The organism is Nocardioides endophyticus (genome assembly GCF_039543845.1).
Taxonomy (GTDB): Bacteria; Actinomycetota; Actinomycetes; order Propionibacteriales; family Nocardioidaceae; genus Nocardioides; species Nocardioides endophyticus.
This window is the reverse complement of record NZ_BAABKN010000013.1, coordinates 1-56147: the sequence shown is the minus strand read 5'-3', so window position 1 is coordinate 56147 and position 56147 is coordinate 1. Positions and strand designations below refer to the sequence as shown.

Genomic DNA, 56147 nt, shown 5'->3' with positions numbered 1-56147 from the left:
CCACTCTGCCAGCCAGCCCCGGGCCAGCCATCACCAACCCTCACAGCCTCGAAACCACCGCACCTGCCCCTACGCTCTTGCCATGGTCGATCCGCGCTGCTCCGCATGTCAGGCCGTCGGGCTCGAGCCCGGCTTCCTCGAGGACGCCGGCGAGAGCTCGCGTGGCTACCTGCGCTGGATCCCCGGCCCGCTGGAGAAGGGGATCTTCGGCGGCGCGGCCCGCATGGGGAAGCAGCGCCTGGACGTCTCGGCGTACCGCTGCGGGGAGTGCGGTCACCTCGACCTCTACGTCGACCCGACCACCACCTGACCCGGCCGGGCACGCGACCACCCACGGGAACGCCATGGTCACCGGCGTTGTTAGAGACTGTGCAACGTCACTCCGAAAGAAGGAGAACCCGTGTTCCTCACCCGCAAGGCCCAGCTGGTCACCCCCGAGGAGACCCTGGCCGGCCGCAGCGAGCGCAACTTCCCGCTGTCCGAGAAGCACCGCGTCCTGGACGCACCGCTGGTCACCGACGTGGTCCCCGACGGCTTCGAGGTCGCATTCTTCGGCCTCGGCTGCTTCTGGGGCGCCGAGGAGATCTACTGGCAGGTCCCCGGCGTCTGGTCGACGTCGGTCGGGTACGCCGGCGGCACGACCGAGCACCCGTCGTACGAAGAGGTCTGCTCGGGCCGCACCAACCACACCGAGGCCGTGCGGATCGTCTTCGACCCGTCGAAGGTGTCCTTCGCCGACCTGGTGAAGACCTTCTTCGAGGTCCACGACCCGACCCAGGGCTTCCGCCAGGGCAACGATGTCGGCACGCAGTACCGCTCGGCGATCTACTACACGACCCCCGAGCAGGAGCAGGTCGCCCGCGACCTGACCAAGGTGTACGGCGACGAGCTCAAGCGGCGTCGGCTCGGTGACATCACCACCGAGATCCGGCCGGCGAGCGAGACGCCGTACTTCTACGCCGAGGACCACCACCAGCAGTACCTCGCCAAGAACCCGTTCGGCTACCGCTGCCACGCCAACACCGGCGTGAAGTTCCCGGCCTGAACTTTCTCAGCCTGAGGGTGTCGTGTCCGCCGCCCGCCGTTCGTAGCGTAGGTAGCGGCGGGCACCGGGTCCGCGTCCGGAAAGAGGAGCTGACATGGCCGAGTACCTCATCTACTTCAACCAGCAGTGGGTGGGCGACCACACCGAGGAGTGGTTCCGCAGTCGCGGCCCGACGTCGATGGCGGTCGTCGAAGAGATGAAGGCGGCCGGCGTGTGGATCTTCGGCGGCGGGCTGGAGGAGGAGGTCGACGAGGCTTTCAGCGCCGACGCGACCAGCGGCACGCTGCTGTTCACCGACGGGCCCTTCGCCGAGACCAAGGAGTACCTCGGCGGGTTCTGCGTGATCAGGGTGCCCGACGACGACACCGCCAGGGTCTGGGCCGGCAAGATGGCGGAAGGATGCGGCTGGCCCCAGGAGGTCCGCCGATTCAAGCCGCTTCCGTCGACCGAGTAGTCGGCCTGTCCCAAGGACGTCATACGGACAGAGCGTCCGCTTGCTCTGTGAAGTCTCAGGACTTCACAGTGCGACCCCTTGCTCCGGACGTATGACGTCCCAGCCTCCCGGCCACCGCTAGGTCCGTCAGGGACACTGGCGTCATGACCGAGCTCCCGCGCAAGGCCGTGGCCAGGACGGCGAGACTCGCCGCCCTGCCGATCGGGTACGCCGGACGCAGCGCGGTCGGGTTCGGCAAGCGGATCGGCGGCAAGCCCGCCGAGGCCGTGATGTCCGACATCCAGCAGCGCACCGCCGAGCAGCTCTTCCGCACTCTGGGCGAGCTCAAGGGCGGGGCGATGAAGTTCGGCCAAGCGCTGTCGGTGCTCGAGGCGGCGCTTCCGGAGGAGATCGCCGGACCCTACCGCGAGCAGCTGACCCGACTGCAGGACTCGGCGCCGCCGATGCCCACGCAGCAGGTCCGCGACGCGCTCGCGCGCGACCTCGGCAAGGACTGGAAGAAACAGCTGGTCTGGCTCGACGGCGGCCCGACCGCGGCCGCGTCGATCGGCCAGGTGCACAAGGGCCGGTGGCACGACGGTCGCGATGTCGCCGTAAAGGTGCAGTACCCGGGCGCCGGTGACGCGCTCCGCTCCGACCTGCGCCAGCTCTCCCGGCTCGCCCGGACCATGGGCACCCTGGTCCCGGGGATCGACGTGAAGCCGCTGATCGCCGAGATGCAGGCGCGCACCGAGGAGGAGCTGGACTACCGGCTCGAGGCCGAGGCTCAGCGCACGTTCGCGGAGGCCTTCCGCGACGACCCGGACTTCGTCGTACCCGACGTCGTCGCCGCCGGCGACACCACCTTGATCACCGAGTGGCTGGAGTCCCCCTCCTCGCTCGCCGCCGTCATCGCGTCGGGGACCCAGGAGGAGCGCGACCACTACGGCGAGCTCTTCGTCCGGTTCCTCGTCGACGGCCCGGCGCGGACCGGGATGCTGCACGCCGATCCGCATCCCGGGAACTTCCGGATCCTGCCGACCGAGGACGGTAGGCCAGGCGGCATGGGCGTCCTCGACTTCGGCGCGGTGGCGCGACTCGCCGAGGGAGCACTGCCGCTCGCGATGGGGTCCCTCATCCGCATCGCCGCGATCGAGGACGACGAGACGCTCCTGGCCGGCCTGCGCGACGAGGGCTTCATCAAGGACCGGGTCACCGTCGACCCGGCGATGCTGCTCGACTACCTGTCGCCCTTCGTCGAGCCGACCCAGGTCGAGCGCTTCAAGTTCTCGCGGCAGTGGATGCAGTCGCAGTTCCAGCGGGTCAACAATCCCCGCGACCCGGCGTACACGCTCGCCCTCAAGATCAACCTGCCCCCGGCGTACCTGCTGATCCACCGCACCTGGCTGGGCGCGGTGGGCATCCTCAGCCAGCTCGAGGCCGAGGTGCCGTTCCGGGCGATCCTCACCGAGTCGCTCCCGGGGTTCGCCGGGGACTGAGACGCCCAGGGCTCACCAGCACACTTTGGTGATGACGCGCGCCCTCCGTCGGCGAGATGCTGGGAGGTGGCCCGAGGAGGTCCCATGTCCATCTCAGATAGCCCTGTCTCGGTCATGCTCCCGATCAGCGAGCCCGACAGAGCCCAGCAGTTCTACGGCGAGCGTCTCGGGCTCGCGTACGACGGGCGGCACGGCAGCGACGAGGTGATGTATCAGCTCGCCGGCGGAGCCCGCCTCGTGCTGCGCATCCTCCCCGACGCACACCCGTCCCCCAACACAGCCATGAGCTTTGAGGTCCAGGACGTCGCCGCCGAGATCGCCGTGCTCGAGGGTCGCGGCGTGGTCTTCGAGGACTACGACTCGCCCGGGTTCACCTCGGTCGGCCACATCGTCGAGGGCGACGGGATGCGAGCAGCGTGGTTCCACGATCCCGACGGCAACGTGCTCTGCCTGCACCAGGTCACGGGCTGACGTCGGTCAGTCGCCCGTCACACCGTCGATGGACTTGCGGATGAGGTTGGCGTGGCCGTTGTGGCGGGCGTACTCCTCGACGAGGTGCAGCAGGATCCACCGGAGGCTGGCGCGCTCGCCAGCGACGTGCGTCGTCATCGCGGCGCCCGCCGGGTGATGCAGTATGTCGTGCCGACCGGGTCGGTGAGCACCGTCCACCACTCCTGTCGGGACACCTCGGTCGCGCCGAGCGCGACGTGGCGGGCGACCTCGGCGTCGCGGTCCTCGGCGGCCAGGTCGAGGTGCGCGCGAACCGCCGACCGCTTGGCATTGGGGTCCACGTGGACCCCATTGCCAAGTCCTTCGCCGTCGTCGAGCCGCTGCACCAGCCAGCGCAGCGGCTGGTCGTCGGGAGGCTGGAGCCGCTCGAACTCCCGTTCGTTGACCTCGGTCAGATCCCACCCGGTGAGTCCCTGCCAGAACGCCACCTCCACGTCGTACGCCGTCGGTGGGATGTCGAGGCAGACCTGGTCGACCTGGGAGCGGTGGCCGTCGGACCAGGTGGCCGCGGCCGGCCGGCGCGCCGCCGGGTGGCTGACGAAGCAGAAGACCAGTCCGCCGGGTGAGCGCAGCACGACGTAGCCGGCCTCGTGCCGGACCAGCACGTGGCCGCCGAGCTCGATCGCGGCCTCGGCGGCGATCGTGGGCTGGTCGACGTGCAGGTCGAGGTGGATCCGGCCCGGCCCCTCATCGAGGTGCTGGACCCGGAGGTAGTCGTCGCCGTCGGGCGGCACCAGGGTCGCGAACTGGCCGGTCTCGCCGCGCGTCTCGGAGACGGCGTACCCGGTGACGTCGCGCCAGAACGCCGTGCCTCGGTCGAAGTCGCCGGCCCCGAAGTCGAGGAAGGCGCTGACCCAGAAGGGACTGATCGTCATGAGACCGGCTTGTGCAGGACGGCGCCGGTCGGGGTGACGAGCACGTCCCCTCCGTCGACAGCGCCGATCCCGTCGACCAGTAGGGACATGCCGGGGTTGGTCAGCGGCGGGAAGACCAGGGTGAGGTTGGGGTTGGCGTCGACGTTGGCGACCGAACCCCGACCAGGTGTGGTGATCCGCAGACCGCCGTTGTCGGGCACCGCGCGCACCGAGACCGCCTTGACCAGGCCGTCTCTGGAGGTGAGCAGGTAGCCCCGGTCGAAGTCGGCCAGGGTCTTCGGCAGGTCGGCGAGATCAACGAGGACGCTCATGTGTCGAGGCTATCGACCCAGCGCTCTCCTGCCACCGTGGTTTCCACGGCCCCGGCGGTGACCTCGGCGAGCAGGGTCGCCAGTCGCGGCTCCCCGGCGGGCGGGACTCCGAGGGTGAGCGACACCCGGGCGCCGTACGCCGTGTCCAGCACCGCGATGCCACGGGTGCGCAGCTCGCTCTCGACCCGGCCGGCGTCGGCGTGGTCGAGCTCGAGGCGGTGCTCGCGCACCAGAGAGCGTCGCAGCGTGCCGGCCTCGGCGAGGGCGGTGCGTACGGCGTCGCCGTACGCGCGCACGAGCCCGCCGGCGCCGAGCAGGGTCCCGCCGAACCACCGCGTGACGACCGCGACGACGTCGCTGAGCCCGGCTCCCCGGAGCACGTCGAGCATGGGGGCACCTGCCGTGCCGGCGGGTTCGCCGTCGTCGGAGGATCGCTCGACCGGACTCGGCGGTGGACCGATCACCAGGGCGGAGCAGTGGTGGCGCGCATCCCAGTGCTGCTTGCGGAGCCGCGCGACGACGGCGCGAGCGGCAGTCTCCTCCTCGACGCGCACCAGGGTGCAGAGGAAGCGGGAGCGCTTCACCTCGATCTCGGCCTCGGTGTCACGCGCGACGGTCAGGTAGGTCGTCACGACCCCAACCTCATGTCCACAGCCCGAACACGTCGCCGCCGATCCGGACGATGAACGCGGAGACCACCACGATGAAGAAGATCCGCACGAACCTGGTGCCGCGGGAGACGGCGGTGCGAGCACCGACGTAGCCGCCCACGACGTTGCAGAGTCCCATCACCACCGCGACCTCCCACAGGATCGCGCCCTGCGGCGCGAAGACCAGGATGGCGGCGAGGTTGGTCGCCCAGTTGGCGAGCTTCGCCTTGGCGGAGGCCTCGAGGAAGCTGTAGCCGAGCAGGCCGACGAGCGTGATCACGAAGAAGCTGCCGGTGCCTGGTCCGAGCGCTCCGTCGTAGAAGCCGATCGCCAGGCCGGTGCCCATCGCGGCCACGGTGTGCCGGTGTCCGGAGAACCGCAGCGCGGTCGCCTCGCCCAGTTGCGGCTTGAAGAGCACGTAGCCGCCGACCACGATCAGCGCCACCAGCACGATCGGCTCGAAGGCGTCGCGCGGGATCTGGCTGGCGACCAGCGCGCCGGCCGCGGACCCGGCGAAGGCGAAGAGCATCAGCGGCAGGGACGTCTTCGGGTCCGGCCTGATCCGGCGGTAGTACGTCGCTGCGCTCACCGTCGTACCGCTGAAGGCGGCGACCTTGTTGGTGGCCAGGATCTGGACGGTGGCGGCGTTCGGGAGGCCGAGCAGCAGTGCCGGGAGCTGGATCAGCCCGCCGCCGCCGACGACGGCGTCCACGAAGCCCGCTGCCAGCGCGGCGAGGCCGAGCAGGACCAGCACGGTCGCGGAGACGTCGTTCACATCTGCTTTCGGTGGTCGAGTAGCGAGCGCAGCGAGCGTATCGAGACTCCAAGTGGACTCCCAGTCGACCCCAAGCCGGCCGCGACATGGTCCTCCCATCAACTCCGACCCCCCCGGAACCGACCGGGACCCACCAGAGAAGAGAGCCCATCATGAACCGCCGCTGGCTGACCCGGGCGCTGATCGCGCTCGCCGTCCCCGCCCTGATCGTCCCCGCGCTCGCCACGTCCGCCACCGCGGCCGGGGGCGCGAAGGTCCCCACCATCGACGCCGTCGCGAAGACCTACCCCCACCTCGCGGACGGCACCGCCACCGAGAGCGCCATGAAGGTCTACGGCCCGGGCAAGAAGTGCAACACCACGAAGGTCATCGAGGGGGCGAGCGGACGGTCCGCGTCGTACTCCCCCGACTACTCCTCCGGCGACCCGAGCGCCTACCTGATGACCGGCGAGCGGCCGATGGTGTCCGTCCAGGCGTACAAGTTCCCGACGACCAAGGCCGCGATCGCGTACCTCCACGGCTACGCGAAGGCCGCGAAGAAGTGCCCGGGCACGAATCCCGGTGGCGGCGGCACCGGCGGCGGCCCCAAGCCGGACTGCAAGTCCTCGATGAAGAAGATCGCCTTCAAGCTCGGCAACGAGCGCTGGGGCTACCAGATCAAGTCGACCTGCACGATCTCCGGCCAGACCTCGTCGTCGGTCTTCAACTCGCTCTTCTCCCGCAAGGGCCGCTTCATCGTCTACACCAGCGCGATGTCGATGGACGCCTCAGCTCCCTCGATCCCGAAGTCGATCGAGCTCACCTCGACGGCCCTCAAGGCCGTCGGCTGAGACCGTCGGACGGGTCGGGGCGTTTCGGTCCCGGCCCGTCCGCTTTGCTGGCAGGATCCGGCGCATGACTCACCGTTGGCTGACTCGGGCGCTGGTCGCCGTCGCCGTACCCGCGCTCGTCGCCCCGACCGTCGCCTCGACGGCAACCGCGGTCCCCAAGCCGCCCGCCGTACCCACCCTCGCCGCCGTCGCCAAGATCTACCCGCATCTCGAGGGTGGATCCATCGACGTGTCGCGCGTGAGCAAGATCCGGATGCCGGAGAAGTCGTGCAAGCGCGGCTCGGTGATCAAGGGCGCGACCGGCCAGGAAGCCATGTACGCACCGGACATCGAGTCCATGGAGGACGTCAAGGAGTTCGAGGTCACCGGCCAGGAGCCGATGGTCAGCGTCACCACACAGGTCTTCCGGAGTGCCCGCGTCGCGAGCCAGTACCTGCGAGCCACTCTCACTGAGGGCCAGGACTGTGAAGAGCTCGTGGGCGACGAGGGTCAGATGAAGAAGATCCGGTTCAAGCTCGGCTCCGAGCGTTGGGGCTTCCAGGTGAGAACGGCCATCAAGAAGGACCCCCTGATCGGAAACGTGCTCTTCTTCCGCACCGGAGCCAAGATCGTGGGCGTCATGAGCATGTCCATGACCGGCAAGACAGCGCCCTCGATCCCGAAGACGATCGCCGTCGCGCGGCTCGCGCTGAAGACCGTCGGCTGACCACTCCCCTAGGCTCGGGAGATGCGGATCGTCTCCCTGCTCCCCTCGACGACGGAGATCCTCTTCGCCATCGGCGCGGGCGAGGACGTCGTCGGCGTGACCTTCGAGTGCGACTTCCCGGCTGAGGCGCGCAACCGTCGGATCGTGTCGACCTCGGCGATGCCGGAAGGGCTGACGCCCGCCGAGATCGACGCGTACGTCGTCGGCGCGATGTCGCGGGGTGAGGATCTCTACCACCTGTCGGCCGACGCGCTCGCCGAGCTCGACGCCGACCTGGTCGTCACCCAGGACCTCTGCGCGGTCTGTGCTGTGGACGTATCGGTCGTGGACGACGCGCTGGCCTACCTGGGCTGCCGTGCCGAGGTCCTGACGATCGACCCGCACACGCTGGACGAGGTGCTCGACTCGATCGTGGCGCTCGGCCGCGCGACCGGCCACCCGTCCGAGGCCGCTGAGCTGGTTGTCGGGCTCCGGTCGCGGCTCAGCGCGGTACGTCGACGCGTGGCCGGCCTGGCCCGACCTCGCGTGATGCTGCTCGAGTGGACGGACCCGCCGTACGCGCCGGGGCACTGGGTCCCGGAGATGATCGAAGCGGCCGGCGGCACCTGTCTGCTCGGCAAGCCCGGCGCGAAGTCCGAGCGCGTGCTGTGGGAGTCCGTGCACGAGGCCGCACCGGACGTCATCGTGTGCGCCCCCTGCGGCTACGACCGGCCGGGCGCCCAGCGGCTCGCCGACGACCTGGTCGCGTCGGGCGTCCTGCCATCCGGCGTCCCGGTCCACGCCGTCGACGCCAACGCCGCCTGGGCGCGGCCCGGGACGCGCCTAGTCGACGGGGTCGAGGAGCTGGCCGCGATCCTGCACCCTGCTTGAGCGGAGTGCCGCGCGTAGCAGTCCGACCGTGCCGATCACGACCCAGACCAAGTTGAGCACCGCGGACGGCCAGGCGCCGTAGTACGCGGAGTTGACCATCAGGAACCCGCCGCCGAACAGGTTCATCAGCTGGAACGCCAGCCCCGTGCCGTGGATCCGGCCGGCGGTGACGAGGGCGTAGGCGCCGACCAGCAGGGCCATCCCGACCCAGCCGAGCACGTTGACGATGATCACGGTCGCATCCACTGGCCCATCCTGACGGGTCGCGCTGTCGGTGGGCGCCGGTAGACATCTGTCATGCCCGAGATGTCCGTGGCCGACGAGGCCGAGCTCTACCTGAAGACGGTCGCCGACCCCGGAGCCGAGCCGGGGCTCTACGAGTGTCTGGCGTGCTTCGTGTCGCGTCGGGTCGAGGCCGTGGGGTGCGACCGGACCCGCCTCTGGACGCAGTGGTTCCGCGACATCAAGTCGCCGACGGCGACCGCGCTCGAGGAGCGTCTGCTCAAGATCGGCGTCTACTGCGACTGCGACCTGGCCCGCAACGGCTACCGGATGTCGCGGCACCTACTGGTTCGCGACCTGATGACCGACGAGCTGTCGCTCCCCGACGAGCTGCCCGACTGCGCCGGCGTACGACGCACCTCGACCAAGCCCTGCGACAACTGGGAGCGCAAGCCGCTCAGTGAGTGGGAGCCCGGCCCGCACTAGCGGGCCGACGCGGCGAGACGTCATACGAATCGTGGGTCAGGGGCCACCCTCCGGATGACGTCCTGAGCTAGTCGCCGACCCAGAAGCCGCGACCGCCACCACCGAACCAGTTGCCGTAGCCGCCGGAGCGGTAGGGACCGTCGCCGACCGAGCCGCCGCCCGAACCGCCGCGGCGCGAGCCGAGGTAGGAGCCGACGACCGCGGCGCCGAGGTCGTCGAGCTCGGGGGCGATGACGCGGCCCTCGACCCGGTCGGCCATCTGGTCGATGAAGCGGGCCAGGCCGGGGTCCTCGCCGAGCCGGAAGAACGTCGTCTGTGCGCCGAGGCGGCCGGCGTTGTCGAGCTCGCGTACGGCGTACGCGACCGTGAGCGGATGCGGCGGGTAGGAGAAGTAGACCTCGCCGTCGGGCTCGAGGTGAGAGGTCGGCTCTCCGTCGGTGACGATCAGCAGCACCGGCTGGGCGTTGGGGTGCTTGCGGAAGTGCCGGTTGGCGAGCAGCAGGGCGTGGTGGAGGTTGGTGCCCTTGTCCCACATCGCGTCGAGTGCGGTGAGCTGCTCGATGTCCATCACCTCGGCGTGCCGGCCGAAGGCGATCAGCTGGAGGTCGTCGCCGCGGAAGCGCGACTTGATCAGCGTATGCAGGGCGAGTGCGGTGCGCTTCATCGGCACCCAGCGACCGTCCATCGCCATGGAGAACGACGTGTCCACGAGCAGCGCGACGCAGGCCTGGGTGCGCGCCTCGGTCTCCTGCACCTCGACGTCCTCGATCGCGAGCATCGGCCCCGAGGGGTCGCCGGCACGGCGGAGCACTCCGTTGAGCATCGTGCGCGGCACGTGCCACGGCTCGGTGTCGCCGAAGGCCCACTCCCGCGTCGCCCCGGACAGGTCGCCGGCAGCGCCCGCACGCTGCAGCTCGCGATTGCCCTGGCGTCCGGACATCCGCTCGGCGACGTCGCGCAGCAGCGCCTTGCCGAGCTGGCGCATCGCCTTCGGGGTCAGCCGGAGCTGGCCGTCGGAGCCGCGCTTGAGAGTGCCGGAGTCACGCAACGCCTTCTCGAGCTGCTGCAGGGTCCGGGCGTCCACCGCTGCCTCGTCGCCGAGCTGACGGGCCAGCTTGTCGAGGTCGAGGTCGTCCATCCGGGCGCCGCCGTACGACTGCGAGATCTGCTCGGCGAGCTGGTCGAGGTCGGCGAGATCCTGGAAGACACCGGTCCCGTCACCGAGTCCGAGTCCCTCCTCGCCGCCCATCTGCTCCGAGCCGCCCCAGTCGAGGTCCGGTCGCAGCGCCTGCAGGTTGTCGTCGAGCCGGCCGAGCGCGTCCATCAGCTGCGGCGATCCGAACGCCCCGGCCGAGAGCTCCATCAGCTCCTGCCGCTGCTCGGGCGACATCGAGTTGAGCATCCGCTGCGCGGCGGCGGAGCGCTGGGCGAGGGACTCGAGCAGCTCGTCGATGCTCTGCGGGTTCTCCGGGAAGAACTCGCTGTGCTTGGCCATGAACTCGTCGAAGTCCTCCGGGGCGTCATCACCCAGACGGTGCTTCTCGAGCAGCTCGTTGAGGTCGCCGAGCATCTCGTTGACGGCGGCGCGGTCCTCGTCGGTGGCGTTCTCGAGCGCCTGCTTCATGCCGGCGAACCGCTGGTCAAGCAGCTCCCGCCCGAGCAGGTCCTTGATCTTCTCGTAGTCCTCGCGGGCCTCCCGGCTCGCCCAGTCGTACGACGACAGCTCGCTCACCGCAGCCGCCGTGTTGGGGGAGCCCTCCTTCGGATAGGCAGCCTCCAGCTGCATCTCGCGGAGCGTGCGGTCAAAGTCGTCCATCATCGCGTCGCGTGCGAGCTGCTTGCGCTCCTCCAGGACGGCGCGGTCGAACAGCTCCCTGACCTCCTGGAGGGTGCCGTCGAGGTTGTGCCGCTGGGTCAGCTCACGGCGCCGCTCGGCGACCCGGCGGGCCAGGTCGTCGAGGCCGCTCTGGTCGCGACCGCCGCGGCGCAGGAACTCGCGCATCGCGCGCTCGGGCGAGTAGCCCGCCATCACGTCCTCGCCGATGGCGTCCAGAGCCTCGGCCAGGTCGACCGGCGGGGCGAGCGGGTCGCCGCCGTCGTACCTCTTGAAGCGGGACGCGTGCGACCTAGCCATAGACGGTCTCCGAGCCGTCGGTGTCCTTGCCGACCCTCCGCGCCAGGTAGAGACCCTCGAGCGCAAGCTCGATGGCACCGGCCCGCTGCCCGTCGTTGGTGGCGCCGAGCCGGTCGCAGACCTCGTCGTACAGCTCGGACTCCCCCAGCGTCGGGAGCCCGGTGAGGAAGTCGCGCGCGGTGACCTGCTCACCGGTGGTGACCATGGCGCCGTTCTCGATCGCCTGCACCAGCAGGCCGAAGTCGAGGCCGCGGAAGTGGTTGCGGACGGCCTCGGCCGTCGCGGTACGGAGCAGGTGGGTGAGCACCTCGTCCTCCCGGCCCTCCTCACCGCTCTCGAACTCGATCTTGCCGCCGAGGACATCGACGGCGGTCTCGAGGTCGACCACGCGGGCGACCGGCTCGGGCTCGCCCTGGACCGTGGCTCGGTGCAGCGCCGCCGCGGCGATCGTCTCCGCGCCGGCGATCGCGAAGCGCGCCGACACGCCGGAGCGCTGGTCGACCGAGCTCGACTCGCGCAGCGCCCGGGTGAACCGCGCCAGCACCTCGATCAGGTAGTCGGGCACCTCGGCGACCAGGTCGGCCTCCTGCCGGATCACCGCGACCTCGTCCTCGAGCTCGGTCGGGTAGTGCGTGCGGATCTCGGCACCGAACCGGTCCTTGAGGGGCGTGATGATGCGGCCGCGGTTGGTGTAGTCCTCGGGGTTGGCGCTCGCGACGACCAGGACGTCGAGCGGCAGCCGCAGCACGTAGCCGCGGATCTGGATGTCGCGCTCCTCCATCACGTTGAGCATCGCGACCTGGATCCGCTCGGCGAGGTCGGGCAGCTCGTTGATCGCGACGATGCCGCGGTGGCTGCGCGGGATCAGACCGAAGTGGATGGTCTCCGGGTCACCGAGCGACCGGCCCTCGGCCACCTTCATCGGGTCCACGTCGCCGATCAGGTCGGCGACGCTGGTGTCCGGGGTGGCCAGCTTCTCGGCGTACCGCTCGTCGCGGTGCCGCCACGTGATCGGCAGGTCGTCGCCCATGCCGGCCGCGCGGCGCTGCGAGGCGTGGGTGATCGGCTCGTACGGGTGCTCGCCCAGCTCGGAACCGTCGATGACCGGGGTCCACTCGTCGAGCAGACCGACCATGGTGCGCAGCAACCGGGTCTTGCCCTGGCCGCGCTCGCCGAGCAGCACGATGTCGTGGCCGGCTATCAGCGCGCGTTCGAGCTGGGGGATGACGGTGTCCTCGAAGCCGTGCAGCCCGGGCCACGGGTCACGCCCCTCGCGGAGCGCCGCGAGCAGGTTGCTGCGGATCTCCTCGCGGAGGGACTGCTGGACGTGGCCGGAGGCGCGCAGCTCGCCGACCGTTGCCAGGGTCGGCTGGGCCGTGGGCTGAGTCGTGGGCGATGCCGTGGAAGCGGAAGTCACCCCCTCACGCTACTGCGCACACCCACAAACGGGTTACGTCTCCGTTTCGGTTGCTCCTAGGGTTCAGGGCGTGGCCCTCCAACAGATCTGCCCGTGCGGCAGCGGCACGTCGTACGACGCCTGCTGCGGTCGCCTGCACCGCGGCGCCGCTCTCGCGGAGACGCCCGAGGAGCTGATGCGGTCGCGCTATGCGGCGTACGCCGTGGGCGACACCGACTACGTGTTCCGCACCTGGCACCCGCGCACCCGGCCCGAGGACCTCTCCCCCCACCCCGGGCGCACCTGGACCGGGCTGTCGATCCTGGGAGCGGGCGAGGACTGGGTGGAGTTCGTGGCGTCGTACGACGTCGGCGGGGTCGCGGGAGAGCAGCGCGAGCGCAGCCGGTTCGAGCAGCGCGCGGGTCGCTGGGTGTACGTCGACGGTGAGTTCGAGTGATCGTCACCATCCGCGAGCGCCGCGACGAGGACATCCCCGCGCTCGCGATGGTGCTCGCGGAGCAGCAGGCGGGGACCCAGTACCCCGTCCGATGGCCGCTGCCGTTCCCCGTCGAGGACTTCCTGGTGCGCCCGGGCGAGGAGCGCGCGTGGGTGGCCGAGGTGGACGGCCGGGTCGTCGGCCACGTCGCGGTCTACGCACCCGCTGGCGAGATCCGCGAGCACTACATCGCCGGCGCCGGGACCGAGGCCCTGGCCGAGATCGCCGTGCTGTTCGTCGGATCCGACGTCATCGGCACCGGGGTCGGTGGTCGGCTGCACGACACGGCCGTCGACTGGATCGTGGCCTCCGGCCGCCAGCCCGTGCTCGACGTCATCCCGGTCCACGACCGTGCGGTCGAGGTCTACCGCCACCGCGGCTGGCAGGTCATCGGCGAGGTCCAGCCCTCGTGGCTGGCCGCCGACTTCCCGACAGTGGTGCTGATGACGTTGGGCGCGATCCCACCAGCAACATGAATCCCCGGTCGACCGGGGATCCCTGCCAGCCCGTCAACGCTCGTCCCTGAAGACCGGCGCCCGGCCCTCCTTGCGCGCGGCCGTCGCCTCCTCGAAGTTGCCGGTGAGCATCCGCAGGTAGAGCTGCCCGATCCCCTCCGACGACAGGTAGGTCTCCAGCGACGTGGCGGAGATGCCGGCGTGCAGCGACTTCTTCGTCAGCTCGATGCCCGGCTGGGAGAAGCCCGCGATCCGCTGCCCGATCTCGACGGCAGCGCCGACGACGTCGGGCACGACGGAGGACACCAGCCCGATCCGCTCCGCCTCCTCGGCCAGGACGTCGCGGCCGGTGAGCATGATGTCGGCGGCCCGGGTCGACCCGACCGCCCGCGGCAGCAGGAACGACAGCCCGAGCTCGCTCGCCGTCAGCCCGTTGTTGATCCCCGCCGCGCGGAAGTACGCCGCCGGCGCCGCGATCCGCAGGTCGCACGCGAGCGCGAGGCAGAGACCACCGCCGATCGCGGCGCCGTTGACGGCGGCGATCACCGGCTGGTGGAGCCTGCGGATCGTGAGCACCACGTCCTCGAGCACCTCCATCGCGCGCAGTGCGTACGTCGGCCTGGTCAGGCCCGCGACGCCCGGCGGGACCCCTGCCGACTCCTGGTCCGCCCCGGAGCAGAATCCGGCTCCGGCCCCGGTGACGACCACGGCGCGCACCGTGTTGTCCTCGCCGAGCGAGCGCAGGGCGTCGCGGAAGGGCACCATCACGTCGTACGCCATCGCGTTCATCCGCTCGGGACGGTTCAGGGTGACCATGGCGACGGCGGGATCGGGGCGGTCAACCAGCACGAATGACATGGGTGGACCCTATTGCTCACTGGCAGACTGAGCCGCGTGACCGAGCCGACTCCGCCGTACCGGCGCGGACGGCATGTCGCCGACGACCTCGGCGCCGTGGTCGCCGACCTGGTCGGCCCGGTGTCGCAGATCCCCGAGGTGATCGCGGACAACATCGTGCCCGTGCTCCGCGAGGCGCTCTCCAACATCGCACGGCACGCGGCGGCCAGTGCGGGCGAGGTCGAGCTGCGGGTCACCGACGACGAGGTGCGGCTGACGGTCGAGGACGACGGCGTCGGGCTGTCGACCCGAACCAGCGAGAACGGTCTGCGCCACGCCCGCCGACGTGCCGAGACCCTCGGCGGCTCACTCGACGTGCGCCAGCGTCACCCGCGCGGTACGGCGTTCGTCTGGCGCGTCCCGCTCGGCTGAGCCAGCTCGAGCACCCGATCGACTCGGTCCAGGCCGGCGGCAGCGTGGGTGATCCACACGACGGTCCGACTGCGCTCGCCGCCGAGCACCTCGGCCGCGAGCTCGTCGGCCGTCGCGCCGTCGAGGTGGGCGGCGGGCTCGTCGAGCACCAGCACCGGCTGATCGGCGAGCAGTGACCGGGCGATTGCGATCCGGGCGCGTTCGCCACCGGAGACGTGGGCGTGCCCGTCGCCGAGCCAACTGTCGAGGCCGTCCGGCAGCGCGTCCAGCCACGACCCGAGCCGGGCCTGGCGCAGGGCCGCGTCGACCTCGGCGTCGGTGGCGGCGGGACGCGCCAGCCGGACGTTCTCCACCAGCGTCGTGGCGAAGACGTGCGGGTCGTCGTCGACCAGCCCGACGGTGCGCCGTACGTCATCGAGGGCGAGCTCGGGCAGTGCCCGGTCGCCGAGCCGTACGGCGCCGCGGACCGGGTCGACGTACCGCATCAGCAGCGACGCGAGCGTGCTCTTGCCACAGCCGGTGGGTCCGACGACGGCGATCCGGTCGCCGGGCTCGATCACCAGGTCGAGGTCGCGCAGCACCTCCCGATCGCCCCAGGCGGCGGTCACGCGGTCGACCCGGATGCTGTGACCCTCCGGCGACGTGGGTACGGCGGGATCCTCGACGGCCGGCGACCGGCCAGCGAGCGCGGCCAACCGGTCCTCGGCGGCCCGGGTCCGCGCGGCGAGCGCACCGGCGTCGGCCAGCGACGAGGCGGGCTCACCGAGGGCGAGCGGCAGCAGCACCAGCAGTGCGAGCAGCGGGCCGGACACCGTGCCCTGGAGCAGCACCGCGGCGGCGGCGACGCCGACACCGGAGCAGAGCAGCACCAGGGCCCGGCCAGTGGCGAGCCAGCCGGCTGCCGCGACGGTGCTCCGACCGAGGTCGGCGCCCAGCGCCACGACCGCGTCGACGGCACGCTGCTCGGCCTGCCACATCGCGAGCTCGTCGGCGGTCTGGGCGACCTCGACGACGGCGTCGGAGAGCCGCGCACGGCTGGCAACGGCGTCGCGCTCGGCGCGGGCCGCACCCGCTCGAGCCAGGCAGTAGGCGACCACGGCTGCGGCGGCGACGCCTACGACGACGCTCACCATGACAGGAGCGGCGAGGGCGGCGAACACCGCGGCGATCGCCGCCGTGATCGCGAACCCACGCACCGGCATCCGCACCCTCAGCTCCCGGTCGAGCACGGCGTCGACGTCGTCGACGACCGACGCCAGCAGGTCGCCGCGACGCCGACCGAGGGCGCCCGGCGTGAGGGGCACGACCGCGTCGTAGACCGCGACCCTGCGGTCGGCGAGCAGGCGCAGCACCACGTCGTGCGAGCGGAGGCGCTCGACGTACCGCAGCACCGGCCGGGCGATCCCGAACGCACGCACGGCGACGATCGCGACGAGCAGGGTCAGGATCGCGGGCTGGTACGACGCCTTCACGATCAGCCAGCCGGCCGTGGCCGTCAGCGCGACCCCTGACGCGGAGGCGAGGCCACCCAGGACGGTCGGCAGCAGCAGGCCGCCACCACGACCCGCATCGACGGGCTGGTCGACCACCGCGGGCCGCGCCGCGACCGAGGCGGCGCGGACGGGCAGGACCGGGCCGGGGGCCGACAGCGGCACCACCCGGTCGGCGAGGGCAACGAGCGCGGGTTTGTGGGCGACCACGACCACAGCCGAGGTGCGGCCGAGCTCCACCACCGTGTCGGCGATGATCCGCTCCGTCGCGGCGTCGAGGTGGGCGGTCGGCTCGTCGAGCAGCACGTAGGGCCGCTCGGCCAGCAGCACCCGGGCCAACGCTAGGCGCGCCCGCTCGCCGGCCGACAGCGTCGTACCGTCCTCGCCGAGGCGGACGTCGAGCTCCACCGGCAGCGCGACTCGTCCGAGCGCGGCCACCAGCTGCTGGTCGGACGCGTCCGGCGCGGCGAGCCGCAGGTTGTCGGCCACCGTCCCTGCGACGAAGACCGGCCGCTGCGGCAGCCAGGCGATCCGGTCCCGGGTCGGGCCGTGGACGGTGCCCGAGGTCGGCTCGAGCAGCCCCGCGAGCACGGCCAGCAGCGTCGACTTCCCGCAGCCGGACGGCCCGGTGATCGCGAGCACGCCGCGGTCGGGGACGGAGAGGCTGACGTCGTCGAGGGCAGGTACGGCGCGGCCGGGGCGCAGCACCGACACGTGGTCGAGCCGCATCGCTCCAGGCCGCCGCCGCGGGGTCACGTCGTCGGCGTCGACCAGGTCGCTCGCGGCCTCGAAGGTGGCGACTCCCTCGGCGGCGGCGTGGAACTCCGCCCCCACCCGGCGCAGCGGCCAGTACGCCTCCGGGGCCAGGAGCAGGACGACCAGCGCGGTCTCGAGGTCGAGGTCGCCGTGGGAGAGCCGGATGCCGACGGTGACCGCGACCAGGGCGACCGACAGCGTTGCGACGAGCTCGAGCACCGCCGACGACGCGAACGCGATCTGGAGCGTCTGCAGGGTCCGGCGCCGGTAGCGGTCGGTGATCGATCGGATCGTCGCCGACTGGGCCTCGGCCCGACGGAAGGCCACCAGCGTCGGCAGACCGCGCATCACGTCGAGGAAGTGTCCCGACAGTGACGCCAGCGCGCGCCACTGCAGCCGGGCTCGGTCCCGGGTCGCGAGGCCGACCAGGATCCCGAAGACCGGGATGAGCGGCAGCGTGACCAGCACGATCAGCGCGCTCATCGGGTCCTGGGTGGCGATCGCCACCAGGGTGACCACGGGCAGCACCCCGGCGAGCACCAGCGCCGGGACGTAGCGGGTGAGGTAGGGCTCCGCCGCGGTCGCGCCGCGGGTCGCCAGCCCGGCGAGCTCGCCGGTCGAGCGGCCACCCCCGCCGTCACGCAGGATCGCGCCGACCACCCGACGGCGTACGTCGGAGCCGACGACCGCTGCTGCGCGGGCGGCCATCGTGTCGGTGGTCCAGCCGGTCAGCGACCGGGCCGCGAACACCGCCACCATGACGACGGCCCAGGTCCGCACCGCGCCGTCGTCGAGCGCGGCGACGATCAGCTCGGTGACCGCCCACGCCTGACCGACGAGCAGCAGGCTCGCGACGACGCCGGCAGCCAGCACGACGCCGAGCTGCCGACGAGCGGGCGCCAGCTGTCGCCGGACGCGCGGGTCGCTGGGTCTCATCTCTCGGCGCTCACGACACAGGCTCGGGCTCGTGGTGGTCGGAGATGTGGTGCACCGAGATCCGCTTGCGGAAGATCCAGTACGTCCACGACTGGTAGAGCAGCACCAGCGGCATGAAGATCACGGCGACCCAGGTCATCACCTTGAGCGTGTACGCCGTGGCCGACGCGTTCGTCGTCGTCAACGAGAACGCCGGGTCGGTCGTCGACGGCATCACGTCGGGGAAGAGCGCCACGAAGAGGCCGGCGACGGCGAGCACGATGCAGACGAAGGTGCCGATGAAGCCCCAGCCCTCGCGTCCGACGTACGCCGCCGCGATGCCACCGACCAGCGCCACAGCGGCGACCCCGAAGAGGACCGCCGACCAGGCGTCGCCGGTGTGGAGCTGCGCCCACACCAGGAACACCACGGCGACGACGGCGGCCACGAGACCGAGCTTGGCCGACAGCACCCGGGCCCGGTGGCGGATGTCGCCGTCGGTCTTCAGTGCCACGAACATCGCGCCGTGGATGAGGAAGAGGAAGAGCGTCACCAGCCCGCCGAGCAGCCCGACCGGGTTGAGCAGCGTGAAGATCGTGCCGGTGAAGTCCTTGGTCTCGTCGATCGGGACGCCTCGCACGATGTTGGCGAACGCCACCCCCCACAGGAACGCCGGCACGTAGGACCCGACGACGATCGCCCGGTCCCACCACGAGTGCCAGGCGGCCTCGGGCCGCTGGTGGCGGTACTCGAAGGCGAGCCCGCGCACGATCAGCGCCAGCAGGATCAGCAGCAGGGGCAGGTAGAAGCCGCTGAAGAGCGTGGCATACCACTCCGGGAACGCCGCGAACGTCGCACCTCCGGCGGTCAGCAGCCAGACCTCGTTGCCGTCCCAGACTGGACCGATGGTGTTGATCATCAGCCGGCGCTCACGGTCGTCGCGAGCAAGCACAGGCAGCAGCATGCCGACCCCGAAGTCGAAGCCCTCGAGGCAGAAGTAGCCGATCCAGAGGACGGCGATCAGGATGAACCAGACGGTCGTGAACTCCATGTCGTCTCTCCTCCCCTAGTAGGCGAACGCCAGCGGGCGGTCGTCGTCACTGCCGCCGAGCGTCGGGTCCGGTGGCTCCTCGAACGGATCGAGGCCGCGTTTCGAGAACCGCAGGATCAGGCCGACCTCGACGACGGCGAGCACGCCGTACAGGACGGTCAGCGAGATCAATGAGATCCACGCCTCGGTGGTGCTGACTCCGGGCGAGACTCCGTTGGAGGTGTTCATCAGGCCGAAGACCACCCACGGCTGGCGGCCCATCTCGGTGAAGATCCAGCCCGCCGAGTTGCCGAGCAGCATCAGGATCGGTGCCGCGATCGCCATCCGGCCGAACCACTTCGTCGTCGGCGCCCGCCCCTTGCGGGTCAGGAAGAGGATCAGGGCGGAGAGGAAGGCTGCGGCCATGCCGAAGCCGATCATGTAGCGGAAGGACCAGTAGGTCACCGGGATGATCGGCGAGTAGTTGCCGGACGGGTCGTAGTAGCGCGCGCCCGGGTCCTGGCCGAACTTCTCCTGGTACTGCGCCCGGAGGTCGTTGATGCCCTCGACCTTGCCGTCGAAGTGGCCGGTCGCGAGGAAGGACAGCAGGCATGGCACCGTCACCGCGAACTTCTCCGACTGCCCGTCCGGCGTACCGATGGTGAAGATCGAGAACGGCGCGCAGGAGTCCTCGGTGTCATAGAGCGCTTCGGCGGCCGCCATCTTCATCGGCTGGACGTCGGTCATGATCTTGCCCTGGTAGTCGCCGCTGATGGTGACGCCAAGGCCCGCGATCAGCACGACCCAGGCACCGAGCCGGATCCCCATCCGGTAGGTCGAACGGTCGGTCTGGTGACGCTTGGAGACGTAGAGCCAGGCCGAGACGCCGAGGACGAACGCCGCACCCGTCATGTACGCCGCGAGGATCACGTGCGGGAACGTCGCGAGCTGGACCTTGTTGAACATCACCGCCCAGAAGTCGGTCAGCTCGGCGCGCCCGGTCTCCGGGTTGTAGATGTAGCCGACCGGGTGCTGCATCCACGAGTTGGCCGCGAGGATGAACCAGCTCGACACGAGCGTGCCGAAGTGGACGATCCACATGCAGGCGCAGTGCAGGCGGCGCGGGAGCTTGTCCCAGCCGAAGATCCAGAGGCCGAGGAAGGTCGACTCGAGGAAGAACGCCAGCAGCGCCTCGACCGCGAGCGGGGCGCCGAAGACATCCCCGACGAAGCGGGAGTAGTCGGACCAGTTCATGCCGAACTGGAACTCCTGCACGATCCCGGTCACGACCCCTATCGCGAAGTTGATCAGCATCAGCTTCGCGAAGAACTTCGTCAGACGGAGCCACTCGGGGTTCTTCGTCCGCAGCCACAGCGTCTCCATGAACGCGACCAGCGCGGTCAGCCCGATCGTCAGCGGGACGAACAGGAAGTGGTAGACGGTGATGATGCCGAACTGCCACCGCGCGATGTCGAGAATGCTGTCCACGTGGTCTCCACTCCCCAGATCTCTCCAGCCGAGAACGACTGCGACGGGCCAACGCTAGGAAAAACCCTGCCCCTCGCGCCCGTGCCGGGGGTCCCCCGGAATGGGCCAAAGGTCCCGGATGTCAGGTCGGGCGAGAGCGGTTCCTCGGCGCTTGTGAAAACTTTCTCAAAGTCTGGGAAGGGTCGTTCACCGGGGGTCGCTCGGACCCCCGCTGCTCGTGACCTGGACCACGCCGAGCGTCGTCGAGAGACGCGAAATGGCCCGCAGATCCTGCTCTTGGGGGCCATCTCGCGTCTCTCGACGCGCGGGTCAGACGCTCAGGATCACCGAGGAGCCGTGGCCGAAGAGGCCCTGGTTGGCCGTGATGCCGACCCGGGCGCCCTCGACCTGGCGACCGGTCGCCTGGCCACGCAGCTGCCAGGTGACCTCGCAGACCTGGGCCAGCGCCTGGGCGGGGACCGCCTCGCCGAAGCAGGCGAGCCCACCCGACGGGTTGACCGGGATCCGGCCGCCGATCGTCGTGTCGCCCGCGCGCAGCAGCGCCTCGGCCTCGCCGCGCTTGCAGAGCTGCAGGTCCTCGATCCAGTCCAGCTCGAGGGCCGTCGACAGGTCGTAGACCTCGGCGAGCGAGACGTCGGCGGGGTCGATGCCCGCCTCCTCGTACGCCGCGGCGCCGATCGACTCCTTGAAGGTCCGCTCCGGGGCGGCTACGGCGTTCGTCGCGTCGGTCGAGAGCAGCGGCATGTCGATCACGGTCTGCGGGAAGGTCGGGGTGACCGTCGAGATCGCGTTGATCTTCACCCCGCCCCCCAGGCCGTGCCTCTCGGCGTACGCGACCGAGGTCAGCAGCACCGCGGCCGCGCCGTCGGACGTCGCGCAGATGTCGAACAGGTGCAGCGGGTCGGAGACGATCGCGCTGGTCAGCACGTCCTCGACGCCGACCTCCTTGCGGTAGCGCGCGTTGGGATTGGCCAGTCCGTGCTTGGCGTTCTTGACCTTGACCCGGGCGAAGTCCTCCTGGGTCGCGCCGTAGAGGTCCATCCGCCGGCGGGCGTAGAGGGCGAAGTACGCCGGGTTCGTCATACCGAGCAGCCGGAACCGCAGCCAGTCAGGATCGTCCCAGCGCTCGCCGGCGTTGGGTGCGAGGAACCCCTTGGGCGTGGTGTCGGCGCCGACCACCAGCGCGACCTCGGACATGCCGGCCAGGATCCGGGCGCGGGCCGTGTCGAGCGCCTGGGCACCGGTCGCGCAGGCGGCGTACGACGTCGCGACCTTGGCGCCGTTCCAGCCCAGCGCCCGGGCGAACGTCGCGCCGGCCACGTAGCCGCCGTACCCATTGCGCACGGTCTCGCCGCCGACGATCAGGTCGACGTCCTGCCAGGCGACCCCGGCATCGGCGAGCGCGGCTCGGGAGGCGTGCACGCCGTACTCGACGAAGTTCTTGCCCCACTTGCCCCACGGGTGCATGCCGACTCCCGCGACGGCGACGTCCAGATTGTTCGTAGAGCTGCTCACTGGTCGGACTCCTCGCCCATCTCGGTCACCGGCTTCCAGCGCCAGATCGTCCGCTCGCCGGTCTCGTCGCTGTAGAGCGTCTCCACGACGACCTCGGCCTCAGCGCCGACGTGGAGGTCGGCGACGCCGTACCCCTCGGCGACCTGGCCGAGCACGACCATCCCCTCGGGGAGCTCGACGGCGGCGAGCGCGAACGGCACGTACGGGTCGGAGCTCGGGATGTACGGCGGGGGCGGCTGGTACTGCGCGTCCGTGTAGGACCAGATCGTCCCGCGCCGGGACAGCTCGACCTCGGCGAACTCCTCGCCCGAGCAGCCCGGGTTGCGGCAGAAGCCGGACGCCCGCGGGAAGTAGACCGTCTCGCAAGTCGTGCACCGCGTCCCGACCAGGGTCGGGTCCGGCCCGGTCGTGAACCAGCCGTCGATCGCCGGGGTCGCCGTCATCCACACTCCTGAGAACTAGAACGTGTTCTCACTATAGACGAGGTGGCGTTCAGCGGGTTTCCCCGGTCGGCCGGGGAAACCGTCCGACACGCCGTTGCTGCAACGGCGTGTCGGCAGTTTTCGCCGGGCAGCCGGGGAAACCCGCCATCGCCTCAGCCGCGCGCCAGGTAGGCCAGCAGGTCGTGACGGGTGACCACCCCGACCGGCTTGCCGTCCTCGTGCACGAGCAGCGCGTCGGCGCCCTCGAGCGCACTGACGGCCTCGGAGGCCGGCTCGGTGGAGCCGATGCCCGGGAGCGGCGGCGACATGTGCTCGCTGACGCTGTCGGTGAGGCGGGCGGAGCCGGTGTAGAGCAGGTCGAGGAGGGTCCGCTCGGAGACCGAGCCGACGACCTCGGCGGCCACCACGGGCGGCTCGGCACGGACGACCGGCATCTGCGAGACGTTGTACTCCTGCAGGATCGCGACGGCCTCGGCGATGGTCTCGCCGGGGTGGGTGTGGACCAGGTCGGGCAGCCGCCCGTCCTTGCCGCGCAGCACCTCCCCCACGGTCTGCACGACGCGCTCGACGCCGTCCACGGGGAAGCCGTACTGACCCAGCCACTCGTCGTTGAAGACCTTGGTGAGGTAGCCGCGGCCGGAGTCGGGGAGCAGTACGACGATCACCGCATCCTCGCCCTCGGGCGTCCCCTCGAGCTCGTGCGCGAGCTGGATCGCGGCGTGCACGGCCATGCCGGACGAGCCGCCGACGAGCAGCGCCTCCTCGCGAGCGAGCCGGCGGGTGGTCGCGAACGAGTCGGCGTCGGAGACCTCGATGATCCGGTCGGCGACGTCACGGTCGTAGGCTTCGGGCCAGAAGTCCTCGCCCACGCCTTCGACCAGGTAGGGCCGGCCGGAGCCGCCGGAGTAGACCGAGCCGGCGGGGTCCGCACCCACGACCTGCACCGCAGGGTTCTGCTCCTTGAGGTAGCGACCGGTGCCGCTGATCGTGCCTCCGGTGCCGACGCCGGCGACGAAGTGCGTGACGCGTCCATCGGTCTGCGCCCAGATCTCCGGCCCGGTGCTCTCGTAGTGCGAGCGCGGGTTGTGCGGGTTGGAGTACTGGTCGGGCTTCCACGCACCCGGCTGCGACGCGAGCCGGTCGGAGACGTTGTAGTAGGAGTCGGGGTGCTCGGGCTCGACGGCGGTCGGGCAGACGACCACCTCGGCGCCGTACGCCTTGAGCACGTTGCGCTTGTCCTCGCTGACCTTGTCGGGGCAGACGAAGATGCACTTGTAGCCCTTCGCCTGGGCCACCATCGCCAGCCCGACGCCGGTGTTGCCCGAGGTCGGCTCGACGATCGTGCCGCCCGGCTGGAGCTCGCCGGACGCCTCCGCGGCTTCGATCATCCGGGTCGCGATGCGGTCCTTCACGGAGCCACCGGGGTTGAGGTACTCCACCTTGGCCAGGACGATCGGTCCCTTGGCACCTTCGAGGGAGCCCATGGACTTGGACAGTCTGAGCAGCGGGGTGTTGCCGATCAGGTCCAGGAGTGAGTTCACGTACTGCATTGAGTCAATCTAGTTGCGAGGGTCACCACCACGGAAACCCCGTGCATACCGGCTGGTACCCCTCCGTAGGGTGAGGGCGTGGGTAAAGCAGCAGCCGCACGCAAGCTGGCCTCCGCCGCTGTGTACGGCGGGGGCGGCCTCTCCGTGCTCGGCGCGAGCCTGTACGGCGTACTCAGGCTGGAGGCGCAGGCCGCGCGCCGCACGATCGGGAACGCCGAGGGCGACCCGCCGGATCCGACCGGCTGGTACGGCCGCGGCCGACCCGGCCCGGCGATCAAGGTCGCCCTGCTCGGGGACTCCAGTGCCGCGGGGTACGGCGTCCACCGGGTCGAGGAGACGCCCGGCGCTCGACTCGCGAGCGGCGTCGCGGAGCTCGCCGACCGCCGGGTGCACCTCCGGGCCTTCGCCGTCGTCGGCGCACGGTCGTCGGACCTCGCCACCCAGCTCGGCCGGGCACTGCCCACCAACCCGGACGTCGCGGTCATCCTGATAGGCGCCAACGACGTCACCCACCGGGTGCTGCCCACAGCCTCGGTGCGACACCTCTCGGAGGCCGTGCGCCGGCTGCACGACGCCGGCGTCGCGGTGCTGGTCGGCACCTGCCCCGACCTCGGCACGATCGAGCCGATCATGCCGCCGCTCCGGCAGGTCGCCCGCCTCTGGTCGCGACGGCTCGCGGCCGCGCAGACGATCGCGGTCCTCGAGGAGGGCGGACGCACCGTGTCGCTCGGCTCCATCCTCGGACCGGAGTTCGCGGCGGCGCCGGCGGTGCTCTTCGGGCCCGACCGATTCCACCCCTCGGCGAGCGGCTACCGCTCGCTGGCGCAGGTGCTGCTGCCCTCCACCCTGGCGGTGCTCGGACTGACCCCCGACGACGAGGTCGAGCCCGAGGCCTACCGGGGCGAGGGCGTCCTGCCGATCACGACGGCCGCGGTCCAGGCCGTCGACGTGCCCGGCACCGAGCTCGGCGGGACCGAGGTCGGCGGCTCACGCCGCGGCGTACGCGGCCTGTGGGTGGAGCTGCGTCACCGCCGCCGGCACCCCGACACCGAGGGCGAGGCGCCCGAGGAGACCGAGCAGGAAGCGGCTCTCGACGAAGTGGAGGGGTAGGCCTAGCCCTACCCCTGCTGGCGGTCTGAGCCCATCGAGACCGCAGCCGATCGTTCCTAGCGTCGGGGCATGAACTCAACTCACGCTCTCGAGGTCCGCGGCCTGACCCGGACCTACGGTGAGGGCGCCGGCGCGGTCAGCGCGCTCGCCGGCGTCGACCTCGCCTTCGCCCCCGGCACGTTCACGGCGGTCATGGGACCGTCTGGCTCCGGCAAGTCCACGTTCCTCAACTGCGCCGCCGGCCTCGAGCGGCCGACCGGCGGCCGCGTCCACGTCGACGGCCAGGACATCACCGACTGGGACGAGGACGCCCGCACCAGGCTCCGCCGCGACCGGATCGGCTTCGTCTTCCAGGGCTTCCACCTGATGCCCTACCTCACCGCCGAGCAGAACGTCGGGCTCCCGCTGCGGCTCGCCGGCCGCCGCCACGACCTGACCCGGGTCCGCAAGCTGCTCGACCGAGTCGGCCTCGGCGACCGCGGCGGGCACCTCCCGGATGCACTGTCCGGCGGGCAGCAGCAGCGGGTCGCGATCGCCCGAGCCCTGATCGCCGACCCGGCCGTCGTCCTTGCCGACGAGCCGACGGGCGCCCTCGACTCGACGACCGCCCGCGACGTCCTCGCGCTGCTGCGCGACAGCGTCGACACGCTCGGGCAGACCGTCGTGATGGTCACCCACGACCCGGTCGCCGCGTCGTACGCCGATTCGGTCGTGTTCCTCGTCGACGGCCGGGTCGCGGGTCGGATGGACCGCCCGACCGCCGACGCCGTGGCCGGTCAGATGGCGCACCTCGACGAGCTGGTCGGGGCGCTGTCATGACGAGTCTGGCGCCCTCGTTGGCCATGGCATCGCTGCGGCACCGCGCGACCGCCTTCACCGCGACGTTCCTCTCGGTCTTCCTCGGGGCGGTGCTGATCGGCGCGTTCGCGACGCTCGCCCAGACCGCCACCGGGCAGAGCGTCTCGGACGCCGACGCCGAGACCCTGACGATCATGGGGCTCGTCGTCGGCGGCTGGGGCAGCCTGATCGTGCTGTTCTCGGTCGCCTCCACCCTGGCTATCACGGTGCGGCAGCGCGCCGAGGAGATCGGCCTGCTGCGGGTCGTCGGAGCGACGCCGCGCCAGGCTCGGCGGCTGGTGGTCGCGGAGTCCACCGTGGTCACCGGCGCCGGTGCCGCGCTCGGCGCACTGGTCGCCTGGCCTGCGGGCTTCCTGCTGCTCGCGCTGCTGCGCAACGGCGGCATGGTCGCCGATGACGTGTCGTACGGCGGTGGCCTCGCCGCCCTCGTCGGCACCGCCCTGCTCGTGGTGCTGACCAGCGTGGTCGCCGCGGCCGTCACCGCTCGTCGTACGACCAACGGGCCGGCCACCCTCGCGATCAGCGACGCCCGCGGCGGCTCCGGCCGGATGCCGTGGTGGCGGGTCGCGATCGGCCTGGTGCTGGTCGCCTACGGCATCGGCATGGCGGTCGTGACGATCACCGTCACCGCCCATCAGGACGACCCGTACGCCGCCATGTCCACCAGCGGCTCGAGCTCGATCCTGGTCGGCGTCGGGCTGGCCGTGCTGGCTCCCACCCTGCTGCGCCGGACCTCGAGCCTGGTCGCCCCCGCGGTCGGCCGCTCCGGTGTCGTCGGGTGGCTGGCGGCCTACAACACCTCGCGCCGCTCCCAGCTCCTGGGCGGGGTCCTGGCCCCGGTCATCGTGCTGACCGCCGGCGCCGTCGGCGTGCTGATGCTGGTCGGGATCGACCACCGGACCATCGGTGCGGGCCACCCCGAGGGCGACACGATCAACCTGCTCAACAACGTCGTGACCGGCATGGTGGCGCTCTTCGCCGCCGTGATGGTGGTCAACGCGTTCGCGGCGGTCGTCGCCGGACGACGGGCGGAGCTGCAGCGGCTGCGGCAGCTCGGCGCCACCTCGTCCCAGGTCGAGCGCTCGGTCCTCGCGGAGGCCGCGATCGTCGCCGCGATCGGTGTCGTCCTCGGACTGGTCGCCTCCCTGGCGACCGTCGTCCCGTTCGCGATCGCCCGCGACGAGGGCCTGGTGCCCGACGGCCAGCTCTGGCTGCCGCCGCTCCTGGTTGCGACCACCGTCGCACTGACACTGCTGTCGGCCCGGTCCGCCGTACGGCGGTTGGGGCCGTTGACCGGAGCGGTCCGGTGACAGACTGGGCCACGATGCCTCTCCAGCCGATCCGGAGCCTCCGGCCCGCGCCGGTCGACGGGGATGCCCTCGTCGACCGGCTCCGCCTGACCCTGGTCTCGCTCGGGTACGCCCTGTCGATGGCCCCGTCGCTGGCCCTGGCGATCCTCTCGATCCTGTGCGTCCCGCTGGGCCTGGTCGCGGTCGGCTTCGCCCTGGCGTTCGCCGTCGTCCCGGCCTCCGCAGCGCTGACCGCCGTCCACCGCAAGGTCAGCGGCGACCTGCTCGGCGTACGGATCACCACCGAGTACGCCGACACGGCCGGCACCAACCTCGTCACCCAGCCCCTGGGCTGGCTGACCGACAAGGCGCGCTGGCGCGACGTCGGGTTCCTGTGGTTCTCGGCGACCGGCGGGTTCGTGATGTCGGTGCTGCCGGTCGCGTTCCTGGTCACCCCCGTCGTACACCTGGTCGGGGCCACGCTCGACGGCGGCGTCTTCTGGTGGCTGCTGGTGCTGCTCGACGGACCGCTGCTGGTCGCCTGGTGGTGCGCGACGCCGGCGCTCGTGCGGGGCCGCGCCCTCGCGGAGCGCAGCATCCTCGGTCACTCCCGCATCGAGCAGCTCGAGCGCCGGGTCGAGGAGGTCGCCGCCACCCGCGCCGAGACGCTCGACCACAGCGCCGCCGAGGTACGCCGGATCGAGCGCGACCTCCACGACGGCGCCCAGGCTCGGATCGCCGCCGTCGGCATGAACGTCGGCCTCGCCGAGAAGCTGATCGCCACCGACCCCGAAGGCGCCGCCGAGCTGCTGCGCGAGGCCCGCGAGACCACCATCTCCGCCCTCGAGGACCTACGCTCCGTCGTCCGCGGCATCCACCCGCCGGCGCTCGCCGACCGCGGGCTCGCCGGTGGCATCGAGGCGCTCGCGCTGCCGATCCCGCTGCCGGTGACGGTCTCGCTGGACCTCCCCGCGAGGCTGCCCGAGCCGGTCGAGTCGGCGGCGTACTTCGCCGTCGCCGAGTGCCTCGCCAACACCGTCAAGCACGCAGGTGCTTCGCGCGCCTGGATCTCCGGCACGGTCCGCCACGACGTACTCCGGCTGGTGGTCGGGGACGACGGCCGCGGCGGCGCCGATCCGACCGGCAGCGGCCTGACCGGCATCGCCCGACGGCTCGCGGCCTTCGACGGCACACTGGACGTCGCCAGTCCGCCGGGCGGGCCGACCGTCGTGACCCTGGAGGTGCCGTGTCCGATGACGGGCTGAGGGCGGTCGTCGCCGAGGACCAGGCCCTGCTGCGCGTCGGGCTGACCCGGATCCTCGAGGCCGGCGGCTTCACCGTCGTCGACGCGGTCGACAACGCACCGTCGCTGGAACGGGCACTGGCAGATCCCTCGGTGGACGTCGCCGTGGTCGACGTACGCATGCCGCCGTCGTACTCCACCGAGGGCCTGGTCGCGGCCATCGGGGCGCGCCGCGCCCGGCCGGGCTTCCCGGTGCTGGTGCTCAGCCAGTACGTCGAGCCGCTCTACGCCCGCGAGCTGCTGGCCAGCGGCGAGGGCGCGGTCGGCTACCTGCTCAAGGACCGGGTCGCGGACGTCGACGGGTTCGTCGGCGCCGTGCGCCAGGTCGCCGCGGGCGGCACCGTGCTCGACCCGGAGGTCGTGGCCGGCCTGGTCGCCGGCGCCGGCCGCGAGCAGCCGCTCGAGCGGCTCACCCCCCGCGAGCGCGAGGTCCTGACGCTGATGGCCGAGGGCCGCTCCAACGCCGCGATCGCCGCCCGACTCTTCGTCTCGGAGAAGGCGGTCGGCAAGCACACCAACGCGATCTTCACCAAGCTCGACCTGCCCGTCGCGTCCGACGACAACCGCCGGGTGCTCGCCGTGCTCGCGTGGCTGGACGGCGTCGGCTGAGTGAAATGGACGAGGGCCCCGGATCGCTCCGGGGCCCTCGTCGTAGTGCTCGCGTCGATCAGTCCTGGCTGAAGAACGCCAGGATGCGCAGCAGGTTGGTGTAGATCCAGACCAGGCTGACGGTCAGGCCGAAGGCGACCCGCCAGGCCTCCCGCTCCGGCGCGCCGTGAGCGATGAGCTGCTCGGCGAAGTCGAAGTCGAGGATCAGCATGAAGACCCCGAGGATCAGGCCCGCGAAGGCGGTGATCATGCCGATGCCGCTGACGCCGAACAGGCCGAAGTCGGCGTTGAACAGGCTGAGCACCAGCTCGACCACGCTCAAGCCGACCATGCCGAGGACAGCGGCGATCACGAAGGTGCGGAACTTCTTGCCGACCTTGATGTCGAAGAACTTGTACGCCGCCAGCGTGCCCGCGAAGGCAGCGAAGGTGCCGACCACGGCCTGCATGATGATGTGGTCGCCGTAGATCGCGTCGAAGAACTTCGACAGGCCACCGAGCGCCATGCCCTCGAGGGCCGCGAAGGCCAGCACGAGCGCCGGGCTGATCACGCGCTTGAACGAGTTGACCAGCGACAGCGCGAAGGCGCCGAGCGAGCCGATCGTCATCACGGCGATCAGGCTGCTGAGGTTGTCGGTGGAGCTGGCCTCGTCGATCGGCGGGGTCAGAACCCAGGTCGCGGCGGCGACGATCATCACGAGGCCCACCGAGATCGCGGTCTTCTGCACGACCGAGTCGGTCGTCATCGGGCCGCCGGTGGCGACCGGGGTCTGGACGCCGGGCTGGCCGGGCGTCCCCGTGCCCCAGCTGGAGGGGTCGGTGTAGCCGGTCTGGGCGTTGCTGTTGGCGCTGAACTCCGCCGAGCGGCGAAGCGCCGGGTTGTTGCTCTGCATCGTGGTCTCTCCTCGAGGCCGGGGGTGTCGTCGCTGTGACGGGTCACCTCAATGAGTCCATCCTAGGCGGGCTCACTGGGTTCAACGCCGCAGTGTGGTCGTTCGTTCCCCGCATCCGGCAGACTCCCGCCCGTGGGCGGCACGCAGATCTCCAACTTCCTCGAGCTCGTCGACCAGCTGCCGGAGGTCGAGCGGTCCGACCACGACCGCTACTGGCGGTTCGACGTACGCCGCCGCGTCTTCGGCTACCTGTGGGAGCCCACCCGCACGGTCGGCCTGAAGCAGACCATCGCGGAGCAGGCGGCGCTCGTCGCCGAGCGTCCCGACGTGTTCGAGGTGCAGTTCACCATGGGTGGCTTCGGCTGGGTCGTCGTCCACCTCGAGGGGGTCGAGCGCGACGAGCTGGCAGAGCTGGTCTTCGAGGCGTGGCGGCTCACCGCACCGGACGACCTGGTCGACGCGCGCGCCGACGTACTCCCCCGCTGACGGATCACTCAAGGAAGCTCTCCTTCACCGCGCCCATCAGCGGGTTGGTCCGGGTGCGCGGCAGCCAGCCGTAGTTGATCGTCCACAGGATGGTGCCGCCGACGCCGGTCTCCCTGACGAACTTCCCCTTGGCCGCGATCGACTGCTCGTCCTCGTAGCTGAGGAAGCCCGCCGCAGTCACGATCGTTGTCACCGAGGCAGTTCTCCCAGTCGACGTCGACACCGTCGTGGTCGTGCGCGACGAGGTAGTCGACGATGTTGTCGACGAACTCGGCCCGCATGACGTCGTCCGACGACAGCATGAAGCCGCGTCCGTCCGCCCCATCGCCGCCGAGCATGAGCAGCGCCTTGGTGGCGGCCGCGTGGGCCTTGTCGATGAGGTACTGCTCGATGCTCTTGCCGCTGCCGTCGGGAGCGCCGCCACCGGGTGCGACCCGGCCGAAGACGAAGTGCGTCATCGCCGTCATGTCGACCTTCGCCGGGGGATAGAGCCAGTCCCAGAACCACGCGGCGTAGTAGCCCGTCACCCACGGCTTGCGGCGACCACGCGGTACGTCGTCGTGGCACTCGGACGGGTCGTGAAACCGACCTGACCTCGAGCGTCCTGTGGCGCGCGGTCGAGGATGGTCCAGCCCGAGGGTGTCGACGTCTGGAGCACGACGGGCCGCCCGGGACGAGCCGGCGTTAAGCGGCCTCGGAACTCGACCGGCGACCCCGACGTGGCGGTCGGCGGGAGGGTCAGCGCACCGCACCGCACCGCGCTGCGCGAGCGGGCTGAGCGTCGTACGGCGCGAGGTCCAGGCCGGGAGCCGCTCCCTCCCGGCCCGGACGCTTCTCGCCACCACCCGATAGGTGGCGGCCCGGGCCCACAGGTCGAAGGCGTAGCGACCGGCCCGCGAGGTCCGGGCCCGGTCGACCTGCCGCCAGTGACCATCGACCCGGCGCTGCAGGGCGACCGGGCGCCGTACCCGCTGGGGCACGACGCCCGCGATCACCAGGAGCGCGACGGCGAGACGGACGGTCGAACGAGACATCGGCGGGCCTTTCGAGCGGACGTGGTGCACCAGCGTCACCGCGCCCGCTGGGGGCGCGCTGGGAGTCGGCTGGGGCTCGAGTCTCATCGGCCTCGCGTCCCGACCGGCAGGTCCGGTCATCCCGGATGTCCGGGAGCTGCCGGATCTCAACGTTGGGCGAGGCGAGGGCGGCGCTGACCGACAGGGTCCACAATCGGGCTCGTGGAAGACGTGGTGTTCGCCGTCGTAGTGGCCGGCCGGTTCCTGCTGCCGCTGCTCATCCCGAAGTTCCCGCTCCCCGCGATCATCGCCTGTCTCGTGCTCGACGCCGCCGACCAGACGATCTTCCAAGCGTTCGGCTACGACCCGCCCGGCTACCAGAACTACGACAAGGCGATGGACATCTTCTACCTGTCCATCGCCTACCTCTCAGCGATGCGCAACTGGGACAACCTGCATGCGTTCGCGGTCGCACGGTTCCTCTTCTACTACCGGCTGGTCGGCGCCTTCACCTTCGAGGTCACCCATGAGCGCTGGGTCCTGCTCGCCTTCCCGAACACGTTCGAGTACTTCTTCATCGCCTACGAACTGTGGCGCACCCGCTGGTCGACCCGTCCCGTCACCGAGCGGGTCTGGATCCTCACGGCGGCGTTCATCTGGATCTTCATCAAGCTGCCGCAGGAGTACTGGCTGCACATCGCGGAGCTCGACGTGACCGACACGCTCCACGACTACTCGTGGGCGCTGCCGCTGCTGATCGCGCTGCTCCTCCTGCTCGCGGCGATCCTGTGGTTCGGCGTACGCCCTCGGCTGCCCGAGCCGGACCACGCGTTCCGGATCGTCGCCGACCCGGTCCCCGACGCCGTCGACACCGAGGCCAAGCTGGCCGCGATCCATGTCGCCGGCGGCTGGGTCGTGTCGTGGATGACGGCCGAGAAGATCGTCCTGGTGGGCCTGGTGTCCGCGATCTACGGCCTCTTCCTGCCCACCGTGTCCCTGTCGACGCAGGACCTCTTCGTGTCGATCGGCCTGCTCGTCGCGCTCAACGCGGTCGTCACGCTGCTCTTCTCAGGCCGCAACTGGTCGATCGAGTCGGCGGCCCTCGCAGTCGTGGTCCGGATCGGCGTCAACGTCGGGATGGTCGGACTGATCGACTTCACCCTCGGCCGCAGCGGGCACGGCTGGACCACGTTCTTCTTCCTCTGCCTGATCAGCCTGATGACCACGCTGCACGACCGATTCCAGCCGGTCTACGCCTGGCGGCGTGCCCAGGAGCTGGACCTGCGCGACGCCTGACCTCGACCGACCTGACCACGACCCGGCGCTCGTGGCGACGTACCTCTCAGCGGAGCACGGCGTCGGCGTCCGGGCCGGGCTGTTCTGCGCGCATCCCCTGCTCCGCCGGTTTGGGCGCCCGGACGGCGCCCTGCGCGCGAGCGTCAACCTCGGCACGACCGACGAGCACGTCGACCGCTTCCTCGACGGCCTGTCGGCGTACCTGTCCGGTGGGCTGCGCCGCACCTACATCGTGGTCGGCGGGTCCTGGGTGGTCGCCGACGACGCCCGCCCCGTCCCGGGCATCACCGCTGTCGGCGCGCCGGCCCCGACCACCGGGTGCGGGCGGCCGAAGCGAGGGCCGATCACCTCGGCTGCTTCGTGAGGTGCACCCTGTGTCAGACGACTCGAAACCTTGTGGGAACAACCCCACCATCGACCAAGCAACCTACATCAGCATCTTGACCAGGGTGGATGTAGCATCAACTCGAGCGAAGGAGTTAGTCGAGTGAACGCACGCGGTGACGCCGGGTCGCCTCTTGAGTGGACCGAGAGTCTCGGGTTCCATATCAAGCGTGCCGAGCAGGCGATCGCGGCCCGCAAGGCGGAGATCTTCCGCAATCTCGGGCTCACAGTCCCCCAGGCGATGGCGCTGTGCCTGCTCCTTGACGCACCACCGAAGTCATGCACCCACCTCAGTCGCGAGTCCTACGTCACGTCGCAGACCATGACCGGCATCATCGGGAAGCTGGAAGCCGCCCAGCTCGTCCTGCGTCACCCCTCGGCAGATCACGCCCGAGTTCACTTGTTCGAGCTCACCGAGAAAGGGCATGAGCTCGCCACCCAAGCTCGCATCCTCGGGATGGGCCTTGAGGAGGAGTTGCTCGACGCGGTCGCACCGGATGCCCGTGCGCCGCTGCTTGCCACGCTGTCCCGGCTCGCTGACCTCGCGCCGGAAGCCGGGACGATGTCGGAGCCCGCAGCAAGGCGCTCTTGAGCGTCGGCGGCGCCCAGCTGCATAGGGCGGCGGCGAGTCGGAAGCTCAACGGCTCAATCATCAGGTCGTGCGTGTAGCCCGATAGCGCTGCCGTCAGGATGTGTGCTGGCGCTGGGACGACCCTCCCCGCCAATGGTGAGCGGAAACCGTGGTGTGTCCCGCGTTCTCTCCGGGCCAAGGTTACGTACGGAATGCGCTGATCGTTGATCAGGTTGCGATCGGACCTCCGGCTGATGTCGCACCCCGGTCAGGTTGAGGCTGAGGAGCAGCCCAAGCACGTGGTCGTGGGCGCCCGCGGCGTTGACGGCACCTGCCACCGTGCAGTTGAGGCTGCGACTCCCCGGCGTGTTCAGGGTGTCGGTCACGGGCAACGCCTCGGCCGAGCACCACGATCTCGCGCACAGCGCGGCCGATAATCAACCGAGGCCTCAACTGTGATGTAGGGTCCTACATCAGATATGGTTCATGCAACGACTGGCGAACCTGTCTCAATGTTCTCGACTCCTCGGCCCTCTGACCGAGCCCTCAGCGAAGGACCCTCATGTCGACCACACAAACGTCTGATGTCAGCGCAAAACCCATCGGACACAGAGAGATCCATCCAGGTCTTGTACTGGCCATCCTCTCGACGGCCTCGTTCCTTGCAGCTCTCGACGTGTGGATCACCAACGTCGGACTGCCCGCCATCGGCGAGGGCGTTCACACCTCGTCGTTCTCGGACCTCAGCTGGGTGCTAAACGGCTACGCGATCGTTTACGCCGCGCTCCTCGTGCCAGGCGGCCGAATCGCCGACCGATTCGGACGCAAGGGCGCTTTCCTCACCGGCATGACGATCTTCGCCATCGCCAGCTTGGGGGCCGGGCTCAGCAGCGACACATGGGTCCTCGTCGGCTTCCGCGTACTTCAAGCCGTCGGAGCCGCCGTCCTCACTCCTGCAAGCCTCGGCCTCGTCCTGACAACGGCACCACCAGAGAAGGTGAGCGCCTACGTCAAGGTCTGGTTCACGACAGGCGCTCTCGCCGCTGCAGTCGGCCCGGTCGCGGGCGGCCTTCTTATCGAAGCCTCGTGGCGCTGGCTGTTCCTTGTGAACCTGCCCGTCATCATCGTCGCTTTTGCCCTGGCCGCCGTTTATGTCCCTGCCGTTCGGCACGACCAAGAAACGGCGCTGCCTGATCTGCTCGGCGGATTCGTCCTGGTCGTCAGCGTCGGCGCTCTTGCGTTCGGTCTGGTGAAGAGCACAGATTACGGGTGGGATAGCGCCGAGGTCGTCGGCTCCTTCGTCATCGCCGCGGTTGCACTCGTGGCCTTCATCGCGCGATCACAGCGTCATGAGGCACCCATCGTGCAGCTCAGTCTGTTCCGCAGCCGCGTGTTTACCTCGGCCAACCTCACCACAGTGATGGTCTCTGCGTCCTTCTCTGTCGTATTGCTATCTGTCATCCTGTGGCTGCAAGGCCACTGGGATTACTCCGCCATCCGAACCGGGCTCGCTACCGCACCAATCCCGGTGATGTTCATAACGTTCGCGGTCGCGGCAGAGACACTACAGAGCAAGACGAGGATCCGACCTGCAGCTATTGCTGGCGTCGGTCTCGCCGTGACGGCAATCGGCATCCTTCTCATGGCGTCCGCACTCGGCGAAGACCCGGAGTATCTGCGTGAGCTCTTCGGTCCTCTCATCCTCATCGGCGCCGGCTTCGGAGCTTCCCTCCCGATTGCGATCTCGAGCGCGACGGTCGATCTCCCACCCAAGGACTCGGCGACCGGGAGTGCGGTCGTGTCGATGTCGCAGCAGATGGGGTCAGTGGTGGGGGTCAGCGTCCTCGTTGCGCTCCTGGGAGCCGCCTCTCAGGCTGCGATTCGCGACGACTTCCGCAACGCCTGGATCGCCGCCGTCGTTATCGCCGCTCTCGGCGCCGCCTCTGGGCTCGGCCTCAACGCCCACAAGAGCAACTCTGCCGGCTAGGTAGCAAGCAGTGACCGAGCAGTCCGTCAGGCATGAAAGGTGCCGACGGACTGCTCGGCCTGACTCATGTCTTCCTCAGGGCTAGAGAGCCAGCGAACATGGGCCAACTCGAACGCTTCGTCGGTGCCACGGAGTCTTGAAGATCTGGTCGGAACCACCCGGCCTCCGAGCAGGCCCGATCTACATAGACCCCCGCACCGCGCTGCGCTCGCAAAGGCGACACAATCAGGCAGCAGACTCTCTTCGCCTCTTACGACGCCGTCGCTCTTCCGACAGCATTCCGACTCTGTAGATGCTCAGCCTCTGACGTAGGTGCAGAAGCCGCGGTCGGTCTTGCGGCCCAGCAGGCCGGCGTCGACCATCCGCTGCCTTGCTGGTCAGCGCGAGGGTCTCAACAAGCTGGAACGTGCGGTCATGGGTGCGCGTGCTGCTGTCAGAAGTGATGTCAACGAGGGCTTTCCACAGGTCAAGGCACCAACAGTGCTGCTCTGAGCTTTGGTGCCCCCACTGGGGTTCGAACCCAGACTGAACCGCTTTTAAGGCGGCTTCCTCTACCGGTTGGGATACAGGGGCCGGTCGCCGCGGGACGTCATACGAATCGCGGCCTGTAGCGCTCGGAACGTATGACGTCCTGCGGCGTCACTCGCTCAGTCTGGCAGCGGCGGCGGCGCGGCCGAGAACGGCGTCCAGCATCGGCTCGGTGAGGCGGCCGGTGAACGTGTTCTGCTGGCTCGGGTGGTAGCAGCCGAGCAGCAGCACCTCGCGGTCGCCGTTCACCAGCCGGGCCTCGGCGCCGTGCCCGAACCGTGACTTCGGACGTACGACGTCCCACCCGATCGCGGCGTACGACCGCAGCGTGGCGTCCCAGCCGTAGCCGCCGAGGGCGACGACCACCCGGACGTGCTCGACCAGGAGGCCGAGCTCGGCCTCGATCCAGGGCGCGCAGGTGTCGCGCTCGGTCACGGTCGGCTTGTTCTGCGGCGGCGCGCAACGGACCGTGGCGACCATCCGGGTTCCGACCAGCTCCTGGCCGTCGTCGGCGCGCGTGCTGGTGGGAATCCGGGCCAGGCCGACCCGGTGCAGGCTCGCGAACAGCCAGTCGCCGCTGCGGTCGCCGGTGAAGACCCGGCCGGTGCGATTGGCGCCGTGAGCCGCCGGCGCCAGGCCGACGATCAGGATGCGCGGCGTCGGCGAGCCCCAGCCCGGGATCGGCCGGCCCCAGTAGGTCTCGTCGCGGTACGCCGCCCGCTTCGTGTCGGCGACGTCCTCACGCCACCAGACCAGGCGTGGGCACGCCCGGCAGACGGACACCCGGGCGTCGAGCTCGTCGAGTGGCACGGCCCGCGCGAGGCGGCGTACCTGCGCCGCGGTGGCCGCCACCGGGGTCTGGGGCGTCGCCGGGTCGCTGGGCCAACCGGTGCCGGGAGGGACGTGGCTCACGGGCTCATTGTGCGACGAGGGCCGATACATCGCCGGGGTAGTCCCTGACGTCCTGGTTCCATTTCGGGTCGTCCGGGGACCAACAACGTCGGGGACTACCCCGACACGCCGATCGACCACGCGATCCCGTCGAGGATGTCGGAGTCGGAGACGACCAGAGAGTCGGCGCGGGTACGGCGCAGGACGCGGTCGAGGATCAGCACGCCAGCGCCGATGACGTCCGCGCGGCCGGGGTGCATCGCCGGGAGGGCCAGGCGCTCGGCGACGGTCATGGCGAGGAGCCGCTCGACGGTGGCGTGCACCTGCTCCGCCGACAGGACGAGCTGGTCGACGTCGGCGCGTGAGTACGCCGTCAGGCCGAGCGCCACGGCCGCGAGCTGGGTGACGGTGCCGGCGACGCCGACCACCGTGGCGGCGTCCGCGGGCGAGACGGGGCAGGCGTCGAGGTGGGCGTCGATGTCGGCCACGCAGGCGGCGATCTCGACGGCGGTCGGAGGGTCGGAGTGCAGGTGCCGCTCATGCAGGCGCACCGAGCCGACGTCCATCGAGTCCGCGGCGTCCGGGGCGGTCGAGCCGAGGATCAGCTCGGTGGACCCACCACCGATGTCGATCACCAGGATCGGCGTCTCCGGCACCTCTCGCAGGTTGCGCACGGCGCCGTCGAAGGACAGTGCCGCCTCCACGTCACCCGAGACGACCTCGGGCTCGACACCGAGCCGCTCTCGTACGCCGGCGACGAAGACCGCGGCGTTGGACGCATCGCGAGACGCCGAGGTCGCCACGAAGCGCACGCGCTCGGGAGGCACGTCGTACGACCGGATGAGCTCGGCGTACTCCTCGATCGCGGCGAACGCGCGCACCAGCGCCTCGTCCGCGATCCGGCCGGTGCGGTCGAGGTCCTGGCCGAGCCGGACCATCCGCATCTCGCGGACGTCCACCTCGGGCAACGCCCCGATCAGCAGCTTGATCGTGTTGGTGCCGCAGTCGATGGCGGCGACGCGGTTCCGAGACGGTTGCTGCGCAACCTCCTCAACCACCGTGGACCTCCACGCAGGGCCCGGTCTTCCACCACTCCCCCAGCAGCTCGAGCACCTCGTCGCCGAACGGGTTCACATCGCGCCCCTGCGCGAGCGACTGGCCGGCCAGCACGTGGAGACACTTGACCCGGTCGGGCATGCCGCCGGCGGAGATCCCCTCGATCTCGGGGACGCTGCCCAGCTCCGCGCGGGCGGCGAGGTAGCGCTCGTGGGCGGAGCGGTACGCCGCGGCGAGGTCGGGGTCGTCCGCGAGCCGGTCCTGCATCTCCTTCATCAGCCCCGACCCCTCGAGGGTCCCGATCCGCGACGCGGCGCGCGGGCAGGTGAGGTAGTACGTCGTCGGGAACGGCGCCCCGTTGGGCAGCCGTGGCTCCGTGGTGACCACGTCGGGGTTGCCGCAGGGGCAGCGGTGGCCGACCTCGTGGATCGCGCGCGGCTCCCGGCCGAGCTGGGCGTGGACGGCGGCGACGTCGGAGGGGTCGATCACGACCCCATCCTCTCAGGGCGTCTCGTCGATCTTGGTCGCCGGCTGCTGCTTGTCCTCGGGCTTCGGCGGGTTGCCGGCGAGCTCGACGGACTTCCACGCCGTCGACCACCACGCCGTCGGCGCCTTGGGGGTGACCTTGGCCGGATCGGAGAGCGTGGCCTCGCTGTCGAGCGGCTTGCCGTCCTCGTCGAGCACGACGTACGCCGTCTCCCCGGGCATCACGTAGTTGAGGTCACGGGCCTGCTGGCGCACGAACGCCGGGTCCTCCCAGCGCCGCTTCTCCCGCTCGAGGTCGTCGATGCGCGACTGCCGCAGGGCGATCTGGCCCTTGAGATCGCCGATGTGCTCGCGTTGGTCGAGGTAGGCGCGCAGCGACGAGGCGTACGAGATCGTCAGCAGCGACAGGACCAGCACCAGCACCGTCGCGCGACCGGTCAGCCGCGGCCGACGCCGGCCAGGGGTCGCGGGCGCGGCCGCCAGCGGTGCGCGGACCGCACGCGTCGAGCCGGTGTCCCGACCGGGTCCGGTGCGGCCGCCGGGGCGCGGAGCGCGCGACGACGTACGACGAGACTCGGGCATGTCTCCTAGGGTCGCTCAGGCACCGTAGCGAGGGAACGCCGACGCGCCGGAGTAGCGCGCAGCATCTCCGAGCTCGTCCTCGATCCGCAGCAGCTGGTTGTACTTCGCGACCCGGTCCGACCGCGCCGGGGCACCGGTCTTGATCTGCCCGCAGTTCACGGCGACCGCGAGGTCGGCGATCGTGGTGTCCTCGGTCTCGCCCGAACGGTGGCTCATCATGCAGCGGTAGCCGCTGCGGTGCGCGAGCTCCACGGAGTCGAGGGTCTCGGTGAGCGTGCCGATCTGGTTGACCTTCACCAGCAGGGCGTTGGCCTGGCCACCGGAGATGCCCCGCTGCAGCCGCTCGACATTGGTGACGAAGAGGTCGTCGCCGACGAGCTGGGTCTTGGTGCCCAGCAGGTCGGTGATGGCCTTCCAGCCGTCCCAGTCGTCCTCGTCGAGCGGGTCCTCGATCGAGACGATGGGGTACGACGCGACCAGGTCGGCGTAGTAGGCGGTCATCTCCTCGGCCGACTTGGAGCCGCCCTCGAAGGCGTAGGACCCGTCCTTGAAGAACTCAGAGGCGGCGACGTCCATCGCCAGCGCGATGTCCTTGCCGAGGGTCAGGCCGGTGGTCGCGACGGCCTCGGCGATCAGGTCGAGCGCGGCGCGGTTGCTGTCGAGGTTGGGCGCGAAGCCACCCTCGTCGCCGAGGCCGGTCGAGAGGCCCTTCTGCTTCAGGACCGACTTGAGGGCGTGGTAGACCTCCGCGCCGGAGCGCAGCGCCTCGCGGAACGTCGGGGCGCCGATCGGCGCGATCATGAACTCCTGGACGTCGACGTTGGAGTCCGCGTGCGAGCCGCCGTTGAGGATGTTCATCATCGGCACCGGCAGCAGGTGGGCGTTCGGACCACCGACGTAGCGGTAGAGCGGGAGGCCGGCCGAGTCGGCGGCCGCGCGCGCGACCGCGAGCGAGACGCCGAGGATCGCGTTGGCGCCGAGGTTGGCCTTGTTGGGCGTGCCGTCGAGCTGGAGCATGGACTGGTCGACGAGCCGCTGGTCGTCGGCGGCGAGGCCCTCGATGGCCGGGGCGATCGTATGGATCACGGCATCGACCGCCTTGCCCACACCCTTGCCGCCGTACCTGTCGCCGCCGTCGCGCAGCTCGACTGCCTCGAACGCGCCGGTGGAGGCGCCGCTGGGCACCATCGCCCGGGCGAACGAGCCGTCGTCGAGGAGCACCTCGACCTCGACGGTGGGGTTGCCTCGGGAGTCGAGGATCTCGCGGGCGCCGACAGCTTCGATGGATGCCATGGGGCCAGCCTAGTGGCGAGCGGACGCGGCGATCAGCGCAGGTCGGCCGCTGGGAAGGTGACCCGCATCGTGGTCCCGCCGCGACCGTCGTTGGCGGCGGCCGAGGCAGTCCCGCCGTGCCGCTCCACGATCCGCTTGACGATGGACAGTCCGAGGCCGGTGCCGCGGTAGCCGTCGCGGTGGGCGCGGTGGAAGGTGTCGAAGACGCGGAACTGCTGCTCCTGCGGGATGCCGATGCCGTTGTCGACGACCTCGATCAGCACCATCGGTCCGTCGTCGCCGTCGACCACTCGGCCGCGCACCTCGATCTCGGGACACACGTCCGGCGCGACGTACTTGACCGCGTTGCCGACGAGGTTGTCGATCACCTGCCGGAGCAACACCGGCTCGGCGAGCACGTCGGGGAGCGTCGGGTCGATGGTGATGAGCGGCTGCGGGCCCTCGCTGACCCGGCTGGCCTCGACGCGCGCCCGGGCGATGTCGCCCACCATCGTCCGCAGGTCGACTCGCACCGGCGTGATCCGCAGGTCGCGGGCGGTCGTGTAGGCGAGCAGGTCGCTGATCAGGTGCTGCATCCGCTGCGCCGCCCGTTGGATGCGGTCGAGCTGCTCGGCCTGCTTCTCGGGCGGTACGACGATGCCGGCCCGCGCCGTCTCGAGCAGCGTCTCGGACCAGCCCTCGACGACCGTCAGCGGGTTGAGCAGGTCGTGCGCGACGACGCCTGCGAACGACGCCAGCTCGTCGCGCTCGCGGCGGTCCGCGGTGACATCGTGGAAGACGATCACGACCAGCGGCGGGTCGCTGTCCGGGATCGGGCGGGCCGTCACCTCGACCATCCGCCCGTCGGGTGCCGACGGGTTGCGCACGAAGAGGTCGAGGTGATCGATCGTCTTGCCGGACAGCGCCAGGGCGATCGGCGAGTCGTCGGCGGTCACGGAGGTGCCGTCGGCGTGCCGCATGTCGTAGCGGCCCACGTCGACGGCCCCGTGCTCGTCCACCTGGACGTCGCCGACGAGCAGCCCGGCCGCCGGGTTGCGGAGCACGACCTGACCGGTCGCGTCGACGACGCTGACGCCGTCGGCCATCGTGTCCAGGATCGTGCGCATGGTCGTGGCCTGCTCGGTCGCGGCGTGCTCGGACGCCGCGAGCCGCTGGTGGAGCGCGAGGCTCTCGCGCCGCCCGACGGACAGCGCCAGGGTCAGCACGACCACCACGCCGACGTACGCCTGGACGACGAGCACCTCGTTGACCGGATCGGCGATGCCGGCGAAGGGACCCCGGTCGAGCACCGTGCAGACGACCACTCCGGTCACCAGCAGGAGCGCGTGGAGGTCGGCGACCCACGGGGAGAACCGGGTGCCGGCCCAGGCCGAGGTCGCGAGCAGCAGGAACGGGATCGGCAGTCCGTTGTTGACACCGAAGATCAGCCAGCACGCGGCGACGCTGACGACGACGAGCGCGACGAACTCGACCAGGCTGCTGCGGTACGGGCCGAACGGCGCCGGGGCGACCTGCGACGTGTCGGACCTCGCGGCGTTCCGCGCGAGCAGCGACAGCGGGAAGATCGCGACGATGCCGACCGAGTTGCGCACGATCCAGGACACGATCACGGACCAGTCGGCGTCGGTGGCGAAGAAGATCGACGCAGGACCGACCGCTCCCGAGACCACCGCGGAGGCGAGGGCGGCCGCCAGCAGGAGGCCGAGCTCGCGCAGCCGCTGCACCCCGGGCGGCGGGTCCGCGCCGAAGCCCCACCAGTCGGGCACCCACCGGCTGACCAGCAGACCGAACACCAGCGCCTGGACGACCGTCGCGAGCGCGAGGCTGAACGCGACACCTCCGGAGGACCCGATCAGGAGGTAGACCGCCCAGGAGAGGACGAAGACGCACGTGGCATCCACGATGACCCACCGGCGCCACCCGGTCACCGCCAGCCACGCCGCGGCGACGCCGGCTGCCGGCCACACGAGCGCGATCGCGCTGCCCGGGATCACCGCCTGCCGCCCGAGGTAGGCCGCGAGGACGAAGTACCCCGCGAACGCTCCCAGGTCGAGCAGGCGTACCCGGTTCACCCCTGGCTCCCCCGCTCCGCGAGCGCCCGGCGCGCGGCTGCACGCAGGTCGTCGGGGTTGAACGGCTTGGCAATGCGTTCGTAGCCGGTGCGGGCGATCCGCTCGATCACCTCGCCGGTCCACTGCACGGTCACGAAGACGGCGGGCACCTCCGGCCAGATGACGTGCAGCTCCTCCAGGAGCGCGACGCCGTCGGTGTCCGGCAGCGCGTAGTCCATCAGCACCAGGTCCGGGCGGTAGTCGGGCTCGTCGGCGTGGAGGCCGCGCAGCCGGCGACCGTCGGGCACCCCGCGGATCTCGTCGCCGTCCTGGAGCATGCAGTGCGCGATCCAGTCGCGCACGTCCAGGTCGTCCTCCACGATCAGCACCCGAGACATGGCGCGACCCTAGCCCGAAGCAGGTCCGGCCCGCTTTCCCTAGACTCCGTGGCCGTGGCCGAAACCCGAGCCAGGCTCTGCCTGACCATGATCGTCAAGGACGAGGCCGGCATCATCGAGCGCTGCCTGGCGGCCGCGGCTCCCTGGATCGACGCCTACGCGATCCACGACACCGGCTCGACCGACGGCACGGCCGAGATCGTCCGGTCGTTCTTCGAGCGGTACGGCGTGCCCGGCCGGGTGACCCACGGACGCTTCGACGACTTCGCCCAGGCCCGCAACGAATCCCTCGCCGCGGCGCGTGACACCGCCGCGGCGTACGGCGTCGACTACCTCCTGCTGTGCGACGCCGACATGGAGCTCGTGGTCGAGGACACCGCCTTCCGCGACTCACTGACCGCGGACGCCTACCTCCTCGACCAGCGGGCCAGCGGCCTCCACTACGCCAACGTGAGACTCGTGCGAGTCGACGCCCCGGCGCGCTACGAGGGCGTCACCCACGAGTACCTCGACGTCGGCTCCACCGACCGGCCGACCCTCGGCGGGGTCTGGTTCCGCGATCATGCGGAGGGCTCCAGCCGCCAGGGCAAGTTCGAGCGCGATCTCGCGCTTCTGGAGCGCGGCCTCGCCGCCGAGCCCGACAACGCACGCTATGTCTTCTACCGCGCCCAGACGCTGCGCGATCTCGGCCGGGACCGGCAGGCCGTGGGGGCCTACGAGCACCGGGCATCCCTGGGCGGCTGGGAGGAGGAGGTCTGGTACTCGCTGCTGCAGGTGGCGGTGCTGCGCGATCGGCTCGCGGACGACGACCGGGAGGTGCTCGCGGCCTACCTGACGGCGTTCGAACGCCGCCCGGGACGCGCGGAGACTCTCGTCGAGCTGGCCCGCCATCTCCGCGAGCGCGGCCGGCACGAGCTGGCCCACGTCTTCGCGACCCGGGCGGTCCAGCTGGCACCGACGGACGACATCCTCTTCGTGCTTCCCGCGTGCTACGGCTGGCGAGCCCGCGACGAGCTGTCGATCTCGAGCTACTGGGTGGGCCGGTACGCCGAGTCGGCCACTCTGGCCCAGACCGTGCTCGCGGACCCGGAGCTGCCGCCGCAGGAGCGGCCACGCGTCGAGCAGAACCTCGCCTTCGCACGCGAGCGCACCCTCCTACACTGACCCGCGTGCCTCGACCCACCCTCGCCGTACTCGCGCTGCTGAGCGTCCTCGTCGTCACCGGATGCAGCGGCGACGACGCCGACAAGGAGCCGTCGTCGGCAGCCTCGTCCTCGGCCAGCCTGTCCGCCGCGGACACCCTGGTCCAGACGGCGCTGCAGCAGCTCGACGGGGGCGACGACGCGAAGGCCCGGGCCACCTTCGAGAACGTGCTGGAGCTGGACCCGGACAACGTCTACGCCCACTACAACCTCGGTCTGTTGGCCCAGGACGCCGGGGACGACGCGCTGGCGATCAAGCAGTACGACGCGGCCCTGAAGACCGACCCCGACTTCACCTCGGCCCTCTACAACAAGGGCATCGTCCTCGAGGGCGAGGATCTCGAGGCGGCGGTCGACCTCTATCGTCGCGCCCTGGCGATCGACCCCGACCTCGCGGCCGCGCACATGCGTCTCGGGTTCGCCCTCCTGCACCTCGGCGAGACCGACGAGGCCGAGGAGCACCTCGCCAGGGGCGTCGAGCTGGACCCGTCGATGGCGGACGTCCAGGCGCCGTCGTACGGCTGACGGCGAATGCCGGCAGGCTCGATCTCCCGATTCGGCTACGAATCGTCCGTTGTTTCCCTAGCGTGAGTCGGTGACCTTCTCCCGGCCCCGCACCCTCGCGTCCCTGTCTCTCGCCACCCTGGCCCTGACCACCGTCGTCGGCACTGCCGGGTCTGCCGGCGCCGCGGACAGGTCGCCGCAGGACCGCCGCGTGATCAGCGCTTGCTTCAGCGTCGAGCCCGGCAAGATCCGGATCGTCCAGAAGGTTGCGGAGTGCCGTCGCGGCGAGGACCACATCCGCTGGACCCGACCGGTCCGCCGGGGCGAGGGCAAGCCCGGCCCGCAGGGCGTGCAGGGTGCCACCGGTCCGGCCGGACCGACCGGCGCCACCGGACCCGCAGGCGCCACCGGACCCGCCGGCGACATCGGGCCCGCCGGCCCGACCGGGCCTGTCGGCGCGACCGGCGCCACCGGCGCCGCCGGAGACATCGGACCGACCGGCGCCACCGGACCCGCTGGGGCGACCGGCGCCACCGGACCCGCTGGGGCGACCGGCGCGACGGGTCCCACGGGTCCCACCGGCGCCGCGGGTGCGACCGGCGCCACCGGCGCCGCCGCCCCCAACAACGCCGCCTACTTGTACAGCACCGGCCCGCAGATCGTGCCGATCCTGGGCGCCGTCGCCTTCGGCCAGGAGGGCCCGCTCATCGGATTCACCCACGCTCCGGGCACCTCGGCCATCGTCGCGGACGAGAACGGTCTCTATCGCGTCCGGTTCATCGTCTCGGGCGTCGAGCCCAACCAGTTCACGCTCTTCGTCAACGGCGTGCCTTCTCCGGGGAGCACCTACGGCTCCGGCGCCGGCACCCAGCAGACCGTGGGAGAAGCGTTCGTACAGCTGTCGTCCGGCGACCTGCTCGAGCTTCGCAACTACACGTCCGCCGCGGCGGTCACGTTGCAGACGCTGGCCGGCGGGATCGAGCCCAACGTCAACGCCTCACTCACGATCGAGCAGGTCTCGGAGGGCCAGTAGGCGAACGGGCCGCGGCCCACCACTCACAGCAGCCGCCGTACGGCGTCGCGCAGCGCCTGCTCGGGGTCGACACCTGTCTCGCGGGCCTCGGCGACGAGGGCCAGGAGGCGGTCGCCGATCGACGTCGGGTCGGCTGCGGGGGTCTCGACCCGCTCGACCATCGAGGTCTCGACCGGCTCGACCACCGGGGCGGCCCGCTCCAGGCGACCGAGCACCTTGTCGGCGTACAGCAGCGCGGGCAGGGTGGGTGGGATCCCGTCGGTGGCCGAGGTGCGCTGCTTCTCCTCGGCCTTGATCTGCTGCCAGGCCGCATCGATCTCGGCGGGGTCGGTCGGCGAGTCGGCATCGGGCTCGAACACGTGCGGGTTGCGGCGGCGCATCTTGGCGATGATGCCGGCCGCCACGTCGTCGATCGTGAACTCCCCCGCCTCCTCGGCGATCAAGGCGTGGAAGTAGACCTGCAGCAGCAGGTCGCCGAGCTCCTCGCGGAGGTGGTCGGGGTCCCCGGACTCGATCGCCTCGATGGTCTCGTGGGTCTCCTCGAGGAGGTAGCGGACCAGCGACCGGTGCGTCTGCCCGGCCTTCCACGCGCACTCGGCACGCAGCCGCCGCATCACCTCGAGGAACTCGAGGAGCGGCTCGCCGGAGGAGGCCATCAGCCGCAGCGTTGGCTCTCGGGCAGCGCCGCCGCGAGAGCGTTGTCCGGCTGCTCGGCCTGGCCGGCCTTCGCGACGTCGCTGACCGCGTAGGAGACCGAGGTGTCGGAGAGGACCGCCGCGCCGGTGTCGATCGAGACGCCGTACTTGGGGTCGACCTGGACGTCGTGGTCGTCGATCCAGGCGACGAGCGCCTTCTGGCCGGCGGCCAGCGCGTCCTCGTCGGACGGCGTACCGCCAAGCACCTTGCGGCCCACCGAGGTCTCGGCCGCCGACACGTAGATCGACGCGGCCCCGACCTCGATGACCGCGGCGCGCTGAGCCTCGTCCAGACTGGCGAGCTGCTCCGTCTTGGCCTGCTCGACCGTCTTGTCGTACGACGCGTCCGGGGTGACACCGTGCTCGGCCATCAGCTGCGACGCGGCCGAGCGCAGCCCGAGGCTGCTGGCGGAGAGCCCGTAGACGAAGTGGTGGGGCACGGCTCCACCGGCCTGCTCTCCCGACGACAGCGCCGAGCAGTAGTCGGTCGCCAGATCCTTGAGATCCCGCGTCGACACCTTCTCGTCGTCGACCCGGACGGCGATCCCCGGGTTGAGGTCGGGTACGGCGCCGCAGCCGGTCAGCAGCACGACAGAGACCGCTGCCAGGGCAGCCACTCGGAACACTCGCGTCACTTGTTCTCCTGGGGGTCGATCACGGAGTCGATCACGTGCCGGGCCCATTCAAGCAGGGCGATGCCCGAGATCGGCTGACCTCCGATGCCGGAGGTCTGGGGTCGCGGGACCAGGATCGTGCTGACCGGCGCCTTGACGATGGACTTCGGGTACATCCGGTTGAGCCGGACGACCCGCGAGTCGGGCAGGTCGACCGGCGCAAACCGCACGTTGCGTCCCGCGATCGTGATCTCGCCGACGCCGGCCTGCCTCGCTCGCGCCCGAAACCGCGCGACCAGCAGCAGCGAGATGACCTCCACCGGCGGCTCGCCGTAGCGGTCCAGCATCTCCTCGTTGATCTTGTCGACGTCGTCGTCGGAGCGCACCTCGGCCAGCCGCTTGTACATCTCCAGCCGGAGCCGCTCGCTCGTGATGTAGCCGTGCGGCAGGTGGGCGTCGACCGGCAGCTCGACCCGGACCTCGTTGAGCTCCGGCTCGCCCCCGTCGCCCTTGAACTCTGCGACGGCCTCGCCGACCAGGCGCACGTAGAGGTCGAACCCGACGTCGGCGATGTGACCGGACTGCTCGCCGCCGAGCAGGTTGCCCGCGCCGCGGATCTCGAGGTCCTTCATCGCGATCGCCATGCCGCCGCCGAGGTCGGAGTGCTGCGCCAGCGTCGCGAGCCGCTCGTGGGCGGTCTCGGTCAGCGGCTTCTCCGGCGGGTAGAGGAAGTAGGCGTAGGCCCGCTCCCGCGACCGGCCGACCCGGCCACGGAGCTGGTGCAGCTGGGAGAGGCCGAGCGTGTCCGAGCGCTCGATGATCATCGTGTTGGCGTTGGAGACGTCGAGGCCGGACTCGACGATCGTCGTGCACACCAGGACATCGAAGCGCTTCTCCCAGAAGTCGAGCATCACCTGCTCGAGCTGGTGCTCCCCCATCTGCCCGTGCGCGACCGCGACCCGCGCCTCGGGCACCAGCTCGGTGATCCGGGAGGCGGCCTTCTCGATCGAGTTGACCCGGTTGTGGATGTAGAAGACCTGGCCCTCGCGCAGCAGCTCGCGGCGTACGGCGGCGACGATCTGCCGGTCCTCGTAGGCACCGACGTAGGTCAGCACCGGGTGCCGCTCCTCCGGTGGGGTCGTGATCGTCGACATCTCGCGGATGCCGGTGATCGCCATCTCGAGCGTGCGCGGGATCGGCGTCGCCGACATCGACAGCACGTCGACCGAGGTGCGGAGCCGCTTCATCTGCTCCTTGTGCTCGACGCCGAAGCGCTGCTCCTCGTCGACGATGATCAGGCCGAGGTCCTTCATCCGGATGTCGGGGTTGAGCAGCCGGTGGGTGCCGACCACGATGTCGACGGAGCCCTCCGCGAGCCCGGCGATCACCTCGCGAGCCTCGGCGTCGGTCTGGAATCGGCTCAGTCCCTTGAGCACGACGGGGAAGCCGCTCATCCGCTCGCTGAACGTGCTCAGGTGCTGGGTCACCAGCAGCGTCGTCGGCACCAGCACCGCGACCTGCTTGCCGTCCTGCACGGCCTTGAACGCCGCGCGCACCGCGATCTCGGTCTTGCCGTAGCCGACGTCGCCGCAGACCAGCCGGTCCATCGGGACGGTGCGCATCATGTCGCCCTTGACCTCGTCGACCGTGCTCAGCTGGTCGGGCGTCTCGTGGAAGGGGAACGCATCCTCGAGCTCGCCCTGCCACGGCGTGTCGGGCCCGAACGCGTAGCCCTGGGTGGCCTGCCGGGCGGCGTACAGCTTGATCAGCTCCGCCGCGATCTCGCGGACGGCCTTGCGGGCACGGTTCTTGCGCTTGGACCAGTCGGCGCCGCCGAGCCGGTCGAGCGACGGCGACTCACCACCGACGTAGCGCGTCACCTGGTCGAGCGCGTCCGCCGGGACGTAGAGCCGGTCGGGCGGGCCGCCGCGCTTGCTGGCGCCGTACTCGAGGACGAGGTACTCGCGCACCGCTCCCCCGACCTCGCGCTGCTTCATCTCGACGAACCGGCCGACACCGTGCTGCTCGTGGACGACGTAGTCGCCGGCGCTCAGCTCGAGCGGGTCGATCTGCTTCTTGCGGCGAGCCGGCATCCGCCGCATGTCACGGGTCGAGGCCTTCTGGCCCGAGAGGTCCTCACCGGTCAGGACGGCGAGGCGGTTGGTCTCGTCGACGAACCCGTGCACGGCGGCGCCGCAGGTGACCGTGACGACCGCGTCGGTCAGGTCGGCCGCGGTGGCGACCTCCTCGACCACCCGGGCGGCCAGGTCGTGCTCGGCCAGCACCTCGCGCATCCGCTCGGCCGGGCCGTGGCCCGCGTGCACGACGACGACCCGGTAGCCGTCGCGCCGCCAGCCCGCGATGTCGGCTATCGCGCGCTCCATCTCGCCCCGGTAGGCATCGGCCGGCTTGGCCGGGAGGCCGCGGCTGACCACGGCACCGGCGATGACGTCGACGTCGGACTCTGCTTCCGACTCGATCCCGAAGGGGCTGACCGACCACCAGGCCTTGCCCTGCGCGAGCGTGTGCTCGCGGATGTCGGCGATGGCGCGGTAGGACGCCGCTCCCAGGTCGATCGGCGCCGTACCGCCACCGGCGGCGGCCGCCCAGCTCGCGCCCAGGAACTCCTCGCTCGTCGCCACCAGGTCGTGCGCCCGGCTGCGCGCCCGCTCGGGGTCGAGCACGACCACGTGGGTGTCGTCGGGCATCAGATCGACAAGCAGCTCCATCTCGTCGACGAGCACCGGCGCGAGCGACTCCATGCCCTCGACGGCGATGCCGGCGGCGATCTTGTCGGTGAGCTCGAGGAGCTGGGGATGCTGGCGGCCGAGCTCGGCGGCTCGCTCACGCACCTCGTCGGTCAGCAGCAGCTCGCGGCACGGCGGAGCCCAGAGTCGCTCGACCTTGTCGAGCGTGCGTTGGTCGGCGACGGAGAAGGTGCGGATCTCCTCGACGTCGTCGCCCCAGAACTCCACCCGCTGCGGGTGCTCCTCGGTCGGCGGGAACACGTCGACGATGCCGCCGCGCACCGCGAACTCGCCACGCTTCTCGACCAGGTCGACGCGCGAGTAAGCCGCGGCGGCCAGACGGCGTACGACGTCCTCGAGCGGCGCGGTGTCACCGGCCACCAGCTCGACCGGCTCGAGGTCGGCCAGCCCCTTGACCTGCGGCTGCAGCACCGACCGGACCGGCGCGACGACCACCCGGAGCGGCCCGTTGGACGCGTCCGTGCCCGGATGCCTGAGCCGGCGCAGGACCGCGAGCCGGCGACCGACCGTGTCGCTGCGCGGGCTCAGCCGCTCGTGGGGCAGCGTCTCCCAGCTCGGGTAGTAGCCGACGAGCGCCGGGTCGACCAGGTCCGCGAGCGACGCCACCAGGTCCTCCGCGTCGCGGGAGGTCGCGGTCACGGCGAGGACGGTCCGGCCCTCGCGGACCAGGCCGGCGACGACGTACGGCCGCATCGCCTCGGGCCCGGTGAGGTCCAGGGTCGGCACCACACCGCCTCGAGCGTCCGCCATCGTCTGGGTCAGCGTGGGATCGGCGAGAACGGCATCGGCGATGCCCGCGAGGTGGCCGGACAGCTGCACAAGGACTCCATCGGTGGCGCGGATGCTGGTGGTAGGGACAGCACGAGAGCCCCCGGTCAACGAGTGACAGGGGGTCAGACCACGAGTCTACGGCGGCCCACCGACAGCTACTCGTCGTCGTCACTCGTCCTCATCATTTGCCGACGCGGCGTCCTCGTTGCACTCGATCTGGGGCGGCTCCTCCCCCGACGTCGCCATCACGCTGATCGCGGGCAGCCGAGGTCCCCGCAGGTCGAACGAGAGCGCGGGTCGCCGCGACCGGTGACCGCGCCGGTCGCGGTAGAGGTAACCGGGGCGCTGCTGCAGGCCGACGGTGTACATGCACTCGTCGAACTGGGTGATCTCCCCGACCGGGTCGACCAGGTCCTCGACGTCCTCCCGGAGGGCCGCGAGCCGGCCGTCGGCGTCCCGCCGGGCGACCCGGTCGACGGACTCGCCCGGCTCGGAGTCGCACCTGCGCGAACGGACCAGGAGCTGGTAGTCCGGGTCGTCACGCTCGCTCGTGTCGATCCAGATCGCCGGCAGGTGCCGTCTGCGGGTGCCGAGGAAGCCGAGGTCCTGGCCGGGGTCGCCGTCCTCGGTGACGGGCAGCCACGACAGGCACGACTCCCAGCGGTCGAAGCGCGCCGCCGTCCGCTCGACCCGCTTCGCCAGCCGCTCGAGCTGTGCGAGCGACGGCGTGGCCCGGCGGGCGTCCTCGCCGGTGCCGTTGGGGTCGGGCGCCGCGCTCAGGCACCGAGGCGTCGTCGCCAGTCGCAGGAGCACGGCGTCGGATCGGCGAAGCGGCGCGCGCACCAGGGCTGGTCGACGGTCGATCCCGGTGCCGTCGCGCTCGTCGTACAGGAACCCCCAGCGGTGCTGGCGATCCCCCGCCTCCCGCACCCCGACGTACGTCGTGCAGCGGCGCAGCTGACCGAAGCGTCGCGCATCGTGCTCCAGGCCGCGCAACCGGGCCGCCAGCCTGGCCAACTGCTCCGCCGGCGTGACCACCGAGCGCCGGGTGACGCGCTGGGCCGAGGAAGCGGTGCGTCGGGCGGGCGGTCCAGGATCCACCGTCGGACGGGTCACCGGCCAGGGCGCCCGGAGGCCGACCGCGGGCGGCGCCGACTGCACCGCGCCGATGTCGCACGGGAGGCCGACGTCGCGCAGCTGACCGAGCGTGTCGCGGGCAAGGATCTGGCCCCAGTCGACCCAGCCGGCGAGCAGCTGTCCCGCCGGCAGGGGTCGGGGCAGCACGCCACGGCAAGAACCGCTGGGGATGCGGGCACGCACGGGGCTGTCGCCGTACGGCATCAGCACGAAGCCCAGCGGGTGCCCGTCGACCTGCACCACCTGGGGGTCGTCGCCCAGGACGTCGGTCGGGCTCTCGAGCTCGCAGGAGTCTTCCGTGTAGAAGTTGTAGCCGCGCGACAGCGAGTCGTAGACCCGGCAGCTGCGATGACTCGGGATCGTGTCGCCGGTGACCCCTTCCCACACCGGTGGCCCGATGATCGAGGCGAACACGTCGAGCCGATGGGCGCTGCCGATGTCGCCGGCGACCGGAGCGATGTTGCGGGCGACGGTCGAGGAGACCACCGTCGTCCGACCGGCGGAGAGGATGCCGCCGCCCTCACCCTCCGCGTAGTTCTGCGTGATGGTCGAGTTCACGACGGTGAGGTTGCCCCGCGCCCAGATGCCGCCGCCGGCGTGCGCGACCGCGAGGTTGCGGGCGATGTTGGAGTTGACCACCAGCACGTCGGCCTCGCCGGAGATGGCGCCGCCGCGGTCGTCGGCCCGGTTGCCGTTGAGAGTGGACCCGACGACGGCGACATCCCCGTCCAGGGTGAAGATCGCGCCTCCCGGACCGTCCGCGTCGCTGCCGTCGATGAGGGAGTCGATCACGGTCACGTCCCCGTCCTCGTCGGCGTACAACGCACCGCCGTCGCCGTCGGTCGTGTTGCCGTCGACCATGGAGCGCACCACCAGGATGTCGCCGGTCGAGCCGATGGCTCCGCCGGAGCCGTCGACGAGGTTGTTGCTGAGGACCGAGTCGTAGACCTGGACGCCCCCACGCCGCGCGTAGATGGCACCGCCGTCGTCGTTGGCCAGGTTGCCGTTGATGTGGCAGCGACGCGCGGTGACGCGACGCATCGAGAACACCCCACCGCCGGGCTCTTCGGCCAGGTTCTGGATGATCTCGCAGTCGGCGAGCGAGATCTCGCCGCGCGACGTGAGGGCCGCGCCCGGCCCGTCGGACCCGCCGCGACTCAGGCGGATGTCGTGGATGCGGAGGTATCCCGTCCCGTCCTGTCGCAGCACTCGCTTCTCGAAGCAGGACTGGCGGATGGAGTGCCCGTTGCCGTCCAGCTCCAGGGGGTACGGCGACTCGCGGATCGGGTCGCCGACCGCGCAGTTGCGCAGCACCAGGTCGGCACGCAGGTTGATCCGCCGCCGCGTCGGGTCGGCCCAGGCACGGCGGAACGCGGCCTCGGTGGTGATGCCCTTGGAAGCCGGACGGCTCGCGGCGATCGCGGCCGAGCTCGCGCCGTGTGGTCCGGTCGGCAGTGCGGCCGGAAGACCGGATGCTGCGACGAGCAGCACGAGGCACATCCGGATGCGCATCAGCAGCACCTCCCCCCTCCCCCGAGATCCCTCCCACCATAGGAGTCGCTTGGCCCAATTTGGTGATGCACCGAGCCGGAACGTGACGGATGCTGGGAGAGCAGGTGGGGAGTGTGTGCTGCTCACCAGCCGCACCGCTGGGGAGGGAGCCCCACACGGTGATGCCGTGTTCCCCCACATGGCTTTCGCCGTCCTCTTCGGGTCGTCGCTCACGACTCGGCGTCTGGTGAGCGGCTGCGGCTGGTGAGCCCCACTTTCGAGCCCGCTCGCGCCGCAAAACCCGGTGCAAATCGGACGTCAGAAGTCGACATTTGCGCACTTATCCCCAAAATTCGGCATGGTTTCCGTCAACGCTCGGCGCATCTCCGGCTGCGGGTTAGAAATGAACCCAGGGTGCCGCTCGTCTTGCGGCACGCACCATCCGTGCTCGGGGTCACGGATGTCGTCGTGGGACTTGGGGGACGAGCACGCTCTCCCCCGAGAGGGGAACGGGGACCAAGATGAAGAGAGAGCGCTCGGCAAGTCGAGCCGCGATGAAGAGCACGTGCCTGGTGGGACTCCTGGTGCTGGCGGCGTACGCCAGCATCCTGGTGACACAGCCCGACGGCCGCACCTGGAGCCAGGCCGCGGCCATCTCGATACAGCTCCTCCTGCCGACCGCGCTCGCCTGCGCGGTCTTCCTGTGCATCGCGTGCCGTCTCTACCACCGGGCCGGCGTCGCCTGGTTCGCCGCCGCCATGACGATGATCGGCGTGCAGGGCTTCCCGATGTTCGTCGCACCCACCGGCTCCGCCGGGCTGTCCGAGCCCGTGATGCTCTGGTGCGCGGTCGGGCTCGGGTTCGCGTTGATCGTGCTGGTCCGGGTCGCCGAGGCGCGACACGTCGAGATCGCTCCGGTCCCGCTGGGCGTGGGGTTCGGAGTGGCGCTGATCCTCTTCCGGGGGCTCGGAGAGCTCCTGCCGGGCACCTTCGTGCCGTCCACCCGGGCGGTCGAGTACGGCAGCCTCGTCCTGCTCGTCGTCGGCGCCGCACTCGCCGCCGCCGTGTGGCGGCAGTCGGGCCTGCCGGCCTCGGCCCGCAAGCCGCTGGCGGCCGCCGTGGTGCTGTGGTCGGTCTCCGGCTCCCTGCGAGCCCTCGAGCTGACCGGCAACGCCGGATGGTCGGTCGTGGCCATCGGGTGTGCGCTCGCGACCTGCGTCCTGGTGATGTCCACGGCGCTCGATCTCCTGTGGCAGGCGGTCCGCGACGACCACGACGCCGTCGTCGAGCTCCAGCAGCAGCTGCGCGCCCTCCGCGCCAGCGCGCGCGAGGGGGTCGAGCAGCTGCACGAGGTCAAGGGCACGATCGCGGGCATCGCCTCCGCGACCGACCTGATCCGGCACGAGGACCGCCTTACGCGCCAGCACCGGGAGCATCTCGCCGAGATGCTCGCCCAGGAGACGGCGCGGCTCCAGCGGCTCGTCCACGCCGGCCCCAAGCACTCGACCCAGCTGGCCGACCTCGACGAGGTCCTGCAACCGCTGTTGACGGCACGCAACGTCCAGGGCCAGCAGGTGGTCTGGGCCTCCTCCGACGCCCAGGTGGTCGCGGATGCCGACGAGCTCACCGAGGTCCTGAACATCCTCCTCCACAACGCCGCCGAGCACGCTCCGGGCTCCCCGGTCCACGTCTTCACCCGCGTCCGCGACGACGAGCTCCAGCTCGTCGTCGCGGACGAGGGCCCCGGAGTACCCCAGGAGCTGCGCGACCGCATCTTCGAGTGGGGCTACAGCCGACCGGGCTCGGCCGGCCAGGGGGTCGGCCTCGCCATGGCCCACGAGGTCCTGGCCCGGCGCGGTATCGCCCTGGAGCTGGACCTCGAGCGCGAAGTCGGAGCCGCGTTCGTGATCAGGCTCCAGCCGGTCGAGCAGCAGGACCGCGCACGGGAAGTGGCCCTCCTTGCCCACTGATGTCGTCGTCGTGGTCGTGGACGATCCCACGCTGTTCGCCGAGTCGTTGCGCACCGCCCTGTCCCTGGCCGGGTACGACGTCGACTGGGTCCCCGCGGCAGAGGCCGGCCGGGGCGGCCTGCCCTGGGTCGCGGCTGAGCGTGCGGCGCCGGCGGCCGCCGTCCTCGACCTGGACCTCGCCGACGGGCCGTCCGCCTTCGGGCTGCTGGAAGACCTGGTCGGCCGGGGGATCCGGGTGGCCGTGCTGACCGCGTCCGACGACCACGCCCAGTGGGCGAGGTGCCTGGAGCTCGGCGCGAGCGGCGTGGTCTCGAAGACCCTGCCGCTCCCCGACGTGGTCGCCGCCGTCGACCGGCTCACCGCCGGCCACCCGGTGATGACGGACGCCCAGCGGGTGCAGCTGCAGCACGAGGCCGAGGACCATGCCCGCCGCGAGCACGAGCTCGAGACCCGCTTCGCACGGCTCTCCGTCGAGGAGGCGTCGGTGCTCGCGCGGCTGATGGAGGGCGAGGTCGCGCACGACATCGCGCGGACGTCCGCCCAGTCACCCGCCGTCATCTACGCCCGAGTGAACTCGATCCTCACCAAGCTCGGGGTCACGACCTGGTTGGGTGCCGTCGGACTTGCGACCGATTACGGCTGGCAGCCACCCGCCCAGGCCGGGTGACCGACTAGGCCGTGTCTCCCTTATGTGCGTAGCCAGGTGATGATCGCGAATATCGTGGCTGCG

At 70.9% G+C, this 56147-nt stretch carries 55 protein-coding genes and 1 tRNA gene; 27 read left to right on the top strand and 29 right to left on the bottom strand.

Going from position 1 to position 56147, the window contains the following annotated elements:
* Positions 1 to 82 precede the first annotated feature (82 nt).
* The 5 genes from ABEA33_RS10170 (at position 83) to ABEA33_RS10150 (ending at position 3448) form a co-directional block, all read left to right on the top strand.
* Entirely contained in the window at positions 83 to 310 is a 228-nt protein-coding gene (locus ABEA33_RS10170; protein WP_345526651.1) for a hypothetical protein, read from the top strand.
* A 90-nt stretch (positions 311 to 400) separates the two neighbouring features.
* A complete protein-coding gene (gene msrA, locus ABEA33_RS10165) occupies positions 401 to 1045 on the top strand; it encodes a peptide-methionine (S)-S-oxide reductase MsrA (protein WP_345526650.1) in 645 nt (214 codons plus the stop codon).
* A 94-nt stretch (positions 1046 to 1139) separates the two neighbouring features.
* Complete coding sequence (locus ABEA33_RS10160; RefSeq protein ID WP_345526649.1) at positions 1140 to 1499, top strand: YciI family protein; 360 nt, start codon at positions 1140 to 1142, stop codon at positions 1497 to 1499.
* Positions 1500 to 1642: 143 nt separating this feature from the next.
* Positions 1643 to 2977: an ABC1 kinase family protein gene (locus ABEA33_RS10155; RefSeq protein ID WP_345526648.1), complete on the top strand. Its 1335-nt coding sequence runs from the start codon at positions 1643 to 1645 to the stop codon at positions 2975 to 2977.
* A gap of 84 nt (positions 2978 to 3061) precedes the next feature.
* Positions 3062 to 3448 (top strand): VOC family protein, encoded by a 387-nt coding sequence (locus ABEA33_RS10150; RefSeq protein ID WP_345526647.1) that lies wholly within the window; start codon positions 3062 to 3064, stop codon positions 3446 to 3448.
* A gap of 6 nt (positions 3449 to 3454) precedes the next feature.
* Here ABEA33_RS10150 and ABEA33_RS10145 read toward each other — a convergent pair whose 3' ends face one another.
* From ABEA33_RS10145 to ABEA33_RS10125, 5 genes are read right to left on the bottom strand one after another with little or no spacing between them, the layout of a single operon-like run.
* Positions 3455 to 3586 carry a mycothiol transferase gene (locus ABEA33_RS10145; RefSeq protein ID WP_345526646.1) on the bottom strand — a complete coding sequence of 44 codons (132 nt, stop codon included), beginning with the start codon at positions 3584 to 3586 and terminating at the stop codon, positions 3455 to 3457.
* Positions 3583 to 4362, bottom strand: coding sequence for a VOC family protein (locus ABEA33_RS10140; RefSeq protein ID WP_345526645.1), 780 nt, complete (start codon positions 4360 to 4362; stop codon positions 3583 to 3585). The genes ABEA33_RS10145 and ABEA33_RS10140 overlap by 4 nt, the downstream gene beginning before the upstream one ends.
* On the bottom strand, positions 4359 to 4673 hold the full coding sequence (locus tag ABEA33_RS10135) for a pyridoxamine 5'-phosphate oxidase (RefSeq protein ID WP_345526644.1): 315 nt from the start codon (positions 4671 to 4673) through the stop codon (positions 4359 to 4361). The genes ABEA33_RS10140 and ABEA33_RS10135 overlap by 4 nt, the downstream gene beginning before the upstream one ends.
* On the bottom strand, positions 4670 to 5305 hold the full coding sequence (locus tag ABEA33_RS10130; RefSeq protein WP_345526643.1) for a YigZ family protein: 636 nt from the start codon (positions 5303 to 5305) through the stop codon (positions 4670 to 4672). The genes ABEA33_RS10135 and ABEA33_RS10130 overlap by 4 nt, the downstream gene beginning before the upstream one ends.
* Positions 5306 to 5315: 10 nt before the next feature.
* Positions 5316 to 6098: a sulfite exporter TauE/SafE family protein gene (locus ABEA33_RS10125; protein ID WP_345526642.1), complete on the bottom strand. Its 783-nt coding sequence runs from the start codon at positions 6096 to 6098 to the stop codon at positions 5316 to 5318.
* Positions 6099 to 6250: 152 nt separating this feature from the next.
* On the opposite strand from ABEA33_RS10125, the gene ABEA33_RS10120 reads away from it, so the two are divergent.
* The 3 genes from ABEA33_RS10120 (at position 6251) to ABEA33_RS10110 (ending at position 8504) form a co-directional block, all read left to right on the top strand.
* Positions 6251 to 6928, top strand: a complete 678-nt coding sequence (locus tag ABEA33_RS10120; protein ID WP_345526641.1) for a hypothetical protein — start codon at positions 6251 to 6253, stop codon at positions 6926 to 6928.
* Positions 6929 to 6992: 64 nt separating this feature from the next.
* On the top strand, positions 6993 to 7634 hold the full coding sequence (locus ABEA33_RS10115; RefSeq protein WP_345526640.1) for a hypothetical protein: 642 nt from the start codon (positions 6993 to 6995) through the stop codon (positions 7632 to 7634).
* 21 nt (positions 7635 to 7655) lie between these two features.
* A complete protein-coding gene (locus ABEA33_RS10110; RefSeq protein ID WP_345526639.1) occupies positions 7656 to 8504 on the top strand; it encodes a cobalamin-binding protein in 849 nt (282 codons plus the stop codon).
* On the opposite strand, the gene ABEA33_RS10105 is transcribed toward ABEA33_RS10110, so the two are convergent.
* Entirely contained in the window at positions 8457 to 8750 is a 294-nt protein-coding gene (locus ABEA33_RS10105; RefSeq protein ID WP_345526638.1) for a CBU_0592 family membrane protein, read from the bottom strand. The two genes, ABEA33_RS10110 and ABEA33_RS10105, sit on opposite strands and share 48 nt — an antisense overlap.
* Before the next feature lie 51 nt (positions 8751 to 8801).
* Between ABEA33_RS10105 and ABEA33_RS10100 the strand changes: the two genes are divergently transcribed.
* Entirely contained in the window at positions 8802 to 9212 is a 411-nt protein-coding gene (locus tag ABEA33_RS10100) for a DUF2695 domain-containing protein (protein ID WP_345526637.1), read from the top strand.
* Between the two features lie 67 nt (positions 9213 to 9279).
* Here ABEA33_RS10100 and ABEA33_RS10095 read toward each other — a convergent pair whose 3' ends face one another.
* Positions 9280 to 11346, bottom strand: coding sequence for a VWA domain-containing protein (locus tag ABEA33_RS10095; RefSeq protein ID WP_345526636.1), 2067 nt, complete (start codon positions 11344 to 11346; stop codon positions 9280 to 9282).
* Entirely contained in the window at positions 11339 to 12763 is a 1425-nt protein-coding gene (locus ABEA33_RS10090; RefSeq protein WP_345526635.1) for a MoxR family ATPase, read from the bottom strand. Before ABEA33_RS10090 ends, ABEA33_RS10095 begins: the two co-directional genes overlap by 8 nt.
* Positions 12764 to 12833: 70 nt before the next feature.
* Here ABEA33_RS10090 and ABEA33_RS10085 point away from each other — a divergent pair, with 70 nt between their 5' ends.
* Both ABEA33_RS10085 and ABEA33_RS10080 read left to right on the top strand, forming a co-directional pair.
* Positions 12834 to 13199, top strand: a complete 366-nt coding sequence (locus ABEA33_RS10085) for a YchJ family protein (RefSeq protein ID WP_345526634.1) — start codon at positions 12834 to 12836, stop codon at positions 13197 to 13199.
* A complete protein-coding gene (locus tag ABEA33_RS10080; RefSeq protein WP_345526633.1) occupies positions 13196 to 13714 on the top strand; it encodes a GNAT family N-acetyltransferase in 519 nt (172 codons plus the stop codon). Before ABEA33_RS10085 ends, ABEA33_RS10080 begins: the two co-directional genes overlap by 4 nt.
* Positions 13715 to 13747: 33 nt before the next feature.
* On the opposite strand, the gene ABEA33_RS10075 is transcribed toward ABEA33_RS10080, so the two are convergent.
* The gene (locus ABEA33_RS10075; RefSeq protein WP_345526632.1) at positions 13748 to 14551 is read right to left on the bottom strand and encodes an enoyl-CoA hydratase; all 804 of its coding nucleotides are present in this window, start codon (positions 14549 to 14551) and stop codon (positions 13748 to 13750) included.
* A gap of 36 nt (positions 14552 to 14587) precedes the next feature.
* Between ABEA33_RS10075 and ABEA33_RS10070 the strand changes: the two genes are divergently transcribed.
* A complete protein-coding gene (locus ABEA33_RS10070; protein WP_345526631.1) occupies positions 14588 to 14962 on the top strand; it encodes a sensor histidine kinase in 375 nt (124 codons plus the stop codon).
* Here the strand turns inward: ABEA33_RS10070 and cydD are convergent.
* The 6 genes from cydD to ABEA33_RS10040 form a co-directional block, all read right to left on the bottom strand.
* Positions 14917 to 18144, bottom strand: coding sequence for a thiol reductant ABC exporter subunit CydD (cydD, locus tag ABEA33_RS10065; protein ID WP_345526630.1), 3228 nt, complete (start codon positions 18142 to 18144; stop codon positions 14917 to 14919). The two genes, ABEA33_RS10070 and cydD, sit on opposite strands and share 46 nt — an antisense overlap.
* 10 nt (positions 18145 to 18154) lie before the next feature.
* The gene (gene cydB / locus ABEA33_RS10060; RefSeq protein ID WP_345526629.1) at positions 18155 to 19174 is read right to left on the bottom strand and encodes a cytochrome d ubiquinol oxidase subunit II; all 1020 of its coding nucleotides are present in this window, start codon (positions 19172 to 19174) and stop codon (positions 18155 to 18157) included.
* Positions 19175 to 19189: 15 nt separating this feature from the next.
* Complete coding sequence (locus tag ABEA33_RS10055; protein WP_345526628.1) at positions 19190 to 20641, bottom strand: cytochrome ubiquinol oxidase subunit I; 1452 nt, start codon at positions 20639 to 20641, stop codon at positions 19190 to 19192.
* Positions 20642 to 20950: 309 nt separating this feature from the next.
* The gene (locus tag ABEA33_RS10050) at positions 20951 to 22156 is read right to left on the bottom strand and encodes a lipid-transfer protein (protein WP_345526627.1); all 1206 of its coding nucleotides are present in this window, start codon (positions 22154 to 22156) and stop codon (positions 20951 to 20953) included.
* Positions 22153 to 22599, bottom strand: a complete 447-nt coding sequence (locus ABEA33_RS10045) for a Zn-ribbon domain-containing OB-fold protein (RefSeq protein WP_345526626.1) — start codon at positions 22597 to 22599, stop codon at positions 22153 to 22155. The genes ABEA33_RS10050 and ABEA33_RS10045 overlap by 4 nt, the downstream gene beginning before the upstream one ends.
* Before the next feature lie 152 nt (positions 22600 to 22751).
* On the bottom strand, positions 22752 to 24149 hold the full coding sequence (locus ABEA33_RS10040; protein ID WP_345526625.1) for a cystathionine beta-synthase: 1398 nt from the start codon (positions 24147 to 24149) through the stop codon (positions 22752 to 22754).
* 78 nt (positions 24150 to 24227) lie between these two features.
* Between ABEA33_RS10040 and ABEA33_RS10035 the strand changes: the two genes are divergently transcribed.
* The 5 genes from ABEA33_RS10035 to ABEA33_RS10015 all read left to right on the top strand — a co-directional run bounded on the left by ABEA33_RS10035 (position 24228) and on the right by ABEA33_RS10015 (position 29318).
* The gene (locus ABEA33_RS10035; RefSeq protein ID WP_345526624.1) at positions 24228 to 25259 is read left to right on the top strand and encodes an SGNH/GDSL hydrolase family protein; all 1032 of its coding nucleotides are present in this window, start codon (positions 24228 to 24230) and stop codon (positions 25257 to 25259) included.
* A 69-nt stretch (positions 25260 to 25328) separates the two neighbouring features.
* Positions 25329 to 26078, top strand: coding sequence for an ABC transporter ATP-binding protein (locus ABEA33_RS10030; protein ID WP_345526623.1), 750 nt, complete (start codon positions 25329 to 25331; stop codon positions 26076 to 26078).
* On the top strand, positions 26075 to 27427 hold the full coding sequence (locus tag ABEA33_RS10025; RefSeq protein WP_345526622.1) for an FtsX-like permease family protein: 1353 nt from the start codon (positions 26075 to 26077) through the stop codon (positions 27425 to 27427). Before ABEA33_RS10030 ends, ABEA33_RS10025 begins: the two co-directional genes overlap by 4 nt.
* A gap of 14 nt (positions 27428 to 27441) precedes the next feature.
* On the top strand, positions 27442 to 28671 hold the full coding sequence (locus ABEA33_RS10020) for a sensor histidine kinase (protein ID WP_345526621.1): 1230 nt from the start codon (positions 27442 to 27444) through the stop codon (positions 28669 to 28671).
* Positions 28668 to 29318, top strand: coding sequence for a LuxR C-terminal-related transcriptional regulator (locus tag ABEA33_RS10015; RefSeq protein ID WP_345526653.1), 651 nt, complete (start codon positions 28668 to 28670; stop codon positions 29316 to 29318). Before ABEA33_RS10020 ends, ABEA33_RS10015 begins: the two co-directional genes overlap by 4 nt.
* Before the next feature lie 58 nt (positions 29319 to 29376).
* Here the strand turns inward: ABEA33_RS10015 and ABEA33_RS10010 are convergent, their stop codons facing one another.
* Positions 29377 to 30210: a Bax inhibitor-1/YccA family protein gene (locus ABEA33_RS10010; protein ID WP_345526620.1), complete on the bottom strand. Its 834-nt coding sequence runs from the start codon at positions 30208 to 30210 to the stop codon at positions 29377 to 29379.
* Positions 30211 to 30342: 132 nt separating this feature from the next.
* On the opposite strand from ABEA33_RS10010, the gene ABEA33_RS10005 reads away from it, so the two are divergent.
* Complete coding sequence (locus tag ABEA33_RS10005; protein WP_345526619.1) at positions 30343 to 30696, top strand: MmcQ/YjbR family DNA-binding protein; 354 nt, start codon at positions 30343 to 30345, stop codon at positions 30694 to 30696.
* A gap of 8 nt (positions 30697 to 30704) precedes the next feature.
* Here the strand turns inward: ABEA33_RS10005 and ABEA33_RS10000 are convergent, their stop codons facing one another.
* Positions 30705 to 31730 carry a glycosyl hydrolase family 18 protein gene (locus ABEA33_RS10000; protein WP_345526618.1) on the bottom strand — a complete coding sequence of 342 codons (1026 nt, stop codon included), beginning with the start codon at positions 31728 to 31730 and terminating at the stop codon, positions 30705 to 30707.
* Positions 31731 to 31931: 201 nt separating this feature from the next.
* Between ABEA33_RS10000 and ABEA33_RS09995 the strand changes: the two genes are divergently transcribed.
* The 4 genes from ABEA33_RS09995 (at position 31932) to ABEA33_RS09980 (ending at position 35947) form a co-directional block, all read left to right on the top strand.
* Positions 31932 to 33005, top strand: a complete 1074-nt coding sequence (locus ABEA33_RS09995; RefSeq protein ID WP_345526617.1) for a hypothetical protein — start codon at positions 31932 to 31934, stop codon at positions 33003 to 33005.
* Entirely contained in the window at positions 32974 to 33369 is a 396-nt protein-coding gene (locus ABEA33_RS09990) for an aminotransferase class V-fold PLP-dependent enzyme (protein ID WP_345526616.1), read from the top strand. Before ABEA33_RS09995 ends, ABEA33_RS09990 begins: the two co-directional genes overlap by 32 nt.
* Positions 33370 to 33492: 123 nt before the next feature.
* Positions 33493 to 33981, top strand: a complete 489-nt coding sequence (locus ABEA33_RS09985; protein WP_345526615.1) for a MarR family winged helix-turn-helix transcriptional regulator — start codon at positions 33493 to 33495, stop codon at positions 33979 to 33981.
* A gap of 541 nt (positions 33982 to 34522) precedes the next feature.
* Positions 34523 to 35947, top strand: coding sequence for an MFS transporter (locus tag ABEA33_RS09980; protein ID WP_345526614.1), 1425 nt, complete (start codon positions 34523 to 34525; stop codon positions 35945 to 35947).
* A gap of 496 nt (positions 35948 to 36443) precedes the next feature.
* Here the strand turns inward: ABEA33_RS09980 and ABEA33_RS09975 are convergent.
* The 8 genes from ABEA33_RS09975 to ABEA33_RS09940 form a co-directional block, all read right to left on the bottom strand.
* Positions 36444 to 36520: transfer RNA gene (locus ABEA33_RS09975), tRNA-Leu, on the bottom strand.
* A gap of 66 nt (positions 36521 to 36586) precedes the next feature.
* On the bottom strand, positions 36587 to 37417 hold the full coding sequence (locus ABEA33_RS09970) for a uracil-DNA glycosylase (protein WP_425577382.1): 831 nt from the start codon (positions 37415 to 37417) through the stop codon (positions 36587 to 36589).
* Between the two features lie 65 nt (positions 37418 to 37482).
* Positions 37483 to 38424 carry a Ppx/GppA phosphatase family protein gene (locus ABEA33_RS09965; RefSeq protein WP_345526612.1) on the bottom strand — a complete coding sequence of 314 codons (942 nt, stop codon included), beginning with the start codon at positions 38422 to 38424 and terminating at the stop codon, positions 37483 to 37485.
* On the bottom strand, positions 38417 to 38911 hold the full coding sequence (locus tag ABEA33_RS09960) for a DUF501 domain-containing protein (RefSeq protein WP_345526611.1): 495 nt from the start codon (positions 38909 to 38911) through the stop codon (positions 38417 to 38419). The genes ABEA33_RS09965 and ABEA33_RS09960 overlap by 8 nt, the downstream gene beginning before the upstream one ends.
* Before the next feature lie 12 nt (positions 38912 to 38923).
* Complete coding sequence (locus tag ABEA33_RS09955) at positions 38924 to 39490, bottom strand: FtsB family cell division protein (RefSeq protein ID WP_345526610.1); 567 nt, start codon at positions 39488 to 39490, stop codon at positions 38924 to 38926.
* 15 nt (positions 39491 to 39505) lie between these two features.
* Positions 39506 to 40783, bottom strand: a complete 1278-nt coding sequence (gene eno, locus ABEA33_RS09950) for a phosphopyruvate hydratase (protein ID WP_345526609.1) — start codon at positions 40781 to 40783, stop codon at positions 39506 to 39508.
* Positions 40784 to 40815: 32 nt separating this feature from the next.
* Positions 40816 to 42855 carry an ATP-binding protein gene (locus ABEA33_RS09945; RefSeq protein ID WP_345526608.1) on the bottom strand — a complete coding sequence of 680 codons (2040 nt, stop codon included), beginning with the start codon at positions 42853 to 42855 and terminating at the stop codon, positions 40816 to 40818.
* Positions 42852 to 43232 (bottom strand): response regulator, encoded by a 381-nt coding sequence (locus tag ABEA33_RS09940; RefSeq protein WP_345526607.1) that lies wholly within the window; start codon positions 43230 to 43232, stop codon positions 42852 to 42854. The genes ABEA33_RS09945 and ABEA33_RS09940 overlap by 4 nt, the downstream gene beginning before the upstream one ends.
* Before the next feature lie 54 nt (positions 43233 to 43286).
* On the opposite strand from ABEA33_RS09940, the gene ABEA33_RS09935 reads away from it, so the two are divergent.
* The 3 genes from ABEA33_RS09935 to ABEA33_RS09925 all read left to right on the top strand — a co-directional run bounded on the left by ABEA33_RS09935 (position 43287) and on the right by ABEA33_RS09925 (position 45971).
* Entirely contained in the window at positions 43287 to 44396 is a 1110-nt protein-coding gene (locus ABEA33_RS09935) for a glycosyltransferase (protein WP_345526606.1), read from the top strand.
* A gap of 5 nt (positions 44397 to 44401) precedes the next feature.
* Complete coding sequence (locus ABEA33_RS09930; protein ID WP_345526605.1) at positions 44402 to 44959, top strand: tetratricopeptide repeat protein; 558 nt, start codon at positions 44402 to 44404, stop codon at positions 44957 to 44959.
* A 70-nt stretch (positions 44960 to 45029) separates the two neighbouring features.
* Positions 45030 to 45971 carry a collagen-like protein gene (locus ABEA33_RS09925; protein WP_345526604.1) on the top strand — a complete coding sequence of 314 codons (942 nt, stop codon included), beginning with the start codon at positions 45030 to 45032 and terminating at the stop codon, positions 45969 to 45971.
* Positions 45972 to 45994: 23 nt separating this feature from the next.
* Here the strand turns inward: ABEA33_RS09925 and ABEA33_RS09920 are convergent, their stop codons facing one another.
* From ABEA33_RS09920 to ABEA33_RS09905, 4 genes are all read right to left on the bottom strand, one after another.
* Positions 45995 to 46627: a nucleoside triphosphate pyrophosphohydrolase gene (locus tag ABEA33_RS09920; RefSeq protein ID WP_345526603.1), complete on the bottom strand. Its 633-nt coding sequence runs from the start codon at positions 46625 to 46627 to the stop codon at positions 45995 to 45997.
* Positions 46627 to 47301, bottom strand: a complete 675-nt coding sequence (locus tag ABEA33_RS09915) for a hypothetical protein (RefSeq protein ID WP_345526602.1) — start codon at positions 47299 to 47301, stop codon at positions 46627 to 46629. The genes ABEA33_RS09920 and ABEA33_RS09915 overlap by 1 nt, the downstream gene beginning before the upstream one ends.
* Complete coding sequence (gene mfd / locus ABEA33_RS09910; protein ID WP_345526652.1) at positions 47298 to 50798, bottom strand: transcription-repair coupling factor; 3501 nt, start codon at positions 50796 to 50798, stop codon at positions 47298 to 47300. The genes ABEA33_RS09915 and mfd overlap by 4 nt, the downstream gene beginning before the upstream one ends.
* Positions 50799 to 50987: 189 nt before the next feature.
* Positions 50988 to 53468, bottom strand: coding sequence for a hypothetical protein (locus tag ABEA33_RS09905; protein WP_345526601.1), 2481 nt, complete (start codon positions 53466 to 53468; stop codon positions 50988 to 50990).
* A gap of 533 nt (positions 53469 to 54001) precedes the next feature.
* Here ABEA33_RS09905 and ABEA33_RS09900 point away from each other — a divergent pair.
* On the top strand, positions 54002 to 55417 hold the full coding sequence (locus ABEA33_RS09900) for a sensor histidine kinase (protein ID WP_345526600.1): 1416 nt from the start codon (positions 54002 to 54004) through the stop codon (positions 55415 to 55417).
* Positions 55407 to 56084: a response regulator gene (locus ABEA33_RS09895; RefSeq protein ID WP_345526599.1), complete on the top strand. Its 678-nt coding sequence runs from the start codon at positions 55407 to 55409 to the stop codon at positions 56082 to 56084. The genes ABEA33_RS09900 and ABEA33_RS09895 overlap by 11 nt, the downstream gene beginning before the upstream one ends.
* The last annotated feature ends 63 nt before the right edge of the window (positions 56085 to 56147 follow it).

Bases quoted from the DNA above. Each gene is read 5' to 3' on its own strand.
- ABEA33_RS10170 (WP_345526651.1), top strand. From the start codon at position 83: ATGGTCGATCCGCGCTGCTCCGCATGTCAGGCCGTCGGGCTCGAGCCC.
- ABEA33_RS10160 (WP_345526649.1), top strand. From the start codon at position 1,140: ATGGCCGAGTACCTCATCTACTTCAACCAGCAGTGGGTGGGCGACCAC.
- ABEA33_RS10155 (WP_345526648.1), top strand. From the start codon at position 1,643: ATGACCGAGCTCCCGCGCAAGGCCGTGGCCAGGACGGCGAGACTCGCC.
- ABEA33_RS10150 (WP_345526647.1), top strand. From the start codon at position 3,062: ATGTCCATCTCAGATAGCCCTGTCTCGGTCATGCTCCCGATCAGCGAG.
- ABEA33_RS10145 (WP_345526646.1), bottom strand. From the start codon at position 3,586: ATGACGACGCACGTCGCTGGCGAGCGCGCCAGCCTCCGGTGGATCCTG.
- ABEA33_RS10140 (WP_345526645.1), bottom strand. From the start codon at position 4,362: ATGACGATCAGTCCCTTCTGGGTCAGCGCCTTCCTCGACTTCGGGGCC.
- ABEA33_RS10135 (WP_345526644.1), bottom strand. From the start codon at position 4,673: ATGAGCGTCCTCGTTGATCTCGCCGACCTGCCGAAGACCCTGGCCGAC.
- ABEA33_RS10120 (WP_345526641.1), top strand. From the start codon at position 6,251: ATGAACCGCCGCTGGCTGACCCGGGCGCTGATCGCGCTCGCCGTCCCC.
- ABEA33_RS10115 (WP_345526640.1), top strand. From the start codon at position 6,993: ATGACTCACCGTTGGCTGACTCGGGCGCTGGTCGCCGTCGCCGTACCC.
- ABEA33_RS10110 (WP_345526639.1), top strand. From the start codon at position 7,656: ATGCGGATCGTCTCCCTGCTCCCCTCGACGACGGAGATCCTCTTCGCC.
- ABEA33_RS10100 (WP_345526637.1), top strand. From the start codon at position 8,802: ATGCCCGAGATGTCCGTGGCCGACGAGGCCGAGCTCTACCTGAAGACG.
- ABEA33_RS10095 (WP_345526636.1), bottom strand. From the start codon at position 11,346: ATGGCTAGGTCGCACGCGTCCCGCTTCAAGAGGTACGACGGCGGCGAC.
- ABEA33_RS10075 (WP_345526632.1), bottom strand. From the start codon at position 14,551: ATGTCATTCGTGCTGGTTGACCGCCCCGATCCCGCCGTCGCCATGGTC.
- cydD (WP_345526630.1), bottom strand. From the start codon at position 18,144: ATGAGACCCAGCGACCCGCGCGTCCGGCGACAGCTGGCGCCCGCTCGT.
- cydB (WP_345526629.1), bottom strand. From the start codon at position 19,174: ATGGAGTTCACGACCGTCTGGTTCATCCTGATCGCCGTCCTCTGGATC.
- ABEA33_RS10045 (WP_345526626.1), bottom strand. From the start codon at position 22,599: ATGACGGCGACCCCGGCGATCGACGGCTGGTTCACGACCGGGCCGGAC.
- ABEA33_RS10040 (WP_345526625.1), bottom strand. From the start codon at position 24,149: ATGCAGTACGTGAACTCACTCCTGGACCTGATCGGCAACACCCCGCTG.
- ABEA33_RS10030 (WP_345526623.1), top strand. From the start codon at position 25,329: ATGAACTCAACTCACGCTCTCGAGGTCCGCGGCCTGACCCGGACCTAC.
- ABEA33_RS10025 (WP_345526622.1), top strand. From the start codon at position 26,075: ATGACGAGTCTGGCGCCCTCGTTGGCCATGGCATCGCTGCGGCACCGC.
- ABEA33_RS10020 (WP_345526621.1), top strand. From the start codon at position 27,442: ATGCCTCTCCAGCCGATCCGGAGCCTCCGGCCCGCGCCGGTCGACGGG.
- ABEA33_RS10010 (WP_345526620.1), bottom strand. From the start codon at position 30,210: ATGCAGAGCAACAACCCGGCGCTTCGCCGCTCGGCGGAGTTCAGCGCC.
- ABEA33_RS10000 (WP_345526618.1), bottom strand. From the start codon at position 31,730: ATGTCTCGTTCGACCGTCCGTCTCGCCGTCGCGCTCCTGGTGATCGCG.
- ABEA33_RS09980 (WP_345526614.1), top strand. From the start codon at position 34,523: ATGTCGACCACACAAACGTCTGATGTCAGCGCAAAACCCATCGGACAC.
- ABEA33_RS09970 (WP_425577382.1), bottom strand. From the start codon at position 37,417: ATGTATCGGCCCTCGTCGCACAATGAGCCCGTGAGCCACGTCCCTCCC.
- ABEA33_RS09955 (WP_345526610.1), bottom strand. From the start codon at position 39,490: ATGCCCGAGTCTCGTCGTACGTCGTCGCGCGCTCCGCGCCCCGGCGGC.
- eno (WP_345526609.1), bottom strand. From the start codon at position 40,783: ATGGCATCCATCGAAGCTGTCGGCGCCCGCGAGATCCTCGACTCCCGA.
- ABEA33_RS09940 (WP_345526607.1), bottom strand. From the start codon at position 43,232: ATGTCTCGGGTGCTGATCGTGGAGGACGACCTGGACGTGCGCGACTGG.
- ABEA33_RS09920 (WP_345526603.1), bottom strand. From the start codon at position 46,627: ATGGCCTCCTCCGGCGAGCCGCTCCTCGAGTTCCTCGAGGTGATGCGG.
- mfd (WP_345526652.1), bottom strand. From the start codon at position 50,798: ATGGCGGACGCTCGAGGCGGTGTGGTGCCGACCCTGGACCTCACCGGG.
- ABEA33_RS09905 (WP_345526601.1), bottom strand. From the start codon at position 53,468: ATGCGCATCCGGATGTGCCTCGTGCTGCTCGTCGCAGCATCCGGTCTT.
- ABEA33_RS09900 (WP_345526600.1), top strand. From the start codon at position 54,002: ATGAAGAGCACGTGCCTGGTGGGACTCCTGGTGCTGGCGGCGTACGCC.